This is a genomic window from Solibacillus faecavium, from assembly GCF_014836905.1.
GTDB classification, from domain to species: Bacteria; Bacillota; Bacilli; order Bacillales_A; family Planococcaceae; genus Solibacillus; species Solibacillus faecavium.
The window spans coordinates 1-53,742 of record NZ_JACSPZ010000013.1; the positions used below are offsets into that span (position 1 = coordinate 1).

At 37.7% G+C, this 53,742-nt stretch carries 56 protein-coding genes, 2 tRNA genes and 1 rRNA gene; 5 read left to right on the forward strand and 54 right to left on the reverse strand.

Annotated elements, in window-relative coordinates:
* Positions 1 to 420: 420 nt before the first annotated feature.
* From lysS to H9635_RS18060, 17 genes are all read right to left on the reverse strand, one after another.
* A complete protein-coding gene (gene lysS / locus H9635_RS17980; RefSeq protein ID WP_191701696.1) occupies positions 421 to 1,923 on the reverse strand; it encodes a lysine--tRNA ligase in 1,503 nt (500 codons plus the stop codon).
* 296 nt (positions 1,924 to 2,219) lie between these two features.
* On the reverse strand, positions 2,220 to 3,233 hold the full coding sequence (dusB, locus tag H9635_RS17985) for a tRNA dihydrouridine synthase DusB (RefSeq protein ID WP_191701697.1): 1,014 nt from the start codon (positions 3,231 to 3,233) through the stop codon (positions 2,220 to 2,222).
* A 22-nt stretch (positions 3,234 to 3,255) separates the two neighbouring features.
* Positions 3,256 to 3,459: a helix-turn-helix domain-containing protein gene (locus H9635_RS17990; protein WP_191701698.1), complete on the reverse strand. Its 204-nt coding sequence runs from the start codon at positions 3,457 to 3,459 to the stop codon at positions 3,256 to 3,258.
* Positions 3,411 to 3,932: a 2-amino-4-hydroxy-6-hydroxymethyldihydropteridine diphosphokinase gene (gene folK, locus H9635_RS17995; RefSeq protein WP_191701699.1), complete on the reverse strand. Its 522-nt coding sequence runs from the start codon at positions 3,930 to 3,932 to the stop codon at positions 3,411 to 3,413. The genes H9635_RS17990 and folK overlap by 49 nt, the downstream gene beginning before the upstream one ends.
* Entirely contained in the window at positions 3,929 to 4,297 is a 369-nt protein-coding gene (folB, locus tag H9635_RS18000; RefSeq protein WP_191701700.1) for a dihydroneopterin aldolase, read from the reverse strand. The genes folK and folB overlap by 4 nt, the downstream gene beginning before the upstream one ends.
* A gap of 10 nt (positions 4,298 to 4,307) precedes the next feature.
* On the reverse strand, positions 4,308 to 5,168 hold the full coding sequence (folP, locus tag H9635_RS18005) for a dihydropteroate synthase (protein WP_191701701.1): 861 nt from the start codon (positions 5,166 to 5,168) through the stop codon (positions 4,308 to 4,310).
* A complete protein-coding gene (gene pabC / locus H9635_RS18010) occupies positions 5,152 to 6,015 on the reverse strand; it encodes an aminodeoxychorismate lyase (protein WP_191701702.1) in 864 nt (287 codons plus the stop codon). Before pabC ends, folP begins: the two co-directional genes overlap by 17 nt.
* A gap of 15 nt (positions 6,016 to 6,030) precedes the next feature.
* Positions 6,031 to 6,600, reverse strand: a complete 570-nt coding sequence (gene pabA, locus H9635_RS18015) for an aminodeoxychorismate/anthranilate synthase component II (RefSeq protein ID WP_191701703.1) — start codon at positions 6,598 to 6,600, stop codon at positions 6,031 to 6,033.
* Positions 6,597 to 8,006: an anthranilate synthase component I family protein gene (locus tag H9635_RS18020; RefSeq protein WP_191701704.1), complete on the reverse strand. Its 1,410-nt coding sequence runs from the start codon at positions 8,004 to 8,006 to the stop codon at positions 6,597 to 6,599. The genes pabA and H9635_RS18020 overlap by 4 nt, the downstream gene beginning before the upstream one ends.
* Positions 8,007 to 8,151: 145 nt before the next feature.
* Entirely contained in the window at positions 8,152 to 9,087 is a 936-nt protein-coding gene (gene cysK / locus H9635_RS18025) for a cysteine synthase A (RefSeq protein WP_191701705.1), read from the reverse strand.
* Positions 9,088 to 9,288: 201 nt separating this feature from the next.
* Complete coding sequence (locus H9635_RS18030; RefSeq protein WP_191701706.1) at positions 9,289 to 10,272, reverse strand: peptidyl-prolyl cis-trans isomerase; 984 nt, start codon at positions 10,270 to 10,272, stop codon at positions 9,289 to 9,291.
* Positions 10,256 to 11,137: an Hsp33 family molecular chaperone HslO gene (gene hslO / locus H9635_RS18035; RefSeq protein ID WP_191701707.1), complete on the reverse strand. Its 882-nt coding sequence runs from the start codon at positions 11,135 to 11,137 to the stop codon at positions 10,256 to 10,258. Before hslO ends, H9635_RS18030 begins: the two co-directional genes overlap by 17 nt.
* Positions 11,138 to 11,154: 17 nt before the next feature.
* Positions 11,155 to 11,922, reverse strand: a complete 768-nt coding sequence (locus tag H9635_RS18040; RefSeq protein ID WP_191701708.1) for a type III pantothenate kinase — start codon at positions 11,920 to 11,922, stop codon at positions 11,155 to 11,157.
* 155 nt (positions 11,923 to 12,077) lie between these two features.
* Positions 12,078 to 14,111 carry an ATP-dependent zinc metalloprotease FtsH gene (gene ftsH, locus H9635_RS18045; protein WP_191701709.1) on the reverse strand — a complete coding sequence of 678 codons (2,034 nt, stop codon included), beginning with the start codon at positions 14,109 to 14,111 and terminating at the stop codon, positions 12,078 to 12,080.
* Between the two features lie 176 nt (positions 14,112 to 14,287).
* Positions 14,288 to 14,830, reverse strand: a complete 543-nt coding sequence (gene hpt, locus H9635_RS18050) for a hypoxanthine phosphoribosyltransferase (protein WP_191701710.1) — start codon at positions 14,828 to 14,830, stop codon at positions 14,288 to 14,290.
* A 32-nt stretch (positions 14,831 to 14,862) separates the two neighbouring features.
* On the reverse strand, positions 14,863 to 16,269 hold the full coding sequence (tilS, locus tag H9635_RS18055) for a tRNA lysidine(34) synthetase TilS (RefSeq protein ID WP_191701711.1): 1,407 nt from the start codon (positions 16,267 to 16,269) through the stop codon (positions 14,863 to 14,865).
* 20 nt (positions 16,270 to 16,289) lie between these two features.
* Positions 16,290 to 18,644: a SpoIIE family protein phosphatase gene (locus H9635_RS18060; RefSeq protein ID WP_191701712.1), complete on the reverse strand. Its 2,355-nt coding sequence runs from the start codon at positions 18,642 to 18,644 to the stop codon at positions 16,290 to 16,292.
* 258 nt (positions 18,645 to 18,902) lie between these two features.
* Between H9635_RS18060 and H9635_RS18065 the strand changes: the two genes are divergently transcribed.
* The 3 genes from H9635_RS18065 to H9635_RS18075 all read left to right on the forward strand — a co-directional run bounded on the left by H9635_RS18065 (position 18,903) and on the right by H9635_RS18075 (position 19,366).
* Positions 18,903 to 18,979 (forward strand) — tRNA-Met (locus H9635_RS18065).
* Between the two features lie 6 nt (positions 18,980 to 18,985).
* Positions 18,986 to 19,057 (forward strand) — tRNA-Glu (locus tag H9635_RS18070).
* Between the two features lie 117 nt (positions 19,058 to 19,174).
* Entirely contained in the window at positions 19,175 to 19,366 is a 192-nt protein-coding gene (locus H9635_RS18075; RefSeq protein WP_191701713.1) for a sodium:potassium antiporter, read from the forward strand.
* Between the two features lie 166 nt (positions 19,367 to 19,532).
* Here H9635_RS18075 and H9635_RS18080 read toward each other — a convergent pair whose 3' ends face one another.
* From H9635_RS18080 to spoVT, 8 genes are all read right to left on the reverse strand, one after another.
* Entirely contained in the window at positions 19,533 to 19,961 is a 429-nt protein-coding gene (locus H9635_RS18080) for a S1 domain-containing RNA-binding protein (protein WP_008408265.1), read from the reverse strand.
* Positions 19,962 to 20,219: 258 nt separating this feature from the next.
* Positions 20,220 to 20,645 carry a septum formation initiator family protein gene (locus tag H9635_RS18085; RefSeq protein WP_191701714.1) on the reverse strand — a complete coding sequence of 142 codons (426 nt, stop codon included), beginning with the start codon at positions 20,643 to 20,645 and terminating at the stop codon, positions 20,220 to 20,222.
* Between the two features lie 49 nt (positions 20,646 to 20,694).
* Positions 20,695 to 21,153, reverse strand: a complete 459-nt coding sequence (yabQ, locus tag H9635_RS19545) for a spore cortex biosynthesis protein YabQ (RefSeq protein ID WP_191701715.1) — start codon at positions 21,151 to 21,153, stop codon at positions 20,695 to 20,697.
* Entirely contained in the window at positions 21,150 to 21,449 is a 300-nt protein-coding gene (gene yabP, locus H9635_RS18095) for a sporulation protein YabP (RefSeq protein WP_191701716.1), read from the reverse strand. The genes yabQ and yabP overlap by 4 nt, the downstream gene beginning before the upstream one ends.
* An 87-nt stretch (positions 21,450 to 21,536) precedes the next feature.
* Positions 21,537 to 21,827, reverse strand: coding sequence for an RNA-binding S4 domain-containing protein (locus H9635_RS18100; RefSeq protein WP_191701717.1), 291 nt, complete (start codon positions 21,825 to 21,827; stop codon positions 21,537 to 21,539).
* Positions 21,828 to 21,831: 4 nt separating this feature from the next.
* Positions 21,832 to 23,298, reverse strand: coding sequence for a bifunctional methyltransferase/pyrophosphohydrolase YabN (locus H9635_RS18105; protein ID WP_191701718.1), 1,467 nt, complete (start codon positions 23,296 to 23,298; stop codon positions 21,832 to 21,834).
* A 9-nt stretch (positions 23,299 to 23,307) separates the two neighbouring features.
* Positions 23,308 to 24,915 carry a putative polysaccharide biosynthesis protein gene (locus H9635_RS18110; RefSeq protein ID WP_191701719.1) on the reverse strand — a complete coding sequence of 536 codons (1,608 nt, stop codon included), beginning with the start codon at positions 24,913 to 24,915 and terminating at the stop codon, positions 23,308 to 23,310.
* A 145-nt stretch (positions 24,916 to 25,060) separates the two neighbouring features.
* Positions 25,061 to 25,597, reverse strand: a complete 537-nt coding sequence (spoVT, locus tag H9635_RS18115) for a stage V sporulation protein T (RefSeq protein ID WP_191701720.1) — start codon at positions 25,595 to 25,597, stop codon at positions 25,061 to 25,063.
* 254 nt (positions 25,598 to 25,851) lie between these two features.
* Between spoVT and H9635_RS18120 the strand changes: the two genes are divergently transcribed.
* Positions 25,852 to 26,163, forward strand: a complete 312-nt coding sequence (locus tag H9635_RS18120) for a hypothetical protein (protein WP_191701721.1) — start codon at positions 25,852 to 25,854, stop codon at positions 26,161 to 26,163.
* 65 nt (positions 26,164 to 26,228) lie between these two features.
* Here the strand turns inward: H9635_RS18120 and mfd are convergent, their stop codons facing one another.
* From mfd to metG, 18 genes are all read right to left on the reverse strand, one after another.
* Positions 26,229 to 29,741: a transcription-repair coupling factor gene (mfd, locus tag H9635_RS18125; protein WP_191701722.1), complete on the reverse strand. Its 3,513-nt coding sequence runs from the start codon at positions 29,739 to 29,741 to the stop codon at positions 26,229 to 26,231.
* An 85-nt stretch (positions 29,742 to 29,826) separates the two neighbouring features.
* On the reverse strand, positions 29,827 to 30,054 hold the full coding sequence (locus H9635_RS18130; RefSeq protein ID WP_191701723.1) for an anti-sigma-F factor Fin: 228 nt from the start codon (positions 30,052 to 30,054) through the stop codon (positions 29,827 to 29,829).
* A 60-nt stretch (positions 30,055 to 30,114) separates the two neighbouring features.
* Positions 30,115 to 30,678, reverse strand: coding sequence for an aminoacyl-tRNA hydrolase (gene pth / locus H9635_RS18135; RefSeq protein WP_191701724.1), 564 nt, complete (start codon positions 30,676 to 30,678; stop codon positions 30,115 to 30,117).
* 72 nt (positions 30,679 to 30,750) lie between these two features.
* Positions 30,751 to 31,941, reverse strand: a complete 1,191-nt coding sequence (locus tag H9635_RS18140) for an MFS transporter (protein ID WP_225231396.1) — start codon at positions 31,939 to 31,941, stop codon at positions 30,751 to 30,753.
* Positions 31,942 to 32,085: 144 nt separating this feature from the next.
* Complete coding sequence (locus H9635_RS18145) at positions 32,086 to 32,739, reverse strand: 50S ribosomal protein L25/general stress protein Ctc (protein ID WP_191701726.1); 654 nt, start codon at positions 32,737 to 32,739, stop codon at positions 32,086 to 32,088.
* Between the two features lie 164 nt (positions 32,740 to 32,903).
* Positions 32,904 to 33,863, reverse strand: coding sequence for a ribose-phosphate diphosphokinase (locus H9635_RS18150; RefSeq protein WP_191701727.1), 960 nt, complete (start codon positions 33,861 to 33,863; stop codon positions 32,904 to 32,906).
* 26 nt (positions 33,864 to 33,889) lie between these two features.
* A complete protein-coding gene (gene glmU, locus H9635_RS18155) occupies positions 33,890 to 35,260 on the reverse strand; it encodes a bifunctional UDP-N-acetylglucosamine diphosphorylase/glucosamine-1-phosphate N-acetyltransferase GlmU (protein WP_191701728.1) in 1,371 nt (456 codons plus the stop codon).
* Between the two features lie 235 nt (positions 35,261 to 35,495).
* Positions 35,496 to 35,795 carry a septation regulator SpoVG gene (gene spoVG / locus H9635_RS18160; RefSeq protein ID WP_191701729.1) on the reverse strand — a complete coding sequence of 100 codons (300 nt, stop codon included), beginning with the start codon at positions 35,793 to 35,795 and terminating at the stop codon, positions 35,496 to 35,498.
* Between the two features lie 279 nt (positions 35,796 to 36,074).
* On the reverse strand, positions 36,075 to 36,449 hold the full coding sequence (locus H9635_RS18165; RefSeq protein ID WP_191701730.1) for a RidA family protein: 375 nt from the start codon (positions 36,447 to 36,449) through the stop codon (positions 36,075 to 36,077).
* A gap of 1 nt (position 36,450) precedes the next feature.
* The gene (purR, locus tag H9635_RS18170; RefSeq protein ID WP_191701731.1) at positions 36,451 to 37,278 is read right to left on the reverse strand and encodes a pur operon repressor; all 828 of its coding nucleotides are present in this window, start codon (positions 37,276 to 37,278) and stop codon (positions 36,451 to 36,453) included.
* A 71-nt stretch (positions 37,279 to 37,349) separates the two neighbouring features.
* Positions 37,350 to 38,216 carry a 4-(cytidine 5'-diphospho)-2-C-methyl-D-erythritol kinase gene (ispE, locus tag H9635_RS18175; protein ID WP_191701732.1) on the reverse strand — a complete coding sequence of 289 codons (867 nt, stop codon included), beginning with the start codon at positions 38,214 to 38,216 and terminating at the stop codon, positions 37,350 to 37,352.
* A gap of 187 nt (positions 38,217 to 38,403) precedes the next feature.
* Positions 38,404 to 38,595 (reverse strand): small, acid-soluble spore protein, alpha/beta type, encoded by a 192-nt coding sequence (locus H9635_RS18180; RefSeq protein WP_191701733.1) that lies wholly within the window; start codon positions 38,593 to 38,595, stop codon positions 38,404 to 38,406.
* A gap of 108 nt (positions 38,596 to 38,703) precedes the next feature.
* The gene (gene veg, locus H9635_RS18185) at positions 38,704 to 38,961 is read right to left on the reverse strand and encodes a biofilm formation stimulator Veg (RefSeq protein WP_191701734.1); all 258 of its coding nucleotides are present in this window, start codon (positions 38,959 to 38,961) and stop codon (positions 38,704 to 38,706) included.
* 140 nt (positions 38,962 to 39,101) lie between these two features.
* Positions 39,102 to 39,989, reverse strand: a complete 888-nt coding sequence (rsmA, locus tag H9635_RS18190; protein WP_191701735.1) for a 16S rRNA (adenine(1518)-N(6)/adenine(1519)-N(6))-dimethyltransferase RsmA — start codon at positions 39,987 to 39,989, stop codon at positions 39,102 to 39,104.
* Complete coding sequence (rnmV, locus tag H9635_RS18195) at positions 39,982 to 40,545, reverse strand: ribonuclease M5 (protein WP_191701736.1); 564 nt, start codon at positions 40,543 to 40,545, stop codon at positions 39,982 to 39,984. Before rnmV ends, rsmA begins: the two co-directional genes overlap by 8 nt.
* Positions 40,546 to 40,901: 356 nt before the next feature.
* Positions 40,902 to 42,101, reverse strand: a complete 1,200-nt coding sequence (locus H9635_RS18200; protein WP_191701737.1) for a G5 and 3D domain-containing protein — start codon at positions 42,099 to 42,101, stop codon at positions 40,902 to 40,904.
* 236 nt (positions 42,102 to 42,337) lie between these two features.
* Positions 42,338 to 43,111: a TatD family hydrolase gene (locus tag H9635_RS18205; protein WP_191701738.1), complete on the reverse strand. Its 774-nt coding sequence runs from the start codon at positions 43,109 to 43,111 to the stop codon at positions 42,338 to 42,340.
* 243 nt (positions 43,112 to 43,354) lie between these two features.
* Positions 43,355 to 45,316, reverse strand: coding sequence for a methionine--tRNA ligase (gene metG, locus H9635_RS18210; protein WP_191701739.1), 1,962 nt, complete (start codon positions 45,314 to 45,316; stop codon positions 43,355 to 43,357).
* A 349-nt stretch (positions 45,317 to 45,665) separates the two neighbouring features.
* On the opposite strand from metG, the gene H9635_RS18215 reads away from it, so the two are divergent.
* Entirely contained in the window at positions 45,666 to 45,944 is a 279-nt protein-coding gene (locus H9635_RS18215) for an AbrB/MazE/SpoVT family DNA-binding domain-containing protein (protein WP_191701740.1), read from the forward strand.
* A 113-nt stretch (positions 45,945 to 46,057) separates the two neighbouring features.
* On the opposite strand, the gene rsmI is transcribed toward H9635_RS18215, so the two are convergent.
* The 11 genes from rsmI to rrf all read right to left on the reverse strand — a co-directional run.
* Positions 46,058 to 46,930 (reverse strand): 16S rRNA (cytidine(1402)-2'-O)-methyltransferase, encoded by an 873-nt coding sequence (gene rsmI / locus H9635_RS18220; RefSeq protein ID WP_191701741.1) that lies wholly within the window; start codon positions 46,928 to 46,930, stop codon positions 46,058 to 46,060.
* Entirely contained in the window at positions 46,911 to 47,189 is a 279-nt protein-coding gene (locus H9635_RS18225) for a GIY-YIG nuclease family protein (protein WP_191701742.1), read from the reverse strand. The genes rsmI and H9635_RS18225 overlap by 20 nt, the downstream gene beginning before the upstream one ends.
* On the reverse strand, positions 47,173 to 47,922 hold the full coding sequence (locus H9635_RS18230) for a tRNA1(Val) (adenine(37)-N6)-methyltransferase (protein WP_191701743.1): 750 nt from the start codon (positions 47,920 to 47,922) through the stop codon (positions 47,173 to 47,175). Before H9635_RS18230 ends, H9635_RS18225 begins: the two co-directional genes overlap by 17 nt.
* Positions 47,923 to 48,008: 86 nt before the next feature.
* Positions 48,009 to 48,368: a DNA replication initiation control protein YabA gene (gene yabA, locus H9635_RS18235; RefSeq protein ID WP_191701744.1), complete on the reverse strand. Its 360-nt coding sequence runs from the start codon at positions 48,366 to 48,368 to the stop codon at positions 48,009 to 48,011.
* A gap of 23 nt (positions 48,369 to 48,391) precedes the next feature.
* Entirely contained in the window at positions 48,392 to 49,207 is an 816-nt protein-coding gene (locus H9635_RS18240; RefSeq protein ID WP_191701745.1) for a PSP1 domain-containing protein, read from the reverse strand.
* Entirely contained in the window at positions 49,200 to 50,204 is a 1,005-nt protein-coding gene (holB, locus tag H9635_RS18245; RefSeq protein ID WP_191701746.1) for a DNA polymerase III subunit delta', read from the reverse strand. The genes H9635_RS18240 and holB overlap by 8 nt, the downstream gene beginning before the upstream one ends.
* A gap of 122 nt (positions 50,205 to 50,326) precedes the next feature.
* Positions 50,327 to 50,767: a YaaR family protein gene (locus H9635_RS18250; protein ID WP_191701747.1), complete on the reverse strand. Its 441-nt coding sequence runs from the start codon at positions 50,765 to 50,767 to the stop codon at positions 50,327 to 50,329.
* 132 nt (positions 50,768 to 50,899) lie between these two features.
* Entirely contained in the window at positions 50,900 to 51,229 is a 330-nt protein-coding gene (locus H9635_RS18255) for a cyclic-di-AMP receptor (RefSeq protein ID WP_191701748.1), read from the reverse strand.
* 69 nt (positions 51,230 to 51,298) lie between these two features.
* On the reverse strand, positions 51,299 to 51,928 hold the full coding sequence (gene tmk, locus H9635_RS18260; protein ID WP_191701749.1) for a dTMP kinase: 630 nt from the start codon (positions 51,926 to 51,928) through the stop codon (positions 51,299 to 51,301).
* A gap of 19 nt (positions 51,929 to 51,947) precedes the next feature.
* On the reverse strand, positions 51,948 to 53,369 hold the full coding sequence (locus H9635_RS18265) for an aminotransferase class I/II-fold pyridoxal phosphate-dependent enzyme (RefSeq protein WP_318245231.1): 1,422 nt from the start codon (positions 53,367 to 53,369) through the stop codon (positions 51,948 to 51,950).
* A gap of 301 nt (positions 53,370 to 53,670) precedes the next feature.
* Positions 53,671 to 53,742: ribosomal RNA gene (rrf, locus tag H9635_RS19555) — 5S ribosomal RNA — on the reverse strand; the annotation flags it as partial.

A 53,742-nucleotide genomic window follows, 5' to 3' on the forward strand; every position in this document is an offset into this window, starting at 1 on the left:
AAGTTAAAATCTATTGTTTGCTTCATTTAAGAAGCTTGTTTCATTAACGTTGCTTGTTCAGTTTTCAAGGTTCATCGCGCTGTCCTTTATGACAACTCTTATATCTTACCAACTTTCTTTTCGAATGTCAATAACTTTTTTAAAAAGTTTTAAGGGACATTCAATCTTTCAAATCGGCAACTTTTATACTTTATCACTCTGAAGTTGATAAGTAAAGAAGTATTTTAAAAGTGTGTGACGCTTTTCAGCGACAAGTAATAATATATCACCTTGTAAATTATATTGCAATAGTTTTTTATAATTTATTTCATATTTTTATTTTATTAATCTCTTCCACCCACATACTTTTATAATCTTCACGCTCTCTCTACTTATATAGAAGTAAAGAGCCCTGTAATTATTACAGGGCTCTTTAAAAGATTATTTCGTTGTGTGGCGCATTGTTGGGAATAATAGTACGTCACGGATAGATGGAGAGTTTGTTAATAACATAACTAAACGATCGATACCGATACCTAAACCACCAGTTGGCGGCATACCGAATTCTAATGCTTCAATGAAGTCATTATCCATTTCGTGGGCTTCATCATTACCCGCTTCTTTTTCTGCCATTTGTGCTTCAAAGCGCTCACGTTGATCGATAGGATCGTTCAATTCCGTGAAGGCATTTGCATGTTCACGACGAACGATGAACAACTCAAAACGATCCGTAAAGCGTGGGTCTTCAGGATTTTTCTTCGCTAATGGAGAAATTTCTACTGGGTGACCTGTAACAAATGTCGGTTGAACTAATGTTTCTTCGATTTTTTGCTCGAAGAATTCATTAATAATATGCCCTACTTCGTGAGAATCTTTAATTTCTACACCGTGTTCAGCAGCATGTTTACGAGCCTCTTCGACAGTCATCGGAGCCCAGAAGTCTACACCTGTTGCTTCTTTAACTGCATCTACCATATGAACACGTTTCCAGCCAACACCTAGCTCGATTGTATCTTCGCCGTATTGTACAGACGTAGAACCTAAAACTTCCTTAGCTACGTGTGCGATAAGGTTTTCTGTTAAGTCCATAATATCATTGTAATCTGCATACGCTTCATATAATTCAATCATCGTAAATTCTGGGTTGTGACGAGTTGAAATTCCTTCGTTACGGAATACACGACCGATTTCATATACTTTTTCCAAACCACCAACAATTAAACGTTTTAAATGTAGCTCAATTGCAATACGCATATAAAGCTCCATATCTAATGCGTTGTGGTGTGTAATGAACGGACGAGCCGCTGCTCCACCAGCAATTGTGTGTAGCATTGGTGTTTCTACTTCTAAATAACCGTTGTTATCTAAGTAGTTACGGATTGCACGGATAATTTTAGAACGTAAAATGAAAGTGGCCTTTGACTCTTCATTCGTCATTAAGTCTACATAACGTTGACGGTAACGTTGTTCTACATCTGTTAACCCGTGGAATTTATCAGGTAGTGGACGTAATGCTTTTGTTAAGAACGTGAATTCCGTTGCTTTAACAGAAAGTTCTCCTACTTGTGTGCGGAATACGTTTCCTTTTACCCCTACAATATCACCAAGGTCTGCTTTATTGAATAATTCATATGCTTCTTCACCGATAGCATCTTTACGTACATAAATTTGGATTTGACCTGCTAAGTCTTGGATATGCGCAAAACCAGCTTTACCTTTACCGCGCTTAGTCATGATACGTCCTGCGATTACAACTTCGCGAGGGTTTTCTTCTAATTGTTCTTTATCAAATTGGTCATTTTCTGCAACTACTTCATTTGATAAATGTGTGCGCTCAAAACGGCTACCGAATGGGTCCATACCGTTTTCGCGAATATCAGTCATCTTCTGGCGTCTCACCAAAAGTTGGTCGTTTAATTCTTCGATATTTGACACGTATTTCACTCCTTAATGTTTTTGCGCTCCAAAACGGCACAATAGTCCATAATGTTTCTATTGTACAGTATTTCGTTTTGTGATTCACCTGTTTCGAATTAAATAGAAATATTTAATAATTCTGTTAAGTGAATGGCGGTATCTAGATAGAGAGATACCGTAATGTCATTCCAAAGCTAGTCACCTGAGAAGAGTAACACTAGAACAGATTACATAGTACTTACTTATAAAAAAGAAAGGCTATGTTAAAAGTCCATTCACTTTTAACATAGCCTCACCTATTGATAGTATTACGGATCTCGGACTTAAGCTAACACTAACTCATCTTCATCACGTTCTTCTACAACATTATTCAGAAGTGCACGCAGCTCTTGCTCAGTCTCCGCTAAATTAATAGCGTTACGGATTTTTCCGTTACCGCGAATTCCTTTTAAATACCAAGAAGCATGTTTTCGCATTTCACGAACAGCAACTTTTTCACCTTTTAATGCTTTAAGTCGTTCAAAGTGCAACAGACATACATCCATTTTCTCACGCACAGACGGTTCTGGCATTAATTCACCCGATTCTAAATATTTTACCGTTTGGTACATCATCCATGGATTTCCTAATGCCGCGCGACCAATCATGACTGCATCGGCTTTCGTATGCTCCAGAATCCGTTTTGCATCCGCTGGTGTTTCCACGTCACCGTTAGCAATGAATGGGATATTAATATTTTTCTTCACTTCTGCCAAGACGTCCCAGTTTGCCTTACCTTCATACATTTGAACACGAGTCCGTCCATGCATTGCAATTGCTGCTGCTCCTGCACGTTCTGCTGCTTGTGCATTTTCTACAGCAAATACACGTTCATCGTCCCAACCAATACGCATTTTCACTGAAACCGGCTTATCAACTGCATCTACTACAGCCGAAACCATTTCGTAAATTTTATTCGGATCTAGAAGCCATTTCGCACCAGCTTCACATTTAATAATTTTATTAACAGGACAACCCATATTAATGTCGATAATATCCGCTGTTGTATTTTTATCTACGAATTTTGCCGCCTCTACTAAATTTTCTTTGTCTCCACCGAAAATTTGTAGGGTCATTGGATTTTCACGTTCATCAATATAAAGCATATCCAACGTTTTTTTATTGCGAATATTTAATGCTTTGTCACTAATCATTTCCGCATATACTAAACCTGCACCAAACTCTTTCACCGTTAAACGGAAAGCCGAGTTACAAATCCCTGCCATAGGGGCTAGTACGACACGGTTATCCATTATAATATCACCAATTTGGAAAGGTTTTTGGTCATTATTTGACACCTTTAGTTACCTCCACACTAGGTTACTCACCTTTTAATTCTTGAACATCTATTTGTAATACATCCGCAATTTTTTGGAACTGTTCTTCAGAGGGAATTTTTTCGCCTCGTTCAATACGCCCCAAAATCGTAACAGATATACTAATCTGTTTTGCAAATTCGGTTTGCTGAATACGTTTTAGCTTTCGAAAGGCACGAATTCTTCGACCGTAGCGATTTTCTTCCACAACTTGACGCCCTCTTTCTCTATGTCGAGTGCTAGTAGTGCTTTTTGCACAGATACAAGCATACCACATTTTTGCGTCATAATCTCTTCAAGAGGCACTAATACAAACGCACGTTCGAACATGCGAGGGTGTGGGACAACTAAATTTTCTGTTTCATATTTTTCGTTATTGTATAACAAAATATCGAGATCTATAATGCGGGGACCCCACCGGAATTCGCGTACACGCCCTAAATCATTTTCGATCTTTTGACATTGTGCAAGCAGCTCAAAAGCATTTAGGCTTGTTTCAACGGCGACCGCAATATTTAAAAAATCTGCCTGTTCCGTAAATCCGACCGCTGCTGTCTCATAGATTGAAGAAATGGCTGTAACTGTTATTTCCTTATGTGAAAGGAGCAGCTTTACTGCGTCTTGCAAGTTTTGCTCACGTTCCCCGATATTTGTTCCAATGGATAAATAGGCTGTTGTCATATAAATTGTCCTCGAACAATTTCCACTGCGACTTCTTTATAATGACCTGGAATTGGCGGGTCAGGCTTAATCACTTCCACACGGCAACCGAAAATTTGCCCTTCGTATTGGGTTAAAATGCGAGTAGCAATCGTTTCCGCAACCGCCTCAATTAATTTATACGGCTTGCCTTCCAATACTTCTTTACATATATCATAAACTCCTACATAGCTTACAGTGTCATCAAGCTCATCTGTTTTACCGGCACGCTTCATATCAACAGCAAGCGATACATTCGCACGAAAGCGTTGACCTAACACGTTTTCTTCCGGCAACACACCATGATAACCAAAAAATTGCATCTCTCTTAAATGAATATAATCCATTACAATCTCCTTAATGTCTCGGTGCTAATTCACCTTGTACTTCAAACTTTCCAACAAGCGCATCCATCATTTTAACAGTCCGCGCCACTTCTTTTACATCATGCACCCGCATAATATGACAACCCTTCTGTACACCGAATGCACAAGTTGCAGCTGTTCCTTCTACACGTTCGTCAACAGGTAAATCCAATACCGAGCCGATCATACGCTTTCGAGAAGTCGCCAATAACACGGGATATCCCAATGCAACAAGCTCATCTAAACGCTGCATTGTCTCGATACTTTCACTTAAGCTTTTCACAAACCCTATACCTGGATCAAGAAAAATATGTTCATCGCGAACACCGGCTTCTTTGGCAATTTCAATACTTTCATGCATATCTGCCATATAATCATTGAAAAAGTTATTATACTGATTATTTTCTCTATTATGCATTAAAATAATCGGTACATTTAGCTCTGCCGCCACTTTGGCCATTTCTGGGTCTGCTTTTGCTCCCCAAATATCATTAATAATATGGGCACCTGCTTCAATTGCGGCACGTGCAACGTTCGATTTATACGTATCAATTGAAATAATTGCTTGTACTTCTTTTAACAGCGCCTGGATTACTGGGACAACACGCGCAATTTCCTCTTCATCTGATATTCGTGTATAGCCGGGACGTGTGGATTCTCCACCAACATCAATAATTTTCGCACCATCTGCTACCATCTTTTTCGCTTGCGCAACTGCTTTTTCAATCGAATTAAACTTTCCGCCATCCGAAAAAGAGTCTGGTGTCACATTTAAAATTCCCATAACGAATGTTTCTTTATTAAAATCCAATTCAATTCCATTTAGTGTAAGTGTTTTATAATTTTCTAACATGACTTTCTCCTAAGTGCATAACAATTTTTTGTAAATAAGCCGTATGAAGCTTTTTATAAAGCCTACCTTCACTTCCAGCAAAACGAATCTTTCCAATATGTGAAATTGGTACAAGCTCCTGCACCGCTGTCGTAACAAAACATTCGTCCGCCTGCTCTAATTCCCATGTCATAAAACTACCTTCTCTTACCGGAATTGCGAGCTCTTTAGCAAGGCGGATAACAATTGCTCGTGTAATGCCTGGCAAAATACCCAACCTTGTGGAAGGCGTATACAGTATATCATCTTTAATCCAGAATATATTCGATGTAATGCCCTCTGCTACTACCCCGTTTTTATCGGTAAAAAATCCTTCTTGGTTGGCTAGACTAGATAATTCTAGACGCGCACGGACATTATTACCGTAATGATGACTTTTATAGCGTGTTTGTTGTTCAGGAGAATTACGCGCAGTTTTCACCCAAACTGCCTCTTTTTCAGTCCCGCGCACCATTTTAGGCAGCTTTTTACGGAATAGAATGATTGTCGGCTCCGTATATTCGGACGGAGCAAGACCAATTGGATGTACACCTGCTGATACGTTTAAGCGAAAATACCCTTCTTTACCGTCCTGTGCATTGAGCTTTTCGATTACTTCCTCTATATCTTGAATAGTATATGGAAAATGAATACGGTATTCTTTCAATGCTTCTATTAAGCGATTGAAATGTTCTTGTAAGTACACAGCTTTCCCCTCATATGTACGAAACGTCTCGAAAAATCCAAGGCCATACAAAAACCCATGATCAAAAGGGGAGATTTTCAACTCATGTTCATCGATATACTGTCCATTCATCCAACAAAGCATTGATCTCCACTCCTCTTAACAATATGTTTCGATAAATGTGCGTAAAAGTTGTTTACCATCTTCAGTCATAATGGATTCCGGATGATATTGAACACCTTCAATTGGATACGTTTTATGACGTAGCCCCATTATTTCGCCTTCTTCTGTCCAAGCTGTCACTTCTAAACAATCCGGTAAAGTTGTCGGTTCCACTATTAAAGAATGATAGCGTGTCGCAGAAAATGGATTGGCATTTTTTCTATGTAGACCGATGCCTTTATGATGTACAGGAGATGTTTTCCCGTGCATTAGCCGCTCTGCCCGCACAACATCCCCACCAAAAACCTGTGCAATCGCTTGGTGGCCTAAGCACACCCCTAAAATCGGAAGCTTTCCAGCAAAATGCTCAATAATATGAAGACTTTGTCCGGCTTCATTTGGTGTACATGGCCCTGGTGAGATGGCGAGCATCATCGGTTGAAGCGCTTCAATGTCTTCTATCGTTATGTCATCATTACGCTTTACTACTAACTCATGCCCGAACTCCCCAAAATATTGCACTAAGTTATACGTAAATGAATCATAGTTATCAATCATTAAAATCATTTGCTCACCTCTTCTGCCATTGCCTTTGCTTGCCACATTGCTTTTGCTTTATTCATCGATTCGATAAATTCGTTTTCTGGAATCGAGTCGATTACAATTCCCGCCCCTGCTTGTATGTACACAATTCCATCTTGTATATATGCTGTACGAATCACAATATTTAATTCTAAATCACCTGTATAGCCAATCCAGCCAATTGACCCTGTATAAAGACCACGGCGAACAGGCTCAAGCTCTTCAATAATTTCCATCGTTCGAATTTTAGGTGCACCCGTTATCGTACCACCCGGGAACATTGCACGAATGACATCTGCATTCGTTTTCCCTTCCGCAATTTCTCCACGTACATTCGATACAATATGCATTACATGGGAGTAATGCTCAATCACCATAAATTCATTAACTTCCACCGTTCCATACTTGCTTACCCGCCCTAGATCATTACGTTCTAAATCGACAAGCATCACATGTTCGGCGCGTTCTTTTTCATGTTGAATCAATTCGTTAGCCAACGCCAAATCCTGTTCTTTCGATTCTCCGCGCGGCCGCGTCCCTGCAATTGGTCTTGTTGATAATTCATTGCCTTTACGTTTCACAAGCAATTCAGGCGAACCACTTACAATCGTAAAATGTTCACTTTCAATATACGCCATATACGGAGATGGGTTAAATGAACGAACCGCCTCATACATTGTGATCGGTTCAGCTGAAAGTTTTTTTGCCTGACGCACAGACAAATTCACTTGGAATACGTCACCCTGACCAATATAATGTTGAATTTTACGCACAGCCGCTTCAAAAGCCGCTCCCTTAAATGATACTTGTAATTCCGTTTCATCTTGATGGATGTTTTTCGCTGTTTCCTGATTGAAATGGCGTTTCTCTAACCCAACTACGGCTTTTTCCTGCCAATTTGCCTGCCATGCATGTAAATCTATTTCACATGTAGAAAACTTCATAAGTGTCACTTCATTGGTTTTTACGTTATGTACAGCCCAATGATCAAATAAATAAAAATAAATGTCCGGTATTTGTAGATCATCTTCTGCCTCAAGTGGAAGCACTTCAATCGTACGAGCGTAGTCATAGGAAATAAACCCAATTGCACCGCCTTGGAAATCTGGCAATTGCGGATTCGCTTCAAGCTTGTATTCAGAAATTACTCGTTCTAATTCGGCTAGTGCTTCCCCTGTCTTCAGCTCAATATTTCCATTTGCCCAAATCAGTTCAAGCCCTTGTTCTACAGATTTGGCAATAGCAATTGGATGCCATGCTGCAATTGAATAATGCCCTCCACGTCCACTTTCTAAAAATACACGTTGCTTTTCGGCCATTGACTGCTCTTGGAAACTATAAAAAAATTCATCTTTAGTCATTTGAAATGTATGAAATTCTAGTTGTTGCATCTATTTACACCCGCTTTATTCTTTTCCTTAATTAAACTCGAAAACACTCTAAAAATCCAATTTTATCTTAGAGTATACTAAGAAAAAGCTATTTTACGAGTGTTAGCCCATAAAATAGCTTTAGAGAATGACTTGTTGGTTTTAATTAGTCTTCAAATTGATATAAAGGTGTTGATAAATAGCGCTCACCATTTGATGGGATGATTGCTAATACGTTTTTGCCTTTACCTAAACGTTTTGCTGTTTCGATAGCTGCATAAATAGCTGCACCTGAAGAAATACCCGCTAAAATACCTTCTTCACGCGCTACTTTACGCGCATTTTCAAATGCAATTTCATTTTCTACCGGGAATACAGAATCATATATTTCTGTATTTAATACGTCCGGAACGAAACCTGCACCAATACCTTGAATTTTATGTGGTCCAGGGTTACCACCTGAAAGAACTGGTGAATCTTTAGGCTCAACAGCAATAATTTCGATATCTGGGAATTTATTTTTCAATACTTCGCCTGCACCCGTAATTGTACCACCAGTACCTACACCAGCGACAAAGGCATCCAGCTTTAAGCCATCTTGCTCAAATGCTTCTGCAATTTCAGGACCTGTTGTTAAACGGTGAATTTCTGCGTTCGCTTCGTTTTTAAATTGTTGTGGCAAGAAGTAGCCTTCTGAATTTGATAACTCCTCTGCCTTTGCAATTGCACCTTTCATTCCTTCCGGACCAGGTGTTAATACTAAATCAGCTCCATATGCACGTAACAGGTTACGACGCTCTAAAGACATTGTCTCTGGCATTACTAAAATTGACTTATAACCTTTCGCTGCTGCAATCATTGCTAAACCAATACCTGTATTACCTGAAGTTGGTTCAATAATTGTACCACCTGGCTTTAAAGAACCATCCTTTTCAGCCGCTTCAATCATCGCTAAAGCTAAACGGTCTTTTACGGAAGAACCCGGGTTAAAGTATTCCAATTTCACATATACCGTTCCGTCATTTTCACCTGTAGCATTATTTAACTTTACGATTGGTGTACGTCCTACTAAATCTGCCACCGAATTTGCTAATTTACTCATCTAATCCATCCCTCTCTCAATCCCTACAAAGTCAATAGGTTTTACTTAATCGTATCTTATCAATTTTTTATACTACTTGTCAATTGCTTGGATCGTAATTTTTGGAAAATTTCTGACTATTTTACTGAATTTTTCGTTTAGTTTAAAAATGGCTGGATTAGAAGCAACGCATACTAATACAACCATTTATTATGTTTTATTTTATTTTTTCGATTCTCCATAAATCCAAGTAGCATTAAACTCTTTCCAGAAGGTTTCTGGTGTAATCGAAGGTGGCAGTTGTTCCAATGCTAGCTGACGTTTCACATGTCCTGTCACCTGATCAAAGCTAAAGGACTGTCCTTCCATCTTTTCTGTAACCGTAGCAATCGCATATCGGCCATCACTTAACACAAAAGGCTTAGAAGTCTCTTTCTCCTTGAGTTGCTCCACTTCTTGTAAAACGGCTGGATCGAGTGTCGTTTGACTAGATGTAATAAAACCAATATCGCCGCCTAAACTAGCCGAGGCTGCATCCACTGAATGCTCACGTGCTAAAACCGTAAAATCAGAGCCACTTTTCAGCTCTTTTTCCACTCGCTCCGCATCTTCCTTAGAGTTCACGATAATCATACTTGTTCGATAGGTCGTCGGAATATTATAGAGTGATTTGTTTTCGTCGTAATACTTTTTTGCCTCTTCCTCTTCTACAACAACATCATTTGTTAATACTTTATCTAAGATGAGCTGAGCACGCACTTTTTGGCGGAGTTGCTCTGCGGAGAGACTATGTAGTGTTGTATCATTTGTATCTTGTGCCGAACGTAATAAAGCAATTTCTAAATCGATTTCTTCGTCTTTGACATCAATTTTATATTTTTTAGCGGCCTTTTCCATCACCGCTTCATTCACTAAACCTTGTAAAGTTTCTTTTCCATAACGATTTTCCATCGCGGATAACCATTGTTGGCTTGTAATGGGCTCTCCGTCAACGGCAGCAATTTCCTCGCTGCCGTCTTGAGAAGCTGGGGATGTTACATCATCCGAAGGGAGTAGCCATAATACTAGCCAAAATAAATTTCCGATTAACAAAATAAGCAGTAAAAGTAGCGTTGGTTTTGTTTTTAAGCGTCGTTGTGTGTACGGTAAATTATTTGGTGTATTTTGTGGTGTTTGGTGTAAATTACGATTACGATTGGATTTCATTCACAAAGCCTTCAAGTTCATTTTTGTCGAAGTGATATTTCTCTAAACAGAAATGACATTGCGCTTCTGCTCCACCATCTTCGTCAATCATTTCTTGAATCTCACCGACACCTAGACTGATAATTGCCGCACCAAAACGCTCTTTTGAACATTGACATTGAAACTGCACAGGCATTGATGTAAGAATTTGAACATTCCCTTCACCTAATACCGCATCTAAAATTTGTTCAGGTGAATAGCCTTTTTCAATCATTTTCGATACAGGCTCAATGGATGACAAACGTCGTTCAATCTCTTCGATTGTTTCCTCATTACAGCCTGGCATTAATTGAATGATAAAGCCACCTGCAGCTAAAATTGTATTATCCGGATTTACTAATACGCCTAAACCTACTGATGAAGGTACCTGTTCAGATGAAGCGAAGTAGTATGTGAAATCTTCAGCGATTTCGCCGGAAACAATTGGTGTCTGACCTGAGAACATATCGCGTAAACCTAAATCTTTTACGACTGTTAGTGCACCTTCTGTACCGACACCTGCACGAACATCTAGTTTCCCATGTTCATTTAATTCAAAATGAACATGCGGATTCGTAACAAAGCCTCGCACATCTCCTTTAGCATCTGCATCAATTACCATTGGACCAATTGGACCGTTACCTTCGATTTTTATCGTAACTTTATCGTCACCTTTTAACATCGCCCCCATCATTACTGATGCTGTCATCGAACGACCTAAAGCAGCAGATACGATTGGCCATGTATTGTGGCGACGTTGTGCTTCTCCTACAGTCTCTGTTGTATTTGTTGCAAATGCACGAACCTGTCCGTCAAAAGCAATTGCTCTTACTAAGTAGTCTTTCATGTTGAAATTCCTCTTTTCTACTGATTTCTTTTATAAATAATCGCTAATCCCTTTAAGGTAAGGAATGAATCGACAATATCAATCATTTGTGTTTCATCGGCAATTAGTTTTGCTAGTCCACCTGTGGCAATAACCATTGGCTCCTCTTTACTTTGAGCCTTCATACGACCTACGATGCCCTCCACTTGTCCGATAAAACCGTAAAAAACACCTGCTTGCATTGCAGCAATCGTATTCTTCCCAACAACCTGCGATGCTCGGGCAATTTCAAAGCGGGGCAATTTTGCTGCCCGTACATTTAGCGCTTCTACAGAAATCGCAATTCCGGGTGCAATGGCGCCTCCTAAATAATCCCCACGCTCATTTATAAAGCAGTACGTAATAGCTGTCCCAAAATCGATAATAATTAAAGGTCTGCCACCATATTGCTCTAAAGCGGCGACAGCATTAACAATACGGTCAGCCCCCACTTCACGTGGATTTTCATACTTTATATTCAAGCCGGTTTTTACACCTGGTCCAACAATTAAAGGCTGGGTATGAAAATATTTTTTGCACATTAATTCAAGTGCAAACATTATAGGCGGCACAACTGAGGATATAATAATCCCCTTTATTTGTTCAAATGAAATGCCTTCATGAGCAAAAAACGCCTTAAATTGTATCGCATATTCATCTTCTGTCTTCCGTATATTTGTTTCTGTCCGCCAATGATGTATGAGTTTATCATGATGATAAATACCTAAAGTAATATTGGAGTTTCCTGCATTCATTACTAAAATCAAAAGCGACACCTACTTTTCATGTTCTGAAAAAATCATACCATATTTGATTATTCACTTTACAGTATTCCGTTTTTTCCTTTATCAGTTGAATAATAAAAAATCGAATGAAAAAACTGACTATCTCCTTTTCCTAGGAAATAGTCAGTTTACTTATATTACTTTGGACGGTCTTCATCAATGCCTTGTGGGCGATCATCTGACACATCTTTCGGTAAATCTTCTACAGTTGGAGGCGTCTTTTCACCTTGTACCTCTTCATTAATTGAAGCATTGCCTGCCGTTTCAATTGTTGGCGTTACTTCTTTTTCTGTTTGAGGCTCTGATTCTACTACCTCTTCTTCAGGAGGCAGTACACCATGGTCACGTAAATGTTCGATTTGCTGTGCATTTAACGTTTCAATGTTAATTAACGTATTTGCAATTAAATCAAGCAAGTCACGACGCTCTGTTAAAATACGTTTTGTACGAGCATATTGCTCATCGACAATACGTTGAACTTCTTTATCAATTTCATATGCTACTGTATCTGAGTAGTTTTGGTCTGAGCCGAAATCACGTCCTAAGAACGGATTACCACCTTGGTTTGAGCCATACTGAACAGCACCTAAACTATTGCTCATACCATACTCTGTTACCATCGCACGTGCAATGCTCGTTACTTTTTGGAAGTCATTATGTGCACCTGTTGATACTTCACCAAGTACGATTTCTTCCGCAACACGTCCACCTAAAAGGCCCGCGATACGGTCAAGTAACTCTTGCTTTGTCGTAAAGAAGCGCTCTTCTTTCGGTAACATAATCGCATAACCACCCGCTTGACCGCGTGGAACAATTGTTACTTTATGAACAGTATCTGCTTCATCTAATTCTAACCCAACAACAACGTGACCCGCTTCATGGAAGGCAACAAGCTTTTTCTCTTTTGGAGAATAAACGCGGCTCGCTTTTGCCGGACCAGCGATAACGCGGTCCGATGCTTCATCAATATCAGCCATCGTGATTGTTTTTCTGTTTTTACGAGCTGCAACTAGGGCACCTTCGTTTAATAAGTTTTCTAAATCAGCACCTGAGAATCCTGGTGTACGCTGTGCAACGGCCGCTAAATCAACTGTATCCGCTAATGGCTTATTGCGTGCATGTACTTTTAGAATTGCTTCACGGCCTTTTACGTCTGGGTGACCAACCGTAATTTGACGGTCAAAACGACCAGGACGTAATAATGCTTTATCTAGGATGTCTGGGCGGTTTGTCGCAGCGATAATGATAATCCCTTCGTTTGCACCGAAACCATCCATTTCAACTAATAATTGGTTTAATGTTTGTTCACGCTCATCGTGACCGCCACCAAGACCCGCACCACGTTGACGACCTACTGCATCAATCTCATCAATGAAAATGATACATGGTGCATTTTTCTTCGCGTTTTCGAACAAGTCACGAACACGAGATGCACCGACACCGACGAACATTTCCACGAAGTCAGAACCTGAAATCGAGAAGAATGGTACACCTGCTTCACCTGCTACCGCACGTGCAAGTAATGTTTTACCAGTACCTGGAGGGCCTACAAGTAGAATCCCTTTAGGAATACGTGCACCGATATCAGTGAATTTACGGTGATCTTTTAGGAAGTCGACTACTTCGACAAGCTCTTGTTTCTCTTCATCGGCACCTGCTACGTCGTTGAAGCGAACTTTTTTCTTTTGGTCATCATAAAGCTTAGCTTTTGATTTACCAAAGTTCATCACCTTATTACCGCCACCTTGAGATTGGCTTAATAAGAAGAAGAATAAAATGATAATGATAACAAATGGAATAATGCTCGTAAGGAATGTTACGAACCCGCTTGTTTGCGGTTGTTCTAAAATTTCCACTCCTGGATATTCACCGTTTGCAACTTGATCTTGCATCTGCATAATACGGTCTACAGAAGTTTGGTCATTTTGTAAAACGTTTACTGTGAAAGTCTCGCCTTCTTCAGCACCGTTCATTTGACCTACGATTTTGTACACGCCTCGCTCAGGCTGTATTGTAATAGAGGCAACCTCATTACTTTCTAAAGCCTCAAAAAATGCGTGATAATCAAGATTTTCAGTTGTCTGTTTTCCACCATTAAATGTTCCAAAAATCCCGATAATTACGAGAAAAATTAGTAAATAAAATATGGTGTATCGAAATATTCGATTCATCCCCAGCCTCCTCACAACGTTACAGAAAAACTATAAGTAAAATCTTAACATACGTTGAAATTTTCATACAACGAAAAGCACTCTAATTTTAAATGTTCAAACGAATTATGACAAAACCCGCTCTTTTTATCGATTATGCCAATGAAAAACAGCATTTGTATCGACTTTAATCCCAATTAAAATGAATAAACTTCACGTTTTAAAATTCCGATATATGGCAAGTTACGATATTTTTCCGCATAATCTAAACCGTAACCAACTACAAATCCGTCTGGAACTTCGAAGCCAACAACATCTGCTTCTAAATTTACTTTGCGCCCAGATGGCTTATCTAGCAATGTAACAATTTTTATTGATTTTGCTTTACGGTACTTAAATAAATCGACTAAATAGCTCAAAGTTAAACCGCTGTCGATGATGTCTTCAATAATAATGACATCGCGGCCTTCTACACTCGTATTTAAGTCTTTTACAATTTTTACTTCCCCTGATGATACTGTTGCATTACCGTATGAAGTAACGTCCATAAAATCCAACTCAACATACGAATCAAAACGCTTCATTAAATCTGTCATAAAAGGCATAGCACCTTTTAATACACCAACTGCCAATGGGAAAAGTTCTTTATATTCCTCTGTCAGTTCTGCACCAAGTTCTTTAATACGCTCTTGGATTTGTTCTTCTGTAATCATAATTTTTTCAATATCATTTTGAATCATGAGTAGATTCCTCCTTTAATTAATTAAACTTTCTAAAGACGTTCATTGCTGTCGACAAGAAGCACCATTGAATGCACTGTCGATTTTACATTAGAAAATTTATTGTTTACGCGCACAGCTAATATGGAGAGCAACTCATCATTAGCATCTACTAACAACGGCCAACTAGCTCTTTTTAAGAAAGGAATCTTGTCATCAATAAAAATGCGAGATACTTTTTTCTGGTGCTGCATGCCATGTAGCGCAATACGATCCCCTTGTTTTGGAGACCTTATGAATAATGGAAACGATACAGATGACGCTTCGAAAAAATGTGGATGATATTGTTGTAATAGAGCATCATCACATAACGTAAGTTCTCCGATATAAATGCGCATCGTCCCAAGCATGTACCACTCATTCAAAACGATTTGTTGTTTTTCCATCAAAAAGCTCTTCTTTTTAGTTTCAAATACAACTTCATCGTATTGTCGCCGGGCAATAAAATTCTCAGGTAAATCAAGTGTACGACTTCCTTCAGACGTTGAAAACAACGCCAAAACTGTCGTACAAAGTACATAGCTTTGAAACGTTTTTGAATCGTTATAAAGATAACTTAATAGTATTAAAACGAGCCTTCTTTGTAAAGCAAGTGGTTCTTTTTGAAATGCGGAAACATTCACTTTGTAATAATTTTTGTCAAATTTATTAAAAAGCTCAGAAAAACGCACTTTTGCAAGGTCCATTAAATACGTATCATCTTCTGTAAGTTGTTGTGCGATTTGTACGGCATGTTGGGACACGAGGGGATTTTCTTCTTTTAAAATTGGCACGACATGATGACGAAATCGATTGCGGGTATAATCATTCTTTGCGTTGCTTGGATCTTCACGGTATAAAATGCTTTTACTATGTAAATATTCCCCAATTTCATGTTTTGTAACCATCAAAAACGGGCGAATTACCGTATAATCATAAAATTTTCGAATCGGTAAAATTCCTTTTAATCCATTTAACGAACTCGCTTTCGTCAGTGCCATTAACATGGATTCCAATTGATCGTCTGCATGATGGGCCGTTACTAGTTTTGTGCATTTGTGTGCATCCATGACCTCTTCAAAATAACGATAGCGCTCTTGACGGCAAATTGCCTGGATATTGCCTCCGTCTCTTTGCTGAATTTCTGCAATAGGAATAGCACAGCTGTAAAAAGGGATTCCCCAAGTTTTACACGTCTCTTCCACAAATTCACAATCCTCAGCCGATTGCTCGCCGCGTAACATATGATCGACATGGGCTACGGCGAGCTCGATTTGAAAGTAGCTTTGAAAATGGTGAAAAAAAGAAAGAAGCGCCATCGAATCAACGCCTCCTGAACAAGCAATTAATAGTTTTTCACCATCTTCTATAAGCTGATGCTCTTTTATAAAAGCTAAAACACGATGTTCTAAACTGTGCATTTTTTCACCTCATAAACCGTTCAATGTTTGATTGTTGGTCGAAATACTTGCCATGGCTTTGTTACATGTTGCAGACGGAACAGCATTACAGTACAGTCGTCCGCAATTGGGTACATTTGTTTGAATTGAGTCATTACATCAAATAATACAACTTGGATAGAGGCACCTTTTTCGATTCCTTGACGAATCAAACGGATAAATAATTGTTCTTGAGCATCCCATTGTGCGGAGGGTGAAAACAATCCATCCGAAATCATTAAAATAACGTCCTCTGATAATAATGGGGTCATTTCAGTGTCGATCGCGAAATTCGGTAAAAAGCCAATCGGTGCACTTGTACTCTCTATTTTAAATAAATCTGGTCCTCTCAACACGTAAGTTGTCATGCCGCCTGCTTTCCAGCACCATAAATGACCGAACTGTAAATCAACCAAGGCAAAATCCATCGTAGCATACATATCGGAATCATTTTTTAATGACATAACGTAATGCATCGTATGCATAGCCGTTTCAGGATCCATGTTATACGTTATACAATCTTGCATCATTTGAATTAAACGTTCGCTTTCTTCGTGTGCCCTCACATTCGTTCCCATACCATCTGATAGCATAACCGCCATTAACCCTGGGTGAATCGGAAATACTCGGTAGGAATCTCCGGAAATCGTATGGTGCGCATGCGAGTACGTATATATATCATACTCCAATTGATAACGGATTGCCGAGCGAAACTTTATTTGTCGATAAAAAATAGGCGATTGCTGTTCATAAATCGATTCGCCTTTCAGTGGTTCATGAAGCAAATCGAACAATTGCTGTTCTAGCTGCTGAATCACAATGTGTGCATCTCGCTGGTCTGCAATATAACAAATAAATTCACGATCCCCTATTTCTGTTTTTAACCACTGGATATGCAGACAATGGATATCACGTTCATTTAAATATTGCTGAATATCTCCATCTACTTCTGTTGAACCGACATCTAACTGGTGACTGCTTAAAAGCTTTTCAAAATGACTGCTTAAGTCACGCAGCTGTAAAGCAATCATCTTTTTACCATGATAATACTCACGTTCCATATGTTCTTTTTGCATAGCCGATTCCAACTCTTCTAGCAGCTTAGAAGACTTTATACACTTTCCTTTAAGTTGCTCCTCAACACGCATCCATGCAACAGGTTTTGGACTCCTTTTTGCTAATCGCCAAGCATTGATCGTCTCTTCCATTTCTCTATTTTTTCCCCAGCATTGTTCATATTTAAAACAGCTAGAGCAAATTAAAAACGGCTCTACTTTCTTTTCGTTTTTTGTTGATGGTTGTGTAAAACGTTCAAAAACAAGTTCCTTCATGAATGACACAAAGTGCTGAAATTGCTTGAGCTGAACTTCCACTACTTCATTGCGATTCACTTGAACGATACTGACCGTTTGCTGCTTATAATACATTTGACAGTATGAGAGCACATTTTTCGGTACTAATAAAAATCCAATCGCTCCTGTTAACATCGATAAAAAATAAACACTGTCTATCGGTAATGTCGCATCATAGAAAAAGAAAAAGACACTTGGGAGCAAACTAAACAATGCAACTATATAACGCCCTTGATTTTGTACTAATGCTGCAACCAAACCTGTACAAGCATATAAAATCATCATACCCGTGAAGGATAAATTGGCGAGTCCCATAAAGAACCCAAGAGATAATGAAAAGATTACGGTAGCCCCTACTGTAGAAGTATAGGCAACGAGGCAAATTAGAAAGTGAAGTAAAATGAGCGGTAATGAAAAGTAAAGTAGAGTCATGCTTTGCATACCTACCATTACACCCGCCAAAATAATCATGATTGCCGTGATTTTGTCCCTTGTCCATTCAATATGGCCTACTTCGTTAGTTTGTAATGTTAGAAGTCGAATAAAAAATAACATAGAAACGGAGAAAAAGCACTCATAAATAATATAGAATAATACCATGACAGACGGTGTACCACTATGCAGCATCATTTGCCATAATAATTGTACGATGACGATGCTGCTTGCCAGCAAAATATATGGAGATAGTTTCAAAAACTTAAATCTTACGAGACATTCCATGAAAAGTAATTGTACTAAAACAATAGCAACTTGCCCAAAACCAAGGAAGCAAGTTCCGATTATTCCTCCTAGTAATGCACTCTTTTGAAAAACAGCAAATCGGGTCCGTATAATAAGCCAGAAAGGTAGAAACAATGGAACAACTGCTTCAAAAAAAACAGCCTGAGCAAAACAAAAGGCTAGAAAGACTATAGCACTTGATATTATCATTTTTGATTTTTCTTTATATAATAATAGGCTTAAATTAAATGTTTGAAACTCATTTTGATTGTTTAATGTCACCATTTTTACTATCACCTTTTCTTTTTATCGCTATTATACAAATGCTTGAAAAGTGAATTTTGTCTGTTTGTAGGACTGCTTATAAAAAATTGTTCGACGGATTTTTTAAGGGAATATGCACGTTTTTAACTTAATTTCTAATCAAAATACAAAAAAATAATTATTACCCATTTTCCTTTCCATAAAGGCCTCAAAATTTAGCGGAAATTGTTGTTGACACTTATTACAACGCATTGTATTATTAGTTCTGTTGTTAATTTTGGCGGTGTAGCTCAGTTGGCTAGAGCACTCGGTTCATACCCGAAAGGTCGTGGGTTCGACTCCCTCTGCCGCCACCATTTTTAGGCCCGTTGGTCAAGTGGTTAAGACACCGCCCTTTCACGGCGGTAACACGGGTTCGAATCCCGTACGGGTCATCTTAAGGGCTGTTTAGGAAAACATTATTTCCTAGGCGGCTTTTTTCTATTTTGGGATTTCATAACAATCTTTTTGCTTTATACTTTATAATGTTGAAGTAAGAGGAGGCGTTTTCTTTGGTACAAAACTTTACATACTTGGCTTTTCTTTGTGGTGTGAGCATGCTTTTAGTTGTTGGAGGCGTTATTTTAACCAACTTGCCTCTCCCTCTACAGATTATAATGATTGCAGTTGGTCTTGTTGGAGGGATCTTCTGTTTTATTACACTCATCCGCTTGCTAATAAAACATAATGCAGAAAGAGAATAGCTTATACGTATAGGGCTTTACGCGGTAGCATAACTTTGCGTTGAGTTTACTGCGGAGCCGAAATATTTATACAAAGAAAGGCAGTGTTAAAAGTCAATTTGACTTTTAACACTGCCTTATCTTTCATCTATTCGACACTTTTTCTACGTTCAAACAGCCAGCAAAATTATCCTCTGCGAGCTCCACGGCCACCGCGCTTAGACTCAGTTGCACGCTTTAATGTAGTTAAACGCTCATCGCTATCTTTTAAGAAACGCGCCATCTTCTGTTCAAAGTTCTCTTTTGGTTGACGATCATTACGATCGTTAGAACGGTTGTTTTCGCGACGAGGACGCTGTGGACGCTCTGGTCGCTCAGCTTGAGGCTTTGCTTTACGAATTGAAAGACCAATCTTTCCATCCGCTTCAACATTCATCACTTTAACTTCGACTTCATCGCCTACTTTAAGATGCTCGTTAATATCTTTTACGTAGTTATCTGCCACTTCACTAATGTGAACTAAACCTGTTTTCCCATCTGGAAGCTCAACGAATGCGCCAAAATTTGTGATGCCTGTTACCTTACCTTGTACTTTGCTGCCTACTTCAATTGACATAAAAAAAATGCTCCTCCTTAAATTTTAAGAGACTCTTCGATTGAAAAGCCATTTATCAATTATAATGAAACTTTTGTTCAATAGCTTCTTCTCTAATTATAGCTAACATAAAAAGAGTGTCAACAAGACACTCTAACTAGAGGCAAATTATACCAAGTATTTTATGACAAAATGAACATATTGATTGGTTTTTTTATTTAATTTTCAAAGTAGCATTCCTTCTTAAACAATTGTAACCAACAACCGTTAAAACGCTTTCTAATCATCATCTTCTTCATCTTTAGCTTTTTCGGATTTGTTAGGGATAGTAAAAATAATTTCGCCTTCATCGGAAAGGAAAAACTCTTTCCGTGCCAACTTAGCAATATATTCATCGTCTTCCAATTTTGCTATTTGCAAGTTTAAAAGCTCTTGTTTGTGTAATGCTTCATCTAGTAATGCAGTAGCAGCAACTTTTGCTTCCTCTTTCGCAGCGAGACGTTCATGTTGAACCATATTTGCCTTAACTAATAAAACAATTGCTACCGTTGCAAGAATGAAAAATACAGCGATTCTTCTACGACGTCTAACAGCTATTTTTGCTTTAATTTGAGCTCGAGCTTGCGGATTTGATCGGACATAGTCGTTATTTAACGGCTGTACATTCTGATTATGTAGCTCTTCTTGCACATTTCTTCTTCCCATTCCCGTCGCCTCCCTCACTATAACTATTCGTTCTAATTATACAAATTCCCTACTGCGTTTTAAAGTTTTTTAACAAATATTTCCTAAAAAATTTAATAAACGGATTACATAAAAAAATAATTATTGTTTTTAATAACCTTATAATACTTACTATGACTTTGGCAACTACATGTCCTATAAATAAAATGGGCCTTATAAATATATTGATGAATACCCTTCCGAGGAAGCGTATGCTATTTTGGAAAACGACTTCATAAGCTGCAATCCCAGCTATTTGGGCAAGTGGGTCCACAAATCTCAATTGCCCTCCTTTTACTAAAAATAACAGATAAAACGTACTAACCCCTAATATCAACCAAACGTGCCATTCTAAAAGCCATGAGATCCGTCTAATATTTTTAAGGGGGATACGATTTAAATTAATTCTTATACAGTCAATGATGGCACCTACAGCTAGTCCACTTATAAACATGACGAGGATGCTTACAAGTTGCGCACTCATCATCATCCAAACAATTTATGAAGGAAACTTTTTGACAAACCATTCTCGCTTTCATCGTATTGGAATGCCTTTACTTCCCCTTCCAACGTTAGCAACCCTTTATCGACATCCAAATGTACGATTCGCAGCTCTTCTCCACGTATTAGTAAGTGGCCTTGTGATGTATTTACATAGAATTCTTCCTGATCAAACCGTTCAATACTTTTTACAGAAGTCATGTCCATACGCTTTCTATTGCGTACCGTCACTAAGTGATCCCCAGATGAAATGGTATAACGACTACTTTCTTGATGAATAGTCAATGCAAGTCCCCCTTTGAGCTTATAGTTGTACACTATATGCAACAATTAAAAAAAGCATGACTCAAAAAGATGGTCATGCTCTCTTCATTATTCTTCGTCATCAATAAATTCTGGTTCAACCTGCTCGAGACGCTCTTCTTTAACGATAGTAAACATTTTTAAAGCGTCTTCTTTTTTTACATTTTCACGCAATTCCTCAACACGTGCGGTTACAATTTTTTGACCGAAGCGTATCGCTAGCTCATCGCCTACTTTTACTGTGCTGCTTGCTTTAGCTACTTTACCATTAATCATAATACGACCTTGTACTGCAACTTCTTTTGCTAATGTACGACGTTTAATTAATCGTGAAACTTTCAAAAATTTGTCTAAACGCATAAAATTACTCCCCTTTTTCTAATTGTTTGGCTTCATTCCAAAACGCATCTAATTGTTCTAAAGTGAAGTCATTAAATGCTTTTCCACTATTTTTCACACTTTGTTCAACAAAATGAAACCGACGGGCGAACTTCTCATTTGCATGAAGCATTGCTTCTTCCGGTGAAATTTTATAGAAACGGGCGATATTAACAAGTGTGAACAATACATCTCCAAACTCATCTGTTCGACTTATTGCTGAACCTTGTGTAATTTCATCGCGGAATTCTTGCCATTCTTCGGTAAATTTCTCCCATGCAAATTCGGCATTCGGCCAATCAAATCCGACTGTAGCCGCTTTTTTCTGATAGTTGTAAGATGTCTGGAGTGATGAATATGGACTGTATTCGTTTTCTAAAAGGGACTGATGTGCTGTATCAGCTTTTTCTTGTTTTTTTATCTCTTGCCAATTGACCATAACTGTTTCGGCATCTTCTGCTATGACATCACCAAATACATGAGGGTGACGACGGATCATTTTTTCACTGACCGTTGCCAGTACTTCCTCCAATGTAAAGTAACCATTATCTTCACCAATCTGTGCATGTAAAAATACTTGTAAAAGTACATCTCCCAGCTCTTCTACCATCGCAAAATCATCTTCTGCATCCACTGCCGCCAAAAACTCATGTGCTTCTTCCAATAAGTATTTTTTTAAAGATTCATGTGTTTGTTTTTGATCCCAAGGGCAGCCATTTGGACCACGCAATGTTGCAATGATTTGTCGTAATGTCGTCCAATCGCGCAGTGCATCTTCATCGGAGGTAACAGGTGGTACATATACCGTTGTTAAGTTATTAATTTCAGCCGCTTGATCGAGCTCATATAATGGAACTGTGCGCAGCTGCTCCTGTGATGATCCAGCTGCCGTTACAATCGTTACTGGGTAGTCATCTCGGTATTTCTCCATTAGCGTTAACTTCACCTCGGAAGCGCTGAATGAATCGTATACTTGCGCAATTAAAATGTGTTGTCGCATATTGATATCATGCTGCGACATGCTCGTCCCATCCAATAGCTGAAATCCTTCAATAGGGTCAATCTTTAACGCTCCAAAGATAGGATCTAAAAAGCTTTGCCCACCTTCAATAATCAGCTGGACACGTCCTTCACGGTCAGCTTCAATTAAATGCTGAACTGTCTGTTCCGCTACAAGGGGATGACCAGGGACCGCATACATAATATTTTCCTGTGCAGCCGCTTCAATTAAACGCTCTGCAATTTCCTCATAAACCGGACCAAACGAACCATGCTTGACGTACACTTCATCAAAGCTCGTAAATTCAATTCCTTCTCGCTTTAAATCCTGTAAAACAGGATGATCCTCTGTTCGAACATATAACTTTTCAGCGGATTTAATTTTTCTATAAACACCCATTTGCATTTGTTCAAAATCGGCCGCGCCTAAACCGATGACTGTTAATTGATTCAATATAAACACCTACTTCTTTCGATTTAACAATAGCTGATATGCGGCCATTCTTCTACCGAGCGGGATTAAAAACCAATCCTTTTCCGTTAATACACGCATTTTCGCCACTGCTGTTATAAAACTAAAAGCCCCCAACCCCACGAGCAGCACACTATAAATGAGTGCATCAACCCGACTCAGCATAGTTGGAAACACGAAATCCAAGCCAAAAATAGTACCATTTACAACAATAGCCATAATGATGGAGGCTAGTGCCAACCTTTTATAAAACTGAAAACCGGCGAAACGAATTGACGTCAGTTTTTTTAAATAAACAATTAAGGCAATAGCAGTAAAAATCAGTCCGATGTTACTTGCCATTGCTGCTCCTAAAATTCCAAACTTCGGGACGAAATAGGCATTCCCTAAATACTTCAGTATAATGCCCATTCCTAAACAGATAGCCGGAAATTTTAATTTACTATATCCTTGAAGGATTGCCGTAAATGTCAAAATAATTGATAGTGGCACAATTTGAAACGAATAAAGCTTTAGCACTTCCGAATATGCATCTGTCATAAACAGCATTTGGTTGATATATGGCATGACTAATATTAATCCAAGTGCCGATGCCACTCCGAATAATAATGAACTTCGATATGTCAACTGAATGAATGGCTTCTCACCACGGCCATTCGACTTGTGCGCCTTCAATGCTACAAGTGGCACAATAGCTAACGATAATGAGGTAGCAATAACGATACCAAGTTGAACAAGTGGTTGTCCTCGATCGTATATCCCTTTTATTTCCATAGCTTGTTCTGAAGCCACCCCTGATTGGATGAGCATTTTAAAGATTGTAAAGGAGTCGACAAGTTGGAAGCATAATAATAACAGGGCACTCATGCTGATCGCGATGCTATATAGCGTTACTTCTTTTAAAATTGGCCAAATCTTTATTTTTATAGCGGTTTTGCCCAAAGGCTTATATGACCGTTTTAAAAAATATAAGAGGAGCACAATACCGGCAACTTCCCCAATGACTGTTCCGAGCATCGCGATTTTTCCCGCTGAATAAACAGATTGAGTATATTGTATTAAAATAATAGTACCAATTAAAATAATCGATACTCGAATTGTCTGTTCAAAAACTTGTGCATAGGCTACAGGCTGCATATGGCTATTAGCTTGAAAGTTACCTTTTAAAATGGCCAGAAGCGGCATGCATAATGTAATAAACGAACCGACCTTCAGTAATCCAGCTAACTGCGGATCCTCCATTAAATTTGCCAATGGTTCCGCACCGAAAAACAATAAACAAAAAAATAGCAGAGATAACGCTGTTAAGTAATAAAAGATAACCCGTGACACGGATCTTTTATATTCAGAGGTACCTCCATGTCCTTCAATATCCGCAAGCATTTTTGAGATTGCAACGGCAAATCCGCTAGATGTCCAAACGACAAAAAATGAGATAAATGGGTACACTTGCTGATAGACGTAAAATCCTTGATCCCCTACTAAGTTTTGATAAGGAACACGGTATACAGCACTTAATACTTTTACTATGAGTGCTGCAACTGTTAAGAGAAGAGCACCCTTCATATAATTTTTCATACCAAATCTTTGCGAAGTCATTCTATTTCCTTCCTCTATTTCATACAATGTACTAATTATATCATGAAAAACCACTCGTATTTTTAGACGTTAAAGGTAATAACTACTTTTAGCATTTGGCAAACAAATAAAAAACGCCCATCTTTATGGACGTTTTTAAGTAATTTTAGTTTTCCATTTGTTTTGCTAGGAAGTTTGCAGCCGTTTCAGCTGTCTTTTGCTCGGTTTCACCGATAAAGTGTGCTCTTGATATTAAATAGATCGCACCAATCGGGTCTCCATTCGCAATAATAGGAACGATGCAATACGATTTCACTTGTTCATACTGTCCTGCTACAAGTTCAATCGACATTTCTAATTTTTCACTAGCAATTGATCGGTTTTTAATAATATCTTCTGCAAAAACCGTTAACCGTCTTGCGACATAATCCTTTTTGGAAACGCCCGCAACGGCAATTACCTCATCTCGGTCACTTATTAATGTTGGCGTACCTAATGTTTCAAATAGTGATTCCGCATATTGTTGTGCAAATTCACCTAGATCATTAATTGGTGAGTATTTTTTTAAAATAACTTCACCTTCACGATCCGTATAAATTTCCAAAGGGTCGCCCTCACGAATACGAAGAGTTCTTCTAATTTCTTTTGGGATAACAACACGACCTAAATCATCGATGCGGCGAACTATTCCTGTTGCTTTCATCGTTTATGTTCCCTCACTTTCACATCATTTAACAGCATGATGCAACTAGTATGGTATGAAAAACTTGAAACTATGCATAAATGTAACAGTAAAAAAACAAAAAATTACCTTAAGTCCCTTTGAATAACTGGGCTTTATGGCCCGATTTTCAATAAGAGGAATAGGAAATTACAACGCTTTAATGTAAAAATGGTTTTGTTTTAAAAAGAAAGGGATATTTACAAATGATAGATAACTTTTTGGAGGTGCTTTACATGCTAAAAGTAGACCGTACTACTACAACACCTGATGCATATCGTCAACAGCAATATTATGCAGGAACACATTTAGCTTATTATCCTGATTTATCCAAAGAACGTGCTACAACTATTACAAAGTTTGAAAACGGCATTTTTAAACGTTATTTGGAAAAACAGAATGGTCAGCGCGAATTAGTTTCATTTTCGACGACAAGAGAAAAGCAATTATTAGAGTTGCGTGAAGAACATCGAAATCGTGAAGAATTACTTCAACGTCTGAATTATGCGAGTGGTGTTCATTATAGTGTGCAACCAAACTTCCTGTAATTCATTTAGCATTAAAAAAGAGAGGAAATGTTAAAAGTTAAAAACTTTTAAGATTCCCTCTCTTTTTATGATTCTTTTTTTGCTGATGCAATAATTTTTATCACTTTTTCAACTACATCGAATGGCAAGTGGTTTCCGCATTTTTGATAATCTACTGTTACTACCAGCTGTGCTCCTTCCATTCCGAAGCCTACCGCTCGACCAAACTCCATCGATTGCTCTACAATTTGCGCTCCATTTGTATTGGATGTGCCTTCCTCCGATAGGATAATCGATACGGTTTGTTGTTTTTCTTTGATCGAAAGTACACCTGCTTCCATTGCCCATACTTTCATACGTGCAATGCGCATGAGCCGTTCAGTTTCTACTGGTAAATCCCCGAAACGGTCCTGTAATTCATCAATGATTTCTAAATAATCCTCTATGCGCTCCATTGCTTTAATTCGTTTATACATCTGGATTTTTTGAAATCCATCCGGAATATATGCATCTGGTATATACGCATCAATATGCAGCATAATTTCAATTTCCTGCTTCTCTTCTTTTTTCACACCACTGCGACGTTCTTCCACCGCTTCTTCCAGCATTTGTGAGTACAGATCAAACCCGATGGAATCAATAAACCCATGCTGCTGCGCACCAAGTAAATTTCCTGCCCCACGAATTGATAAATCACGCATTGCTATTTTAAAACCTGAACCAAGTTCCGTGAATTCCTTAACTGCCTGTAAACGCTGCTCTGCTACTTCTGTCAGTACTTTATTGTGTTCATACATAAAGTAGGCATAGGCAATACGATTCGATCGACCAACACGTCCACGCAGCTGATATAGCTGAGAAAGACCCATTCGATCTGCATCATGTACAATTAATGTATTCACATTTGGAATATCAACGCCTGTTTCGATAATTGTTGTCGTTACTAAAACATCAAATTCCCCTTCAATAAACGCTAAAATAACAGATTCCAGCTTTGCTTCCGTCATTTGTCCATGTGCAAAAGCAATTCGCGCATCGGGTACAAGCATTTGAATCTCCTCTACACGTCTTGTAATATCTTCCACTCGATTGTATAAATAAAAGACTTGCCCTCCACGCGCCATTTCACGCTCAATTGCTTCGCGAATGAGCGCACCATTATGCTCCATTACATAGGTCTGTACAGGGAAACGATTTTGCGGCGGTGTTTCAATAACAGATAAGTCACGAACTCCCACCATAGACATATGGAGTGTACGTGGAATCGGTGTAGCTGTTAGTGTCAACACATCGACATTAGTCCTTAGCTGTTTAATTTTCTCTTTATGAGTAACACCAAAACGCTGCTCCTCATCGACAATAAGTAAACCGAGATCCTGATACACTACATCTTTTGATAAGATACGATGTGTACCTATAACTATATCAACGATTCCTTCCCGTAAACCTTTTAATGTGTCCGTTTGTTGCTTTTTAGTACGGAATCGACTTAATAGCCCAACATTAATAGCATATTCCTCAAAGCGCTTCGATATTGTTTCATAATGTTGTTGTGCCAAAATCGTTGTTGGCACTAAAAAGGCAACCTGTTTGCCATCTAAAATGGCTTTAAATGCAGCACGAATCGCAACTTCTGTTTTCCCATACCCTACATCACCACAAACAAGGCGATCCATCGGGCGTTCACGTTCCATATCTTTTTTCACTTCAGCGATTGTACGCAGTTGATCTTCTGTTTCTTCATAAGGGAAGGCCGCCTCAAAACCTCGCTGTTCATCGGAATCCGGTGAAAATGCAAAACCTTTTTCTGCTTCACGCTTTGCATAAAGCTTAATTAAATCGTCTGCTATGTCTTGTACAGCATTGGAAACTTTAGTGCGTGTCTTTTTCCATTCCGTACCGCCAAGTTTATGAAGCTTTGGCTCCTTTTCACCTGAGGGCACATAACGCTGAATGAGCTCAATTTGATCGACCGGCACATATAATTTATCATCTTCCCGGTAACGAACATGTAAATAATCCTGATGAGTCCCATTTACAACGAGTGTTTCAATACCGATATATTTCCCGATTCCGTGATGTACATGGACAACATAGTCTCCAGGTTTAATTTCGGTATATGATTTAATTCTCTCCGCATTTGTCATTTGCTGTGGACGTGATTTTTTCTTTGCCTGTTGTTTAAACAGTTCATCATCTGTAACAACTGCTATTTTTTGTAGCGGGAGCTCAAAGCCAGATGACAATGCTGTGTTCACTAAATAAATACCCGGTGCATCTGAATAACCAATTGTCGATGCAATATGGTAGTCGTCCAATAAATTTTGCATCGCTTTTATGCGATTTTCGGAATTAGCCGTAAATAGAACAACAAATTTTTCATGGGTCCAACGTTCAATCTCATTTTGTAATAATGCAATCTGTCCATGAAATTGTTGCATTGGCTTGCATGAAAAGTTAATCGTCTTCTTAAGCGTGATACCTGCAAATGTGCGTGTAAATAACGCGAAATACACCTTTTGTTGCTTTAACATGGCAAGTAGTTCTTTCATCGAATGGGAAGGCTTTACTTCATGAAGCATTTTCCCTTCTTCGATTAAGGAAATAAACCAGCCACTCTCCTCACGTTCCCATGCTTCCATTACTTCTTGTATTCGTCCTAGTTCATCAAAAAGAACGAGGCCATCTTGCATGAAGTAATCACCTAGAAAATGAGGCTTCTCAAATAGTAACGAGCCATATTTTGCAATGTGATCAGGTAAATGACCATGACGAAGCATTTCAATATCCTGTGTGATATTTTGCATAAGCAATTCCTGTGTTTCTTGCTTACGAACCTTCTTTAAGCTTGCTGCCAGGGATACTTCTAGGCGATCTGCAAGAATGATTCGTTCGTCTTTTGTAAGAATTAATTCCGTTGCAGGCAAGATTTTAATCTCATTTAACTTCTCAATAGAACGCTGATTGTCTGCCGAAAATGTACGGATTGAATCTACTTCTGTATCAAATAATTCAATTCGAATTGGATTTTGTGCATATGGCGGGTAGATGTCCAAAATCCCTCCGCGCATGGCAAACTCCCCAGGGGTAGTTACCATTTCACTTCTCGTATAGCCCATTTCTACGAGTTTATTTAACCACTGACTAATGTCCACATCCTCACCTAAAGACGTAGAAAGCTCGTGTCCAAGCCAGTCTTGCGGGGCATTTAACATCCTGCGCATTCCTGCGGCTGGAATGATATAAATACCGCGCTCTTTATTTACTAATCTTCCTAATGTCGCAATACGCTGTGCACGAAGTTCTGGAGAAGAAATCGTCATATTGGCAGCGATAAATTCTTCCGCAGGATAATAATGAACATGTTTCTCACCGACTAATGCACTTAAATCATCGACCAATTTCTGTGCCTGCAGCAAATTGGAGGATACGATATAAATGGATTTATTCGTTTCCTGGTAAATCGTATGAATTAAAGCTGGCCTTGCACTACCGGTCAACCCTGTTATGAGGTAGTCATTCGCTAAATTCTTGTCTATTTGCTCTATAACATTATCAATCTGTTTATCTTTTTTTAATAACTGATGAATCGTATCCACGTATAGTCCCCTTCCTCTATTTTAAGTAAGTGGATATAGAAACGGAAAAAGCCTTGGCGCACTGTATGCGACCAAAGCAACTCCTTTACTGTAACCATTTTTTAAGCGCATAATAATCTGGGAACTGACGCAATGAATCTTCACAGTGCTCACAAATACTATGAATTGTCGTTTCTCCACGCTCGTTTTTTTCAAGATAATCATCTATTTCACCTATTTCAAATAAATGAAGTTTTTGAATTGTCTCTTCCGCCTCAAAAGGTAAAGTACCAATCTCTACCTTACAATGTCTACATAGGTAGCGTACAGGCATCTCCCATGGCCTCCTTTAAAACACTTATGTATATTAAAGTATAGCCATCATTTCATTAATTTATGCGCCGTTGAATTTGTTCATCACTTCTAAAAATGGCTTTGTTAATGCTGTTTCAATTGCATCACAACTCTTATCAATTGCATCTTTTACTATAGGCTGATCTTCTTTTGAAAACTTCGATAATACATAATCAGCCACTTTCATGCCTGCAGGAGGACGATTCACACCGACACGGATTCGATTAAATTCTTGTGTACCTAAATGCTGTATTAAAGATTTAATCCCATTATGACCGCCAGCGCTTCCCTTACTGCGTAATCTTAGTTTACCCGTTTCTAAATCTAAATCATCATAAATAACAATAATATCTTCAATTTCTATATCAAAATAATCCATTAAAGGTCTTACACTTTCTCCTGATAAATTCATATATGTTAATGGCTTCAATAAAATAACTTTTCCTTCAGGACGATGAACCGTTGCATACATACCATTAAATTTTGTCTGGTTTAATGGGGCATTCCACCGATTTGCTAATTCATCAATCACATCAAAACCTATATTATGGCGTGTATGTTCATATGGTTTCCCTGGATTCCCTAATCCAATAATTAATTTCACTAGTAATCGCATCCTTTTTCTCTAATCGCCTTTATTTTATCACACATTCTCTTAGAACGTATGCATCACCGATTAGTATGGCGCTAACGAACTATCTCTTTTTTTTCTCACCATATACAGCACGAAAAAGCCTACTGCTGCTAGAAAACGTACAACTGTCGATAAATACATTGCTACTTCCATCGTATATGTCTCGAGGAGCCAAATGCCGATTTGAGGGGAAGTAAATGCTATAGTAGCAAGCAACACATTATAAGTCGTAATACAATAAGTACGCACTTCCTGTGGTGAGTTTTCCAGCAATAAATTAAACAATATTAATACAGTCCCTGAGACGAATAACCCCGAGATCAATGACATTACTACTAAATAATAAAGGTTTGTCGATAAAGCCATTAGTAAAGGTGCTGTCGACATGCCAAAGGCTACCCAGACGAATACATACATATTGCCATATTTTTGAGACCACTTCCGCCATAATGAAAAGGAGAAAATTTGTGCCGACATATTCGCTACATTGAACATACTAATCCAAAAAATAGTTGCTCCTGCATAACGTACATTATAAATATTAAAAAGTCCCCATGCCATTTGCCAACCAAAGTTAAAAATAAGGGCGACAATTAAAAACAAGACATACTTATTATTTCTAAAAATGGACCAATCCATCGCACGCTTCTTTTCTAAACTTAGTTCTCGTACAGGCTCATCATGCTTTAATAAAAAATAGAGCTCTACAATCCCAACAACAAAAGTAAACATAAATAAGATTTGATAGGCTATTTGATTAGCCGTCATATCCTTCATAACAACGCCAATAGTGAGTGTGACAATTAAGCCTACAATTGTTAACAATCGGTTACGATCACTGAAAAACTGTGCTCTTCGTGTTTCCTCGATAATATTCCCGATAAAAGATTGCCAACCCATATTAGCCATCGTATTCGGTACACTCATTGCAGCAATTAATGCTAAAAGTAGCCATGAACCAAAGCTTCCAGGTACATAACTAACAAATGCAATTAGCAAAAATACAAAGCGCGCGGCTAATACAGAAAAAGCAACGAGCCTTTTTTGTTCAATAGACCGATTCAGCAAAATGGCGGCAGGTAATGTCATTAGTAATGTAATGAGTGGTGGTAAAGAACTAATTAACCCCACCTGATAATTTGTTGCACCGAGAATGGTCATAGCAAATATTGGAATATAGCTATTTGAAGTATTTTGTGCAACGGCAGAAGCCATTCCGTGATAAATACTCATTTTTTCATTATGTGTTCTCATAAATCCCTCTGATTTTTCTTAATATTTACGCATCTTCATATTATTATACTGATTTTCTTTCGGATGTCGAAGCTTTTTTGAAGCAAAAAAAAAGCCACCCTATAGGGCGACTTCTTTTAAATTCTAATCTTCTCTACCTGGTTTTTCAGGTGTTAATTTTTCTCCCGTTGCTTCAACATCATCGGCTGTAACATTTTCTGCATCTGCATCGACATCTTCAACTGGTGCCGCTGGTGGTGTTACCGTTGCTAATGTATAATCGTCATCTTGTACTATTGAAAATTCTGTAAACTGATCACGAACATTACCCACAGATAACGTATCACCAACTTCTAATCCGGATACATCAATTTCTACAGTATCTGGAATATCGCTTGGATTTACTTTCACTTTTAATGTATGATTCGGTTGAGTTAACACTCCACCTTCCTTCACACCAACTGAAGTTCCTACCAATGCTACAGGAACATCTACTTCAAGCTCTTCTTTCATATTGATAGCAAGGAAGTCAACGTGTTTTACAAGACCTTTAATTGCATCGCGTTGCATATCAGTAAGTACTGCATTTACTTTTTTCCCGTCTACCTCAATTTTAAACACGCTTGCTGTACCATATGTTTGAACTACCTTTGCCGTTTCTCTATAATCCAACGAAATCGGCGTTGTATTTGTTTCGTAGCCGTATAGCACACCGGCTAACTGACCATCTTTTCTAAGTTGGGTTAATGTCGAACGTTTCCCAGTATCACGCTTTTTTGCTTTTAAAACTGCAGTCATATTCCATCGTCCCCCTTAAGTAGTTATACAATAGTTTATTTACCCTGCATATGTAGAAATTAAACATATTAATTATCTGACTCTTTCAAAAATTAATAGACAGAGTTCAATGAAAAAAAGAAAAACAGCTCAGGGAATAATATCCCTGAGCTGTCCAAATTTTATTAATCAAATAATGTACTAACTGATTTATTTTCATAAACACGTGAGATTGCATCTGCCATTAATTTAGCAACAGATAATTGCTTAACTTTTGGAGAAATTTTATCTTCGCTTAATTGAATGGTATTTGTTACAACCAACTCTTTAATTGAAGAATTTTCAATACGCTCAATTGCTGGACCAGATAATACTGGGTGAGAACAGCAAGCATAAACTTCTTTTGCACCACTCTTAATTAATGCCTCTGCACCAATCGTAATTGTACCTGCCGTATCAATAATATCATCGATTAAAATACATACTTTACCCTCTACATTACCAACAATGTTCATAACTTCCGCTACATTCGGCTTTGGACGACGTTTATCAATAATGGCAATTGGAGCTTTTAAGCGCTCAGCCATTTTACGAGCACGTGTTACTCCACCATGGTCTGGAGAAACGATTACTAATTCCTCTTCTTTAAATCCTTTAGAACCGAAATGTTCAGCAAGTAGTGGTACTGCCACTAAATGGTCAATTAAAATATCGAAGAAACCTTGAATTTGAGGTGCGTGTAAATCTAATACGATTACACGAGTTGCACCGGCAGTCTCGAGAAGATTTGCTACTAATTTAGCAGTAATTGGTTCACGCGCTTTTGCTTTACGGTCTTGACGTGCATAGCCATAGTAAGGCATAACAACGTTTACCGTGCGAGCAGATGCACGTTTAACAGCATCAATCATAATTAAAAGTTCCATTAAATGTTCATTAACAGGAGCAGAAGTAGATTGAACGATAAATACATCCATTCCTCGAATACTTTCTTCAATGCTAATTTGGACTTCTCCATCACTGAAGTGTTTTACAGATGATTTCCCTAGTTCTACACCCATTTCATCAGCAATCTCTTTTGCAAGGGGATTGTTTGAATTTAATGAGAAGATTTTTAATTTTGAGTCAGCGTATTGATACGGCATGATGGCCTCCTGTATTTTAAATAATTTTATTTTGAATTTAATTTACTCATATAGCCTAGCTTATTTTCCTGACGAGCACGTGCAATCGCTAATGCATCTTCTGGAACTTCTTTTGTAATTGTTGAGCCAGCTGCAATAAATGACCCTTTTTTCAAAGTTACCGGGGCAACTAAATTTGAATTGCATCCAATAAATACATCGTCTTCAATAATTGTCTTATATTTATTTTTACCATCATAGTTCACAGTAATAGAGCCACAACCAATATTTACATTGCTGCCTACTTCTGCATCACCAATATAACTTAAGTGGGACACTTTTGTATCATCACCTAACGTGCTTTTCTTAACTTCTACAAAGTTACCGATTTTTACATGGTTTCCTAATGACGATTCCGGACGTAAATGCGCAAATGGACCAACTGCCGTTTCATCACCCACTTGGCTATTTAGCACAACTGAACTGTGGATCGTAGTTTTATTTCCAATTTGGCTATCAACGATATGGCTGTTCGGACCAATTTTGCAGTCTTCACCAATTACCGTTTTACCTTCAATAATTACACCAGGTAAAATAACAGAGTCACTGCCAATAATCGCATCTGCACTAATATGTGTAGTTGCCGGATTAATAATCGTTACACCATTTCTCATATGACGTTCATTAATACGAGCTCGCATTAACTCTTCAGCTTGAGACAGCGCAAAGCGATCATTAACACCCAGCGTTTCATCAAAGCTATCTGTCACATGTGCTGCAACAACTTCACCTTGCTTTTGAAGGATTTCAATGACATCCGGTAAATAGTATTCACCCTGTGCATTTTCATTTTTCACTTGCTTTAGGGCCTCAAATAACGCTTCATTATCAAAGCAGTAAGTACCTGTATTTATTTCTTTTACAAGCTGTTGCTCCTGTGTTGCATCTTTTTGCTCAACAATTTGAGAAACCTGACCATCTTCGTTGCGTAAAATACGCCCATAGCCGGTTGGGTTATCTGTAACCGCTGTCAAAATAGTAGCTTTTGCATTTTCTGAAGCATGGTGATCTAGTAATGCTTGCATTGTTTCAGGACGAATTAAAGGTGTATCTCCACATACTACAAGTGTAGTTCCAGTAAGTCCTTTTAAAATAGGCTCTGCTTGCTGAACAGCGTGTGCAGTACCAAGTTGCTCTGCTTGTAAAACATACTCACTTTTATTTCCGAGAGTTTCTTGAACAAGCTCTGCACCATGTCCTACAACAGTTACGACACGTTCTACATCTAGAGAACCAATATGATCGATTACATGTTCCACCATTGGCTTTCCACATACTGGGTGAAGCACTTTATATAATTTGGACTTCATTCGTGTACCTTGACCAGCAGCCAAGACAACTGCATAAGTATTTGTCATATTACAAGTCCTCCATTTTCAGCTCATTTTCTCTTATGACTATATAGTAAATTCACAATCTTTTCAAGGTATTCAGACTTGACAAAAGTTTGAAATCACATATTTAAATGTGATTAAAATATATAATCATTATGGCTTTTTCGACATTATTCCCTTTTTTTCTGTTATAGAACATTTTTATCAAAAAAAATAAAAAAAGGAGCCTCCTCAAATGAGTGACCCCTTCGTTTTATTATTAAACATTTGCCTCTTCCAATTCCATAGCATCGTCCTGATTTTCATCAGCTGAAGCATGGAATGCCTCTAACACGATGTCCTGGATTTTATTACGTGTATTCGAATTAATTGGGTGTGCGATATCCCGGAATTCACCATCTGGTGTTCTTTTACTTGGCATTGCTACAAATAAACCAGTATTTCCATCAATTACACGAATATCATGAATAACAAATTCATCATCTAGTGTAATTGATGCAATTGCGCGCATACGTCCATCTGTTTGAACACGTCGTAATCTTACGTCTGTTATTTCCATTATGAATTCTCCCCCTATACTTAGGTGCTTCATTTTGTAATACTGAAAAAAGGGAATTTCTTCTCTTCCATTCATTTAATCACTTAAATTGCACCTTTTATCATAGAATACAATAGAATGTAATTTTTTTCTATCTACAATTTTTATAATTGTTAAAATAAACAAAATATTCTGCGTTTTATTTATTATTTTGTAATAATTCAACGAAAAAATCTATAATAATATTTATAAAATAGAAAAACCTACACCTTTTTTATAGTAAAGGTGTAGGCTGTATTATTATTTTACTAACGCTATAACTTCAATTTCAACTTGTACATCTTTCGGAAGCCGCGCAACTTCTACTGCCGACCGTGCTGGTTTATGATCGCCAAAATGACTTGCATACACTTCATTCATTGCAGCAAAATCATTCATGTCTTTCATAAATACTGTTGTTTTTACAACCTGATTTAAAGACGAACCTGCAGCAGCCAAAACGGCCTTTAAGTTTTCAAATACTTGATGTGTCTGTACTTCAATATCGCCTTCTACTAGTTCCCCTGATGCTGTAAGTGGGATTTGACCTGAAGAGTAAAACATATTATTTACGACGATCCCTTGTGCATATGGTCCGATTGCTGCAGGTGCATTTGTTGTTGATACTGTTTTCATACTAATTTCTCCCCTTTTGAAAAAAATTACCTTCACTTAATGCAATAGTGCGATCTTTCTCATTCACTTCTTGTAGCTTTACTAATGAATAATAGTCCCCTACTAGTGTTTCATCTGCATGTTCTGCTTCTACTAAGACAGCAATACCTGCAAGTTCACAATCAAATTCTTCTAGTAAGTTTTTCATTCCATTCATCGTACCTCCGACTTTCATAAAATCATCGGTAATTAATACGCGCTGGCCACTTTTCATACTACGCTTAGATAAAACCATCGTTTGAATACGACGGGAAGATCCTGATACATAATTAATACTTACGGTTGAGCCCTCTGTTACTTTGCTGTCACGACGAACTACGACTACAGGCACATTTAAATGTCTTGCAATCGCATGGGCAATTGAAATACCCTTTGTTGCAACTGTCATGATGACATCAATTTTTTGGTCACCAAATGCACTCGCAAATACTTTCCCTACACGATTCATCAACTCCGGATTCCCCAATAAATCCGTCATAAATAAATACCCACCAGGAAGTAGACGATCTGATTGGCTTAATTCAGCAATTAATTCCCTAGTAATTTGACGAACTTCATGTTCCGCCATTCTAGGAATATATTTAACACCACCTGCTGCGCCAGGTACGGTTGTCAATAACCCGATTCCTTTTTCTTCAAATGTTTCCTTTACAATTGTTAAATCTTCACTAATTGAAGACTTTGCAGAACTGTAAAGCTCAGAAAAATAAGTTAGCGGGATCAACTGATGTGGATGCTCAAGTAAATAATAAGTCATATCTACAAGGCGTTCACTACGCTTCCATTTCATGCGACCCTCTCCTAAACAATAATAATTAAAATACGAATATTTAATAGTCAAATTACCATAATTATACGTATTTATGCAAGTGGATTACGTTCCCCTAACATACGAACTACATATACTTCCTCACAAAAACCTCGTAATCCATTGTAAATGCGACTAACACGTGCTTCATTTTCGACTAGACCAAACACTGTCGGACCACTGCCACTCATCAGTACAGCATCTGCACCAAAGCGTTGCATCTGTTCTTTAATCGTAATCACTTCTGGATGTAACTTAAATGTTACAGTTTCCAAAACATTTCCAAGCGACTGGCACATTAATTCATAATCATCCGTCTCAATAGCTTTTATCATTTGTTTTGTATTTGGATGATTTAAACCTTCAATATTTAATCCACCATATACATCTGCAGTAGAAACGCCAATTTTCGGCTTTGCTAATACAACCCAACATGTTGGAGGTGCTGTTAGTTCCTGAATTTTTTCGCCGCGCCCAGTTGCTAGGGCCGTACCACCGTATACACAGAACGATACATCGGAGCCAATTTTCGATCCTAGTTCAGCTAGCTCGTCTAAAGATAAATTTAAATTCCAAAGCTCATTTAAACCGCGCAACGTAGCAGCCGCATCGCTACTTCCGCCAGCTAAACCTGCCGCAATTGGAATTTGTTTTTCAATTGAAATGTCGACGCCTTCTTTAATATCGTATGTACTTTTAATTAGCTCAGCCGCTTGATAAGCGAAATTACGTTGGTCATCCGGCACAAAATTATCGGCCGAGATAATTTTAATTTGTCCGTCTTTACGCGTCTCCAGTCCAATCCGGTCAGCTAAATCAACCGTAGTCATAACCATCTCTACTTCATGATAATTATCAGGACGCTTATAAAGCACATCGAGTGTTAAATTAATTTTAGCGGGTGCTTTTACATACAACATTGAATATTCCTCCTACTAGATAAGGCACGCAATTTTAATTACGTAATCAATTTATTAATATACCTATTTTAACATACGACGTGCTTGAGCAATGTACTAAAGTCTATACTTTTTACGCATATTTCAACTTATAAAAAGAACACCCTCGCAAGGATTACCTTGCCTAAGGGTGTCACTTTTCGTCAACTTACTTTTGGTTGTTCTGCGAGTTCTGTTTGGCTAAGTTATTCTCGGCCATTTCAATTGCACGCTTTACCATGTTTCCTGCATCACGGGATTTAATACCGCCCCAACCCTCACGTTCCACTACGTCATAAAATCCAAGTTCTTTTGCAATCTCTTCCTTTAGACGGCTAGACATGATTTTTTGTTTCGCCATGCAAAAAACCTCCCTTTTCGTTGACGCACTTAGCATGTGTAAAAAATAAAAAAACACTCATATAAAATGAGCGCTTTTTTAAAAATATTAAAATAAGTACTAGAAAAACTATTTGATGGTAGCAACAGCATCATCTAAAAAAGTAATCTCTACTGCTTCAGTAAGTATATCTGTGTAACTGTAAGAAACGCGTTTATTCGCATTATCCTCTTGCTTTAGTTCAATAACGAACACTGCGTGATAAGTATCACTTAAGACACCTTCACATTCAATCGTTTTCTTGCGGCCTCCATTTGCTTTTAATTGCAAACGTTTACCCAAGTGACTATCTAATGATTTTTTAATGTCTGCTAACGTTTTTGGCATTTTTGCATACACCTCACTATAAACCAGTTTAACACAGTGTATTTTAAATGTCAATAAAATATAATATTTTATCACCGCTATTCGAAGCCGTCAACTTTTTTCTGAAGTTTTTCAGAAGTTTTTTCAACTGTACATTCACATTATTGTCGAACACAAAAGGCTGGATGTAAGCAATCTGATAATTTCCCAAATTCTTGAATACTCAACGTTTCGCCACGGCGACTTGGATCAATCCCCGCTTCTGCTAGTGCTTGAATAATGAGCTCTTTATTTTGTTTCCCATTTACAAGTCCGTTTTGTAAATTATTTAAAATCGTTTTACGACGTTGCGCAAATGATGCACGGGAAACTTCGAATAAAAAGTCTTCATCAATAACTTTAACTGGCGGTGTTTCATGTTTTATAAGTCGAATAACCGCAGAATCTACATTAGGCTGGGGCATAAATACCGTCTTCGGTACAATCATGGCAATTTCAGCAGTTACGTAATATTGAATTGCAATGGATAATGAACCATACGCTTTCGTACCTGGTTTTGCAGTAATACGGTCCGCTACTTCCTTCTGCATCATGACCACAAAGCCACGAATAGGTAAACGATCATTCAAAAGTTTCATTAAAATAGGTGTTGTTACGTAATAAGGCAAATTGGCTACAACCATTATATCTTCAATGCCCGGCATTTCCTCAGCAATTACTTGTTCTACATCTGCTTTTAAAATGTCTGAGTGGACAATTTTTACATTATTATAAGGGCTGAGCGTATCTTCCAATACTGGTAGCAGTCGTTGGTCAATCTCAAACGATACGACCTTCTTGGCTTCCCGCGCTAAATGTTCTGTTAATGCACCAATACCAGGACCGACTTCAATCGCCCCACTATTTTCTGTTAAATTCGCATGGCTAACAATGTTTCGTAAAATATTGGGATCTATTAAAAAGTTCTGCCCTAAACTTTTTTTAAATGAAAATCCGTACTTCTCTAAAATTTCCTTAGTACGTATCGGTGTGGCAATGTCTTTATACATGCATATCCTCCTGATCTAATTGCAAAATGGCTTCTGCGAATTGCTCGATTGAAATCTGAAACATCATTAATCGTTTATGCAATTGCTTCCCGTTTGTCATTCCTATATTTAAAATTTCCCCTAACTGTTCACGTCGCTTTTTCGATTGGGGGTGACCTATCAGTTTGGCTATCATTAAATCTTCCAATGTAATTTTCTCATCAATTTGTGATTCAGCTAATGTATATACATTACTTAACGCTTCACGAATATCTTCATCACTCGCATGCTCAACCCCTAAGCCTTTGCCGTTTTTTGCAATAGTTTTTGCCTTTGCTAAAAATGCATGTTTTACTCCGGGGATACGTTCTTCAATAATGGAACGAATTCGGCGTCCAGGGTAATCCGGGTCAGTAAAAACGATGACGCCTCGTTTCTTTTGCGCATGTGCAATTCTACGTAATACTTCATCCGAAATTGCTGAGCCATTTGTTTCAATTGTATCTGCACCTGTCGCACGCTTAATTGCAGTTGTATCATCTTTTCCTTCGACAACAATAATCTCTTGAATATCCAAGAAATGTTCCTCTTTTCTAACATAGTCTTTCGCTATTTTACCATAGAATGCGTTTTGTTACTTCTGTACTTACTCTAAGAACTAAAGCACATATCTCCCGTACAACTCTGACTCTTACATTTAATTATTTCCAATACAGCGAAAAAAGCTTCCTCGCTATCAGTCAAAAAGCGAGAAAGCTACTATACATTTTGGAATAATATTTTATAGAATATACTTTATCTTTGCTAATCCAAACTCCTATATATTTTGAAAATTAACTGTAAAACTTCCAAAATGCCAAGAGCTGTGACGACTAACAGATGATAAGAACATTCTATAACAAACACATTTCTATTTGTTTTATTTACGGTATATTATTTTAATACTTTAAGACGTACTTTTTTACGTCCCCAGTTATATGCCTCAGATTTTGTTGGTACTAAAACGTCAATCTTATTGCCTTTAATAGCTCCACCTGTATCTGCAGCTACCGCGTTACCATAGCCCTCAACCCAAACTTTTGTGCCTAATGGGATGATACGAGGATCCACCGCAATAACCTTCATGTCTGGATTTGCGCGCAGGTTAAGACCAGCTGCTGATATACCTGAGCAGCCTGTACAGTGTGGTGTATATGCTGTTGCTTCAACATAAAACTCTTTTCCTGAATTCGGTTCACTCGAACGTGATACTTTTGCAGTTACAACTTTTGTACCTACTGATAAAACCTTTGTTTTCGGTTGCTCAATTATTTTTTCAGAAGCTACCTTTTTAGATACGACTTTACCGTTTTCTTTCACGATATTGTACGTACGCTCAACTTTACCTTTTTTACCTTCTGTTACAACTTTCTCTTTACCCTTCAATAACGAAGAGTCATTTTTTCTTTCAATTGGGAAATCTACTGATTCCTCCACTACATCGGTAACCTTTTCTACGCGAACAACTGCGATTTTATCATTCGGAGTGATAACGTCCTCCAAATTTTTATCGACACGATCCGATTCACCTAGTTGAATCTCTTGTTGTTTTAAAAAGTTAGCGACCGTAGTCGAAGTGGACCATACTTGTCTCTCTTTTTTGCCATCGACAAGCGTTAACTGAAACGCCTTTTGAATATCGATTTTGTTATCGGCTCCTACTTCTGTATCTAAGCTTTGTGATACAAGATCCTGCTCTGTTACTTCAATATTTGCTTCTTCCAAAATGTTCTTCACTACTTTTTCAGTTGTCCAAACTTTTGACTGATTTCCATCAACTGAAATTACTATTTCTTTTGCCTGTTCCCATTCGATTGACATTCCACTATCAATCTTGGTGCTCAGTGAGGGTGATACTTTATCATAATTTGTGATATCTATATTTTGAGCTGTAAGTAGCTCATCAACCGTAGTTGCGTGTGTGTATAATTTTGATGTCTCACCGTTTGCGATAAGCGTAACGGGAGTTTTCGTTCCATGATAAAGAACGAATGCAATTACAGATACAAACAGGACTACCGATAAAACCCGAATTCCTGTTTGCTTACTCCTCAATGATCCTAAGAACTGGCTTTTCATGGATTGATTTGACATGAAAATAACGCCTCCTTAATACAAAGTTGGATTATACGCGACTACTTTTCGTACTGTCAATAGAAATGAATTTTTGTAAAATTGGATGTTTTATTTAAACTCGTGACACAACTAGTATTGGAGACGTATTAAAACTTTAATCAATTCCAAATAAAAAATAATCCAAATAAGTATTCCATCAATTTGATAAATATTTTTATTGGATTATTTATTTTGCTATTTTACATCATTTGTTATTAATCGATTTTAAAAAAGCGCTTTGCATTTTCAGTCGTTTTTAAAGCAACTTCTTCCACTGGTATTTCCTTAAGTCGCGCGATTTCCTCAGCGACTAAAGTAACGTACGCAGGTTCGTTTCGTTTCCCTCTGTAAGGATGAGGTGCTAAATAAGGCGCATCCGTTTCTATTAATAGGTGCTCCAATGGAATTTCAGTAGCTACTTCTTTTGGCTGACGCGCATTTTTAAATGTAACAGGTCCTCCTAAACTAATCATAAAGTTCATGTCTATGCATTCACGGGCAGTTTCAACACTCCCACCAAAACAATGCATAATACCACCTACAGCTGCGGCATCTTCTTCATGTAAAATGCGAACAACATCTCCTGTTGCATCACGGTTATGAATAATAATTGGCAAATTAAGTTTTTTTGCTAGTTGGATTTGCTTTCGGAACCAGTACTGTTGGATATCTTTCGGTGATTTATCCCAATAATAATCCAGTCCTGTTTCACCAATCCCAACTACTTTAGGATGTTTTGCTAGTTGTTCAATCCAACTTAAGTATTCATCTGTACAATCTATTGCATCTACTGGATGCCAACCAATCACGGCATAAATAAAATCAAATTCTTCTATAAGTTGCATCGCTCGTTCTATTGTTTTTTTATCAAAGCCGATAACAACCATTTTTTCTATTTTTGCAGCAATTGCTCGGTCAATTACCTCATGTAAATCTTCCTCATACTGATCTGCGTTTAAATGGACATGTGTATCGATATATGTGCTCATCATCATTTCTCCTATCGTGTATTGTACTCACTGAACATATTTCTTAGTTTTCAGTATTATTACATTCAAATTACAAAAATAAAACCCCTTGTTATATTACCGTTTCAAAAATAGTAATTATAATTCCAAATAACTATAGAATTAACTATTTCTCTCAACAAAATATTATATCAATATACTTTATGATGGATTAAAAATACAAAAGCCTGTTGAACATCATTCGTCCAACAGACTCCATTTAAATTACTTCACTTGTGCACCGTTTGCCAATTTAGGATCGACAGTTGCCAATGTTAAAATGCCATCGTGCGAGCCCGCTAAAATCATACCTTGAGATAATTCTCCACGTAATGTAACCGGTTTTAAATTTGCTACTACAATTACTTTTTTACCAACTAATTCTTCCGGTTTATAATGCTCAGCAATACCTGAAACAACTTGACGTTGCTCATAGCCTAAGTCTACTTGTAACTTTAACAGCTTCTTCGCTTTTGCAACCGGTTCACAAGCTAATACTGTCGCAACTCTTAGGTCAATTTTCATGAAATCGTCTATTGAAATCTCTTCTGTATTAGGTGCTTCTACACTTGTAGATTCTTCTTGTTGTGTTGTTTTTACAGAGCCTTGCATTTGTTCACGAATATAGGCCACTTCAATTTCCGCATCTAAACGTGGGAAAATTGGTGTTCCTTTTTCTACCACTTTAATGTTTCTTGGAATAACATTGCCGAATGTTTCAATTGTGTCCCATGCTAATAATTTATCATCTAGTCCCAACTGCTCCATAATTTGCTTTGGTGCATTTGTCATAAACGGTTGAATCAGCACTGCAATATGACGTAAACTTTCTGCTAAATTATTCATTACAGCAGCTAACTTATTTCTATCCGCTTCGTCTTTTGCCAATACCCAAGGAGATGTTTCATCAATATACTTATTTGTACGTGATACAAGTGACCAAATCTCAGAAAGTACGACACTAAATTGCATTTTTTCCATACTTTCTTCATATCTAATACGTACACTTTCAGCATGTGATTTTAAAGCTGCATCAAATTCCGTTTCCTGTAAGTTTTCAGTAGGAATTTCTCCATCGAAATACTTGTTCATCATTGAAACAGTTCGATTTAAAAGATTTCCTAAGTCATTTGCTAAATCAAAGTTTGTACGCTCTACAAATGATTCTGGCGAGAAGACACCATCTTGACCGAATGGCAATTCACGTAATAAGAAATAGCGTGTCGCATCTAGACCATATCGCTCGATTAACATTTCCGGGTAGACAACGTTCCCTTTAGATTTCGACATCTTTCCATCCTTCATCATAATGAAACCGTGTGCAAAAATCTTTTTCGGTAAAGGCAACTCCAAGGCCATTAAGAAAATCGGCCAATAAATCGTATGGAATCGCACGATATCTTTCCCTACTACATGGACATCGGCTGGCCAGTATTTATTGAACAACTCTTCATTGTCAGAACCATACCCTAATGAAGTAATATAGTTCGATAAAGCATCTACCCATACATAAATAACATGTTTCGGATTTCCTGGTACTTTAATGCCCCAGTCGAATGATGTTCGAGAAACCGATAAATCTTCCAGCCCCGGTTTAATGAAGTTATTAATCATTTCATTTTTTCGAGATTCAGGTTCTATAAATTCTAAATTATCCTCATAATAAGCAAGTAATCGATCGGCATACTTTTTCATATTAAAGAAGTAAGATTCTTCATTTACTTTTTGAACATCCCGACCACAATCCGGGCACTTTCCTTCCATTAATTGCGTCTCAGTATAATAAGATTCACAAGGCACACAATATAACCCTTCGTATTCACCTATATAAATATCGCCATTATTCAAAAACTTTTGGAAAATCTTTTCGACTGCATCAACATGGCGCTTTTCAGTAGTTTGAATAAAGTCATTATAGGAAATATCCATAGTATCCCATAATTTCTTTGCACTCTCTGCAATTTCGTTTACGTAATCTTGTGGGTGCATACCAGACTCTTGCGCTTTTTCCTGTATTTTTTGACCGTGTTCGTCCATACCTGTTAAAAAGCGTACATCAAAACCTTTTAAACGCTTATACCGCGCTATTGCATCAGATGCAACCGTTGTATAGGCGGTACCGATGTGAAACTTACCGCTTGGATAATAAATTGGGGTTGTTATATAGAATGTTTGTTGTTCACTCACGAAAGTGCCTCCATTTGTTTGTTAAGTATAATCTTTATTCTAACCAAGTACGAAACTTGTTTCAATGAAAGTTTATCGGAATCCCAACATGTCGAAAAATCAACACGCAAAATTGGGAATTCCTTAAATCTTTTTGACTATTGCAAAAATATTTTGGTAAATATTTTTCATATCTGCACATTATATTACAAATATGACAAAAAAGTTTCTCGAACGAAGAAAATGTGAATGCTAATTAATTGACGTATATGGTATTAGTTGGTATGATTCTAAATAGACAAGGTTAAATGTCGAATTTTGACGAAATTTAAATAAGTTAATTAAAAGAATATAGGAGGAAATATTAATTATGAAATCAACAGGTATCGTACGTAAAGTAGACGAATTAGGACGTGTGGTAATTCCAATTGAATTGCGCCGTACATTAGGTATTGCAGAAAAGGATGCTTTAGAAATCTACGTAGACGACGACAAAATTATCTTAAAAAAATATATGCCTAACATGACATGTGCAGTAACTGGTGAAGTTTCTGATGAAAACATGCGTTTAGTAGGCGGTAAATTAATCTTGTCTTCTGAAGGTGCAGAAGCATTAATGAAAGAAATCCAATCAAACCTAAAAAAGTAAGTGAAGACTCTATTTAAAAAACCTTCTAGGTAACCAATACTTTTCTAATATAAAGTATTATTTTACCAAACAAAAAAAGCATTGAAAAGTAAGATGACTTTTCAATGCTTTTTTTATTGATGATATGCTTGATACACATCGCGTTTAGGTAAATTACGTAATTTAGCTACTTCTTTAATTGCTTCTTTTGAAGAAACTTTAGTTTCCTCTATTATATAAGAGACATGTTCTTCTAAAGACATGTTTGTCCAATAGCTTTCTTCCTCATCTTCTATTTCATCAGCAGTGTTACCTTCCAAAACAATACAAAATTCCCCTCGGATTTCATTTTCGCTTGCCCACACTATCGCTTCCTCTATAGTCCCACGTAAAAACTCTTCAAATTTCTTTGTTAGTTCACGTGCCAATGTAATTTGGCGATTTCCTAAAACAAGCTGTAAATCTTTCAAAGTTTCCTTTAATCGATGAGGTGCTTCATAAAAAATAAGTGTTTCTTGTCGTTTCGATAATTTATCCAGTTGCTCTCGACGTTCCTTTTTATTCCGTTTTAAAAAACCAAAGAAATAAAAGGGCTGTGGGGATAAGCCGGATGCAATCAAGGCAGTCAATGCTGCATTCGCCCCTGGGATCGGTACGACAGCAAAATCTTCGGCAATTGCTTTCACAACAATATCTGCACCAGGATCAGAAATGCACGGTAGACCCGCATCACTTACTAATGCGATGGACTTCCCTTCACGCAAATAGCCTAATAACTTCTCCCCACCTACTTCTATATTATGCTCATGATAACTAATAAGCGGTGTTTGTATGTCATAGTAATTACATAGCTTTTTCGTATTACGCGTATCTTCTGCAGCAATAATATCCACTTCTTTTAGAATTCGTAATGCTCGCATAGTCATATCTTCTAAATTGCCAATTGGTGTGGCTACTAAGTACAGGCAGCTTCCTTGCTCATGTTGACTACTTTTCTGTGATTTCATCTGAAGCCCTCCTAATATAATCAATTTTTTGGGAACGTTTAAGTTGCTTGAATGCATATTCAGCCGACATCGCTTGTTCCTTTGTTGTAAAGGTTTCATAGTAAATACATTTTACAGGACCTCGTGCGCGCGTATATTTAGCACCTTTACCTGCATTATGTGCAGCAATACGCTTCTCTAAATTGTTTGTATAACCTGCATAGAATGATGTATCTTTGCACTCTAACACATAAAAATAGTGTTTATTTTCCTTCTCCATATAAAAGTGCCCTCACTTCTGCCGTATATTCGTTATCATCCTTATATACGTATAATGGAGGAAGAATTTTTAAATCCGGCTTACCATCTTTTATCGCTTCGATTAATAGCGTATTGGCTTCTTTCCCATGTTTCGGATAGACAAATTGAATTCGCTTCGGCTCTAAACGATTTGCCCGCATCGCTGTTACAATATCCAAAAGTCTACCTGGTCTGTGCACAAAAGCCGCTTTGCCACCTTGCTTTAATAAACGGCTTGCAGCTTCTACTGCCTCGTCTAGTGTTAAATGGATTTCATGCCTCGCAATCGCATAATGTTCACTCATATTTTTTTCACTTAGTTCGTGTGCTAAAAAATACGGCGGGTTACATGTAACTACATCGTATTTTTCGATTCCCAATGTTTGTGGTGTTTCCTTTACATCTCCCAATTGCATTTCTATTTGATGTGATAAATCATTATAGGCAATGCTGCGAGTTGCCATGTCATGTAATCTAGGTTGCAGTTCTACTCCTGTAATCTTTGCCTTTGTTCGAGCACTCAAAAATAGCGGAATTACTCCATTTCCCGAACAAAGGTCAATTATATGACCTCTACTTTTTGGGATTTGCACAAAGCGTGCTAATAATACTGCATCTAATGAAAACGAAAAGACTGATGGACTTTGAATAATTCTTAAATCTTCAGCAAGCAAATAGTCCAGTCGTTCATCATTCTTTAACCATTGTTCCAAATCACAATCCTCCACATAACTACTATTTATAAATTCTTACCTAAACAAAAGACTGATATCTACTTTTGCAGATTCAGCCTTTTTTTTTAACCATTTTGTTTATTTAAAAATGATAGACAGAACAAACAATCTTCACTTTTACGCGAGCTACCAAAATGCACATGGCATACGTGGAAACCTTCGTTATAAAGCCTTGCTAAATTATCGTAACCTTCGCCAATATCTACGGGTTCCTTTTTTATCTCTTCAACTTGTTTACTTGCAATCGCTTCATTCGCCAATAGTTCCTCTAAACGCTTACGTAGGTGAAGGTTTTCTGTTTGAAGCGTCTGATGCTCCTCCATCATATGCGCAACAAATTGCTTAAGTGCGCTAAATTGTTGTTGCATTGATTCAAGCTGTTGTTCGAACTCCATAACAGTATCTAAAAAATTACGGTCCTTCACTCAAGCCACCCCATTAATTCTATCTATATCAGATTTTTCTCATACTGCATGAGCTCTTCAAGCGTATATTCAACCATACGCTCCTGCTTCGTTAAATATACTTGAATAAGTCGCTCTAATACATTTAATCCGATGACTTTGCCTTCTCCTTCTGGTGTCATAGATAGATCACCAATGTCAGGCATACCTTCTTTTGCAATTTCATAATCATCATTTTCATATTTTAAGCAGCACATTAAACGTCCGCATAGCCCTGAAATTTTTGTCGGATTTAATGATAGGTTTTGATCCTTTGCCATTTTAATTGATACTGGCTCAAAATCCCCTAAAAATGTCGAACAACAAAGCATTCTTCCACAAGGCCCTATTCCGCCAAGTAATTTGGCTTCATCACGAACACCTATTTGGCGAAGTTCAATACGTGTACGGAAAACACTAGCTAAATCTTTTACTAGTTCTCGGAAATCTACACGTCCCTCTGCTGTAAAATAGAAAATAATTTTATTACGATCAAATGTATATTCTACGTCCACGAGCTTCATTTCTAACGAATGTTCAATTATTTTCGTATTCGCTAAATCAAATGCCCGCTTAGACTCAAATGTATTTTCTTCTACTTGAAAACGATCACGCTCATCTGCAGGTCGAACAACTTGCTTTAATGGTAAAACAACGTCATTTTCCCCGACTTGTCGCATGGGCACTACTACCTTGCCATATTCAATTCCGCGTGCAGTTTCTACGATGACATATTCTCCAACATCCAAAATATATGCTGCTGGATCAAAATAATATATTTTACCCGCTTTCTTAAAGCGAACTCCGACTACATTATACAAATGTATACCCCTCCTGAAGATTCAGCATAAGCTGTTCCATCAATAACGTACGATTCATATTACGATTTAAGTTTGTACGGGCTTGTAATATTGCCTGCATTTGACTCGATAACTTTTCATACGTCAATACTAAAGCCATCTCATTAAATCGTTGATACATATCGGGATACGTAGACACGGCTTGTTGATTTGCTTTAATCGCTACAATATCACGATACGCAAATAACAATAAATCCAGTGCCCGCTCCATTTCTTCTTTTTCTTTAAATAATGGAAGCCATTCTTCATGAAGGAATAATAAAGCTTCATGAATATTTTGATGAACAATCTCTACTAATTTTAACACTGTTTTCCGTGCAAGTACAAACTGCTCATCATTTGCTAGTGCAAAAGCTGTATCAATATCATTCGTTACCATACTTGTTGTCGATGCCATAGATTTAGTAAGCCCTTGATCTATGAGCTGCTCCATTAAATTAATACGTGGAGCTTTTGCAAATTTAATATGCTGACAACGTGAACGAATTGTAGGAATAATAGATTGAATTTGCTCCGTTAATAAAATTGCCACAACTTGTCCATCTGGCTCTTCTAAAAACTTTAAAAGCATATTGGCAGAGGCAATATTTAATTTGTCTGCATGATGCAGAACATAAATTTTTTTACCTTCCTCTACACCTGTCATTTTCACTTCAGCAACTAATTCCCGTATTTGATCTATTTTAATAAATTGACCATCTGGCTCTATTTGCCAAATATTCGGATGATTTCCCGAATCAATACGTCTGCAATTTCGACATGTTTCACATGGAACATTTTTTGACAAATTTCCGCAAAGGAGAAGTTTCATAAAAAAAGAGACGACATCTCGTTTGCCCGTACCTTTTTCACCTTCAAAAATATAGGCATGTGCTAAACGATTTTTTTCTACAATGGTTTGTAATTGCTTCATTACTACGGGCTGCAGCTTTGTAAGCTCTTCAATAGTTCGTGTCATTTCCTTCACCTTTTCATTTACTGCTTCTTTTTATTTGAATGGTCCTATGTACAATTCAAACAATTTATCGTCTGCTTGGAAAAAAGCCCGTGTCTAGTGCACAACAAAGACACGGGCATATTTTACATATACAGATTTATTAATAGTCCTTTAATTTCGCCAATTTTCGATAATAGCTCAATAGACTCTTTTTCTTCATTTAAAATATCTTCGGTTAATTCGACAAGTCGCTCATCAATTGTTTCGACAATTTTCAGGCGACGTCCTTCACCAAAGCGATTCCATGTATGGGATTGCTTCATTTCAAGACCATAATCAACGGCTTCTTGTAAAAAGCGTTTAATAAGCATTTTAAAACGTGCCAATTCCCTCAAATTTCGAGAACGGGCTACACGATCACCAGCTGTTGATATATCGCCTAAAAGTCTCGTGAGTTGCTCTGATTGCATTTTTGAACCTTGTTTTACAACCATATCTCCAAAACGATTACCATTTTGGTTTGCTGGACGTAAATCATTGCGATTTGCATTCAAATTTACCCGGAGATCCTGATTAATTTTCATTTATCATTCGCCTCCAAAAAGTCAATTATGCCTCGGCATAATTGCATCCGAAATCCGCTTTGCCCTCGAAAGAACATGCTGAATTCGTATATCTACCAGAGGCCTTAATATCTTTCATTCTGTTGAAAGATATTAAAAATGATGGAATTGTTCGATTGGCAATACAAATACAATCGCTCCACCAACTTCAACTTCTACAGGGTACGGGATGTAGGAATCAGCATTCCCTCCCATTGGTGAAACAGGAGCGACCATTTGCTCGCGTGAACGACAGTTTTCACGAATAATTTCTAACAACTTCGGAATTAATGAATCATCCGTACCTATTAAAAATGTCGTATTTCCCGACCGTAAAAAACCACCTGTACTCGCTAATTTTGTTGCTCGATAGTTGTTTTTCGTTAATGCATTGGATAAACGGTTACTATCTTGATCCTGTACTACTGCTACTACTAACTTCATCCGTACTCACCCCTTCATTGAATTGGTTCCTCTATTATATCATAAATAAAAGGTACACTTCATTTACTTTTACCCTAATAACGGATTTAAAATCATCCATACATCCTCAATCACTTGCTCTAACTCCTGATCTGCATTAATAATTTTAAAGCGTTCCGGATAACGTCTCATGGCCTCTCCGTAGCCTTCGTATACTTTTTCATGGAATCCTAAACTCTCTACATCTAATCGGTTTAATTCATCCGTACGGGTTGTATGAATACGAGCTAAACCTTTTTCAGGAGATATATTAAAGAATATAGTCACATCTGGAAGGCGCTTTCCTATGGCAAATTCATTGATAGCTAATACTTCATTAACACCGATTTCACGTGCATAGCCCTGATACGCTAATGAAGAATCGATGAATCGGTCACATAGTACATGTTTCCCTTTATCTAAAGCAGGTACTATTTTTTCATAAAAATGCTGGGCACGTGCTGCTGCATATAGTAATGCTTCTGTCCGTTCATGCATTTCGGTATGTGTTGGATCTAAAATAACAGCACGGATTTTTTCTGCTATTTCAATCCCACCTGGTTCACGTGTTAATAAAGCATCAATCTGTCTTTCTTTGAGGCGGTCACCTATTGCTTTTAACACGCTCGTTTTACCTGCCCCTTCTCCGCCTTCAAATGTAATAAATAAATTCCTTTGCATTTTTATATTCTCCCTGCATCTATTTTATGACTTGTATTAATTTCTCTTGTAGACGGTGCTCCCCTTGGAACACTGCTCCAATCGCAAGAAGCTCTTCCAATTGACTCAGTTTTGCGACTGTGATTTTCTCACCTGGTACAAATAACGGTATACCGGGTGGATATGGAATTATTGTTGAAGCGGCCACTCGTCCGATTGCTCTCATATACGGGAGCCACTCTTTCTCAGCCCGTTCAATTTCGTCAAAGCTATACTCCGCTTTTATAATAGGTGTCATTTCAAAAGTAGTCTGATTATCATACTCTTTCTTTCCTGGTAAGTCCTTCAAATGAATAAGTGCTTCTTTCATTCTGATTCGTAAATCAGCAAATGAATAACTATCTCCCTGCTTTAACAATGGCAAAATAATTAGGACTTGTTTCGCATCAGCCAATTCTACATAAACCTGTTCTTTTTCTAATGCTTCTTTTAATTGAAAGCCTGAATAGCCAGGTGCTCGAATTAATAATTTTAACGTATCATCGACTTCTACTACTTGCAATTCTGTCGATGATGTTAAAGATTCTATAAATTGCCGACGTTTATCCATTAAATAGGAATAGTCAATATCCGTATAATTTGCAACATAGCTTCTCGCATCATCAAGTGAAGCTAACAATAAATAGGACGGACTACTCGATTGTAACATACGTAAATAATGGTTTACCCTTTGTGCACTTATTAGCGATGTTTTCATATGTAAAAAAGAGGCCATCGTCATTGCCGGCAATGTTTTATGGGCAGACTGTACAACAATGTCTGCACCAGCATCTAAAGCGGATTGTGGCAGTTTGTCTGTCACTTTCAAATGAGCTCCATGTGCTTCATCCACTAATACAGGAATATTGTAAGAGTGGCAAAGGTCAATTTGCTCCACTAAATCACTCGCTGTCACCCCATAATAAGTTGGATATGTAAAAATGGCTGCTTTTGCATATGGATAGCTCGCTAATGCAGATCTCAGTGTATCCAATTCAATACAGCCAGGAGTTTGACTTTCAGTATGCCATTTAGGCGCAATATATACTGGGTTTACCCCCACCAGTTCAAGAGCATGGAAAATAGATTTATGCGCATTACGTTGGACAAGCACCGTATCCCCTCTTTGGCATGTTGCATAGATCATTGCCAAGTTACCAACTGTAGAACCGTTAACTAAAAAGAAACTTCGATCTGCTCCATATGTAGAGGCAAGTAACTGTTCAGCTTGTAAAATAATTGTTTCTGGATGATGGAAGTCATCTAAGCCTGTCAACTCGGTTACATCGTATGTTAATGCGCGCTTAACCACGCTTGGTAAATTTGAAAGCAACCCATTTTTATGTCCAGGCACATGAAGGGATTGCGGTTCATTCGCTACAAATTCTTTTAATGCTTGAACGATTGGTCGATTATTTTTCACCGTCGTCACCTCATTTATTATTATCATTCTATTATAAGACGATTATGCAAATAAAAAAACTAGCCAACAACCCTTATTAGCTAGTGAACTATCTCAGGGAATTTTCACTTTCCCTACTATGAGAGAAAATCCCAACAGATTTCGCAGATTATTAAATAACTCCGATATTTTAGTTCAACTTTGACAATAATTAAAGTCCTTCGTATCTAATATTTTTTAACTACTTTTTTCTTTGAAAATTAACTTGTACTAACTTATTAAACAACAAAAAAACCACTGAAAATTCAGTGGTTTTGCGTGTGCGAAGCGACGTCCTACTCTCACAGGGGGAAGCCCCCAACTACCATCGGCGCTAAAGAGCTTAACTTCCGTG

Excerpts from the sequence above, each read along its gene's own strand:
- folK (WP_191701699.1), bottom strand. The coding sequence starts at position 3,932 with ATGACAACAGCCTATTTATCCATTGGAACAAATATCGGGGAACGTGAG.
- folB (WP_191701700.1), bottom strand. The coding sequence starts at position 4,297 with ATGGATTATATTCATTTAAGAGAGATGCAATTTTTTGGTTATCATGGT.
- folP (WP_191701701.1), bottom strand. The coding sequence starts at position 5,168 with ATGTTAGAAAATTATAAAACACTTACACTAAATGGAATTGAATTGGAT.
- pabC (WP_191701702.1), bottom strand. The coding sequence starts at position 6,015 with ATGCTTTGTTGGATGAATGGACAGTATATCGATGAACATGAGTTGAAA.
- pabA (WP_191701703.1), bottom strand. The coding sequence starts at position 6,600 with ATGATTTTAATGATTGATAACTATGATTCATTTACGTATAACTTAGTG.
- H9635_RS18020 (WP_191701704.1), bottom strand. The coding sequence starts at position 8,006 with ATGCAACAACTAGAATTTCATACATTTCAAATGACTAAAGATGAATTT.
- cysK (WP_191701705.1), bottom strand. The coding sequence starts at position 9,087 with ATGAGTAAATTAGCAAATTCGGTGGCAGATTTAGTAGGACGTACACCA.
- H9635_RS18030 (WP_191701706.1), bottom strand. The coding sequence starts at position 10,272 with ATGAAATCCAATCGTAATCGTAATTTACACCAAACACCACAAAATACA.
- hslO (WP_191701707.1), bottom strand. The coding sequence starts at position 11,137 with ATGAAAGACTACTTAGTAAGAGCAATTGCTTTTGACGGACAGGTTCGT.
- ftsH (WP_191701709.1), bottom strand. The coding sequence starts at position 14,111 with ATGAATCGAATATTTCGATACACCATATTTTATTTACTAATTTTTCTC.
- hpt (WP_191701710.1), bottom strand. The coding sequence starts at position 14,830 with ATGATTCAAAATGATATTGAAAAAATTATGATTACAGAAGAACAAATC.
- tilS (WP_191701711.1), bottom strand. The coding sequence starts at position 16,269 with ATGCACAGTTTAGAACATCGTGTTTTAGCTTTTATAAAAGAGCATCAG.
- H9635_RS18060 (WP_191701712.1), bottom strand. The coding sequence starts at position 18,644 with ATGGTGACATTAAACAATCAAAATGAGTTTCAAACATTTAATTTAAGC.
- H9635_RS18080 (WP_008408265.1), bottom strand. The coding sequence starts at position 19,961 with ATGTCAATTGAAGTAGGCAGCAAAGTACAAGGTAAGGTAACAGGCATC.
- H9635_RS18085 (WP_191701714.1), bottom strand. The coding sequence starts at position 20,645 with ATGGGAAGAAGAAATGTGCAAGAAGAGCTACATAATCAGAATGTACAG.
- yabQ (WP_191701715.1), bottom strand. The coding sequence starts at position 21,153 with ATGATGATGAGTGCGCAACTTGTAAGCATCCTCGTCATGTTTATAAGT.
- H9635_RS18100 (WP_191701717.1), bottom strand. The coding sequence starts at position 21,827 with ATGCGTTTAGACAAATTTTTGAAAGTTTCACGATTAATTAAACGTCGT.
- H9635_RS18110 (WP_191701719.1), bottom strand. The coding sequence starts at position 24,915 with ATGACTTCGCAAAGATTTGGTATGAAAAATTATATGAAGGGTGCTCTT.
- spoVT (WP_191701720.1), bottom strand. The coding sequence starts at position 25,597 with ATGAAAGCAACAGGAATAGTTCGCCGCATCGATGATTTAGGTCGTGTT.
- H9635_RS18120 (WP_191701721.1), top strand. The coding sequence starts at position 25,852 with ATGCTAAAAGTAGACCGTACTACTACAACACCTGATGCATATCGTCAA.
- H9635_RS18130 (WP_191701723.1), bottom strand. The coding sequence starts at position 30,054 with ATGCCTGTACGCTACCTATGTAGACATTGTAAGGTAGAGATTGGTACT.
- H9635_RS18140 (WP_225231396.1), bottom strand. The coding sequence starts at position 31,941 with ATGAGTATTTATCACGGAATGGCTTCTGCCGTTGCACAAAATACTTCA.
- H9635_RS18145 (WP_191701726.1), bottom strand. The coding sequence starts at position 32,739 with ATGACTGCAGTTTTAAAAGCAAAAAAGCGTGATACTGGGAAACGTTCG.
- H9635_RS18150 (WP_191701727.1), bottom strand. The coding sequence starts at position 33,863 with ATGCCGTATCAATACGCTGACTCAAAATTAAAAATCTTCTCATTAAAT.
- glmU (WP_191701728.1), bottom strand. The coding sequence starts at position 35,260 with ATGACAAATACTTATGCAGTTGTCTTGGCTGCTGGTCAAGGTACACGA.
- spoVG (WP_191701729.1), bottom strand. The coding sequence starts at position 35,795 with ATGGAAATAACAGACGTAAGATTACGACGTGTTCAAACAGATGGACGT.
- H9635_RS18165 (WP_191701730.1), bottom strand. The coding sequence starts at position 36,449 with ATGAAAACAGTATCAACAACAAATGCACCTGCAGCAATCGGACCATAT.
- purR (WP_191701731.1), bottom strand. The coding sequence starts at position 37,278 with ATGAAATGGAAGCGTAGTGAACGCCTTGTAGATATGACTTATTATTTA.
- ispE (WP_191701732.1), bottom strand. The coding sequence starts at position 38,216 with ATGTTGTATGTAAAAGCACCCGCTAAAATTAATTTAACACTCGATGTG.
- H9635_RS18180 (WP_191701733.1), bottom strand. The coding sequence starts at position 38,595 with ATGGCGAAACAAAAAATCATGTCTAGCCGTCTAAAGGAAGAGATTGCA.
- veg (WP_191701734.1), bottom strand. The coding sequence starts at position 38,961 with ATGCCAAAAACGTTAGCAGACATTAAAAAATCATTAGATAGTCACTTG.
- rsmA (WP_191701735.1), bottom strand. The coding sequence starts at position 39,989 with ATGTATAAAGACATTGCCACACCGATACGTACTAAGGAAATTTTAGAG.
- H9635_RS18200 (WP_191701737.1), bottom strand. The coding sequence starts at position 42,101 with ATGTCAAATCAATCCATGAAAAGCCAGTTCTTAGGATCATTGAGGAGT.
- H9635_RS18205 (WP_191701738.1), bottom strand. The coding sequence starts at position 43,111 with ATGAGCACATATATCGATACACATGTCCATTTAAACGCAGATCAGTAT.
- H9635_RS18215 (WP_191701740.1), top strand. The coding sequence starts at position 45,666 with ATGAAATCAACAGGTATCGTACGTAAAGTAGACGAATTAGGACGTGTG.
- rsmI (WP_191701741.1), bottom strand. The coding sequence starts at position 46,930 with ATGAAATCACAGAAAAGTAGTCAACATGAGCAAGGAAGCTGCCTGTAC.
- H9635_RS18225 (WP_191701742.1), bottom strand. The coding sequence starts at position 47,189 with ATGGAGAAGGAAAATAAACACTATTTTTATGTGTTAGAGTGCAAAGAT.
- holB (WP_191701746.1), bottom strand. The coding sequence starts at position 50,204 with ATGACACGAACTATTGAAGAGCTTACAAAGCTGCAGCCCGTAGTAATG.
- H9635_RS18250 (WP_191701747.1), bottom strand. The coding sequence starts at position 50,767 with ATGAAAATTAATCAGGATCTCCGGGTAAATTTGAATGCAAATCGCAAT.
- H9635_RS18255 (WP_191701748.1), bottom strand. The coding sequence starts at position 51,229 with ATGAAGTTAGTAGTAGCAGTAGTACAGGATCAAGATAGTAACCGTTTA.
- tmk (WP_191701749.1), bottom strand. The coding sequence starts at position 51,928 with ATGCAAAGGAATTTATTTATTACATTTGAAGGCGGAGAAGGGGCAGGT.